The following is a 48162-nucleotide window of genomic DNA, read 5'->3' on the forward strand; positions in this document are numbered from 1 at the left end:
TAAGGCTTTAACTAACCGTGCTCTTGGCTCTGATATATCTTGAAATTCATCAACCATGATGTAGCGCCATGGCGAATTAAATTTACCCGCTTGCACATACGCTAATGCTTTATTAATCATATCTTCAAAATCAATTTCAGCACGAGATATTAACTGTTCTTCGTAAGCGATTAAAATAGGTTTGAGCAAGGTTAACGCTTTTGTGGTCTGCTTTGGATCAGAAGAATTGATGATGACATTATTTTCTAACGAATGGTCTAAACATGCGGCTTTATAAAGTCCTACTAGCTGGCAAAACATTTGGGCAAGTGTTGTTATCCGTCCACTTTCTTTTAAATTTTCGAGTATTGCTTCATCAGGGAGTAATTCAAATTTAACTTGATGAGTATTAAAAAATGATTCTAAGGTGCTAATTAACTGCCCTTTTTTATGCTGAGCATAGGTAAATTCAAGACAATGAGTGTTAAATTTCTTATGGGTGTCTCGTTTCCACTGAATAGATGAGTGATATTCATTTTTATTGATATAAGACGCTGTATTCCCGTTCTTATCTACCCCGTAATATTCAATATAAACATTAAGCTCAGGTAGAAAAAAGTCGGGCTGGTATTGTCTGCGCTCTTTTGTTTTTACCTCATGAACGTAACTAGCTTCATACTGATATTCTATACCGTGGTTAAATAACCAATTGGCAATATAGAGCTCACCAAAACTTTTAACCTTATCTCCTTTTAAACTACGTATATCATTATCGTTTAAATATTGGTAATACTCACCTAGGCTTTCAAAATCAGAATCATTGCGTTCAACGTAATAGTATCTACTGAAATACTCTATGATAAGTTGACGGTATTGGACCTGCTCATTAATCAAGGTTTCAAAACACGTTTGGATCCACTTAGCTTTTGCTTTTTCATCTTCGGCGAATACCGATAAGCTAGGCTTTGTGCCCTCAACTTGAGCAATAATATTAAGACCTAAACGATGAAAGGTCGTTGCACTAATTTTATCAGTCGATAATTTTTCTTTTATTCTTATATCCATTTCATCAGCCGCTTTTCGGCCATAAGCTAATAATAAAATGTCACTATGCTGCGCTTGTTGGCTGTTAAGTAAATAACCGGCACGGCCAACCATCACACTGGTTTTACCTGTTCCTGCGCCAGCTAACAACAAGTTATTATCATTGTCGATAATACAGGCGCGCCGTTGCCGTACTGTTAAAGGATTAGACTCGACACCATCAAAAAAAGCTTGATGGGCTTGAAGCTGTTGCTTGATATAACGTTCACGACAATCGTTTATTGCCTGCTCTTGCCAGCGATGGTAATTCGACAGCAGCTGTAGCTTTTTAGCAACCGTAGGCAGTGTTTTGCTGGTGTTGATCCAAGGAGACCAACGTTTAAGTTCTTTATTAACTAATGACTGAATAACATCAATATGTGACTGACGTAAATAGCGAGTGCTGATAGTTTTTTTGATGGTCGTTAATAACGACTCAACGGGCTTAATGTTGACTAACGCCCAGAGTTTTTCACACTGACTCTTCTGTTCGCGTTTAGCATTGAAGGCAAGCATACTATAAGCATAACTTTTATCTGCCGTTTCCAATGTCATTATATGCCCGAAAAAGCTGATATGAAACATTGGTGGTGTTATGAGTTCATGCCATTTAATTTGACTTAAAGTGTTTTCAACATCAATAGATAAGCCGATCTCAGTAATATTAATTTTGGTTGCTTTACCAATAAAGCGACCAAAAACACTTGAAGATATACATTTCATTTACAGCACAAACCTAGATATAGAAAAATGACACTTACCCTAAGCCGCAATTCTACCACTAGTCTAAAGGTAATTCTGCGTTCAGCAGACCAAATTTCATATACGATCAACAAATACTCGCGTTTAAGTTTTATAAAATAATAATCTACAGCTGATCTGTTTGTTATTTACTCACCGCCATTAAGCATATAATTTTTTTGGCTCCTAGGAGCTACCCAGTTCAGATAAAACAATTAACAAGACACTCATCTTAAACTGAAGTAACTTGAAGCTCATTTTCATGATTAAAGCCAAAAAAAAACGGGCTTACTTCAATCACCTCGCTGCAATAAAAAATCAAAGATAATTAACAAGACACTCATCCTAAACTGAAGTAACTTCTAACTCATTTTCATGATTAAAGCCAAAAAACAACGGGCTTACTTCAATCACCTCGCTGCAATAAAAAATCAATACCACTGTGTTTATAAATAGGGATAATATTCATGGATTATAAGGTTAAATATCAGTTCTATAATTCCCGCATAATAGCCTAATGGAATGAAATCAACTCAATGCCTTCTTGTTGTTCTCTAATGTTACGTCTTTCTATAGCTTCCAAAGTCTCTAAAGCTTTAGCTGCGCAGACGGTTTGAATTACTTCATTTATGGTGTTCTCATATTTACTGGCTTATATCAAATAAACTGACAAATCGTATGTAATGATTTCATATACAAGTCAAATTGATAAAACTATTATAATGAGAAGACAAAGACTAAATGGCACAGTTTAATTGAAACTCGTGAATTGAAGTCAATTGTTGCTACATATATTAGCAGGGACATTTATGGAACAGCTGGTCTGGTCTAATTGATTCGACCATGTCAGGATATTCAATCCAGCTTAAGTTGGGCGATCGGGGAAAATAGCAAGGAAACCTTTAGGTAAACAAAAGTCAGCAACACAGATGCCATTATTTAAACGCTCTGCTAATAAATATTCAAAATATTTTATTTTTAGTATTTAAAACGTCTGAAACATGTTGTTTAGCAGAAAATAATGAGACTCAATATCAAAATTTGCTGATATCTCTTTAATCGATTTTTTGCAAAAGGGTAAACAGATTATTAAATTGTTTATAAGTCATTTCACTAACTAGGAGTAATCTATCAATTATTGATTTTGATTTAACTTACCGATAGATTTTTTAATAGCGACTTTCAAGAAGACATACTCATTTATATAATGTTGTATGACCTGGGCAACTCAGACTTGCTCAACAAGCGTTACAAGTTTGTCATCACCTAATCGACAAACTAAATTTTATTTAATGTCATTGTAATTGTTTGCTTCCCCCCCTACACTCACTTTCACAATAAAATAATAATAACAAGAACAACAATGGCTCAGAATAGTAAATTCACTACACTGTTTGTTAATTACACGGCTAATATTAGGCGCTATATCAATAAAATCGCCAGTCCTGATGACATTGATGATATTATACAAGAAACCTTTATCCGTACTTATGAAGCCGATCTCAAAGAAGAAATAAAATACGCTCGTAGTTTTATTCTTAAAACAGCTAAAAATCTTGCGCTAAATCACGTAAACAAGTGGGATAATAAATACAGTGATTCATTAGATGATTCTGCTGACGCTTTGATTAGATTAACTTCGCTAAAATTTGAAGAACAATTTGAGAGTAAGGAACGTTTCTTATTATTTTGCCGAGCCACAGAGCAATTATCTAACGTAGTCCGCAAAACATTTATATTAAAAAAAGTGTACGGCTTCAGCCAAAAGGAAATAGCTAACTATTTACACCTTAGTGAAAGTACGGTTGAGAAACATGTCGCTAAGGGCTTATTAAAGTGCGCTGAATATATGGAAAGGATTGAGAAAAATAGTACACCAAAAGTTTCAACCTTAAAAAATAACGCACGTTCAATCACAAAATAAAGTATAAATTAAAAAAGAATATTGTATGACAACAGTTAAACCATTCACCAGCAAAGCAGATATCAAAGCACAAGCAAGTCTTTGGGTAAGTAAAATAGATCGGGGTCTTTCCAACAAAGATAAACTCGACTTTCAACTATGGGTCAATCAAAGTGATTTTCATCGTAAAACCTTATTTTCTTTAGCTGCACTTTGGGATGATTTAAGTGTACTCAATGAGTTAAGTGCGCTATTTCCTTTAGATAAACAGATTCAAAAAAAGCATAATATTATTGCTAAATATGCTGTTGCAGCCGGCATTGCCTTTATTCTGTTATTTGCGGGTAACTTCTTTGTGAACATCACACCTTTTATTGATGACAATAACGAAAAAAGATTTGTTGAAGTAAGAACGTTGCAAACAGAAATTGGACAGCAAACGCGGTTTTCACTGTCTGATGGCTCAAGAATTAAACTTAATACCAATAGTTTAGTTGAAGTCAGTTATTCAAAAAACAATCGCTTATTAACCTTGATTAAAGGCGAAGCAAACTTTGATGTTGCCAAAGATAAAAGTAGGCCCTTTACTGTAACAGTTGGCGAGAAATCATTTACCGCTCTAGGCACAATATTTAATGTAAAAAGAAAATCTAATAAAAATATGGAGCTTGTTGTCACTGAAGGTCGAGTATTAATGACAAAATCAAACCAACCATTAAATAAAATAGCAAATATGTTATCTACTTTACCTAAAGAAAAATTACCGGGTTTATTGATAACATCTGGTGAAATTGCCACCATCGAAAATAATATTCAAACATCAAATAAAAAAACGTCATTTGAGCAAATTCAACGAGAACTTGCTTGGCAACAAGGTATGTTAGTTTTTAATGGCAAACCACTCGATGAAGCATTAGCAGAAATCAGTCGTTATACCACCACAACCTTTGAAATTAAGGATGTTGAACTTAATAACATAAAAGTGGCCGGTTACTTCAAGGCGAATGATATTGATGGACTTCTTAAATCGTTAAGTAGTAATTTTAATATTCAATTTGAAAAAGTAAATGAAAACTCAATTCATTTGAGCTTAAATACTTCGAAATAATTTTAAATACTCCCTATCTTTTAACTCAATATATTTTTTATAAAATATTATAGAGGAATTTTCCTTCTGAACTGTTTATTAACACTGCAAGGTTGGCAAAAGTTATTTTGTCGTTTTCAACTTTCTGTATTTCAGCCGTTAACAAGCGCTACATTTTTTATATGTACCTGTCTTATATTCACGTCTGGAGCATTTGCCGAAAACTTGATCAACTTTACAGTGAAGGAACAGCGTGCTGATAAAGCGCTCATTTCATTTGCATTACAGGCAAATAAAACGATTTTATTTTCCTATGACTTAACAAAAGAACATTATGCAAATGAGTTAAAGGGTAAATATTCGGTTAAAGACGGTTTACAACAACTTTTACAAAACACCAACTTAACCGCTGTTATAGATAACGCTGGTCAACTGAGCATAAAACTACATAAACACCTCAGGAGTAATATAACAATGAATAAAAGCACAATGCTCAAAGCAGCTTTAGTTCCACTAATGCTAAGCGCAGCAAGTCAAACAGCACTTGCCCAAGAGCCTGCTCAAGTCAGTGAGCAAGAAGTAGAAAAAATTTCAGTTATAGGTAGCCGTGTTGCTGGTCGTTCTGCAGAAGATTTACCTGTTCCCGTAGACATTTTGTCTGCTGAAGCTTTGCTTAACACCGGACAAACAGAAGTCGGTAGAATGTTACAAGCCATAGCCCCATCATTTAACTTTTCAAGCTCATCGATTAGTGATGGAACTGATGCATTGCGCCCTGCTACCTTACGTGGCTTAGGTCCTGATCAAACATTAGTGTTAATCAATGGCAAACGCCGTCATCAAGCGAGTTTAATTCACATTAACACCTCAGTTGGACGTGGTACTGCTGGCACAGATATGAATGCTATTCCTGCCGCATCTATTAAGCGTATTGAAGTCTTGCGTGACGGCGCCGCTGCGCAATATGGTTCAGATGCCATTGCCGGTGTTATTAATATTATTCTTAAAGATCAAAGTGAAGGTGGAAGTGTTGGTGTTTCGTATGGCGAGAACTCAGCTGGCGATGGTGCAACGACTAATATCGATATTTCTAAGGGTTTTGCACTTGGCGATAATGGCTTCCTTAATACCACGTTAAATATACGTGATAGAGGCTACTCTGACCGAGCCGGCTTACATGGTTCATGTCAATTTTCAGGTTGTACCCAGCTTGATAATGGCGATTACTTATTAGGCGATCCGCGTGAAGCTACCGCGACTCGTGAAACATTTCGTATTGGCGACGCAGACTCTGAGCAAATAGGGCTAACGATCAATACTGGCTACGATTTAGCTGATGGTCATTTGTATGGTTTTGTTACTTATTCAAGCCGTGATAACGAATCTGCCGCTTTTTTTCGCCATAATGCGAACGGCGGAGGTAACGCACAGCTTCAAGATGGTGATGCAACGATTCCTGCTGGATTTTTACCTAAAATCAATACTGGAATAAAAGATATTTCATACAACTTTGGGTATAAAACTGAGTTTAGTAATGATTCATCATTAGATTTATCATATACCTATGGTGAAAATAATATTGATTACACGACTCGAGATACCATCAATTCATCTTACGCTAATTCACTCATCTACACCTCAGCGCTATCCGCTAATGAGATTCGTAGCTCAATTCCTCGCGAAGCTTTTGCTTACGGCTTAGAACTCACCTTACAAACTATTAATATGGATTACACTCAAAATTTTGATTGGTTTTCTTTAGCTATGGGTACCGAGTTTCGCACAGATGAATTTAGAGTAAAAGCAGGTGATGAATACTCATACCGAGATTATGATACTGATGAACTAGGTAATAGCTTATATGCGACAGACCGCAGTGCAGGAACACAAGGATTTGGTGGTACAGCCCCACTACAATCTGTTGATGAATCTCGTGATGTAATTTCTTTTTACATTGACACTGAAGCAGAAGTCACTGATAACCTAATTATTAGCACAGCGGTTCGCTATGATGATTACGACGGCTTTGGTGATAGCACTAATTTCAAACTTGCTGCGAATTGGTCAATTACAGATGATATATCATTGCGTGGCGCCACAAGTACTGGCTTTAGAGCTCCATCAATGCAACAACTTTATACTGATAATATTAGTACTCAATTCCAAACAGACCCTAACGGTGGTGACCAAATTGCAGTACAAATTGGTACTTTCCGAAATGACAGTATTCTAGCGCAAGCTATTGGGATCCCTGAGCTAAAAGAAGAAGTATCAACCAACTTTAGTATTGGCTCTGTAGTAAGAGTTACCGATGATATTAATTTAACGGTTGATTTTTATTCTATTGAAATTGAAGACCGTATTGTGTTAAGTAATTCATTAGGTAACGGTTTATCACCAGCGCTTGATGCGGCATTAGCTTCTTCTGGAGCAGGTGCTGGGCAATTCTTTTTAAATGGTGCTGATACTAAAACAACAGGTGTTGATATTATAGCAACATGGAATACAGAAGTGATGTCTGGCACATTAGACTTAACATTTGCTGCAAATTTTTCGGAAACAGAAGTTACCGATACTTATACTCCAGCAGGAAGTGCATTAGGTGGAATTTCACCTGAGGATGTTTTTTCAGAGCAGGCGATTTCTATTATTGAAGAATGGCAACCTCAAGACCGCATAAGTTTAAGTGGCTTATATAAGATTGGCGATTTCACCGTTAACTTAGCCTTTAATCGTTACGGTGAATACACGGTTCTTGATGGTGAAAGACAAACGTATGGCGCTGAAGTATTAACAGATTTACGCGTCAATTATCAATTTAACGATGAGCTTTCATTTAACATCGGTGGAAATAATATCTTTGATGTGTACCCTGATAAAAATGAAATAGGTAATTCTCGCTCTGGTACTATTGTTGACGCCAATGGCAATGTTATTGTCAGTAGTCCTGGTGTGTTTACTTATTCACGCCGTTCAGCACCTTTTGGTTTTAACGGTGCCTATTTCTACGCCGGCGCTGAATACCGTTTCTAGTTGTATACTTAAACCATATACATATACTGGTTTCAAATGATTTAGTTATAAGTAAGTTATTACAATCAAAAAAGCAAAGTGTTTACACTTTGCTTTTTTTTATTTCTTTGAAACATAAGCGAAAAAAATTTAAAACAAATTAACAAGACACTCATCCTAAATTGAACAATTTTTACCTTTGTACTACGCTAAAGTAACCAAGCTATTTTATCTTAGGTGAGTTATGGCCACGCCAAGGAAGCAACAAATCAGTTTAGTCGACACACCTTATTACCATTGTGTGGCGCGTTGTGTTCGACGCGCTTTCTTATGTGGTGAAGATACCTTTTCAGGTCAAAGTTTTGAGCACCGGCAAGCTTGGGTGGAAGACAAACTGCACTTTCTCACGCAAGTCTTTGCGATTGAGGTGTGAACAAATTAACAAGATACTCATTCTAAATTGAACAATTTTTACCTTTGTACTACGCTAAAGTAACCAAGCTATTTTATCTTAGGTGAGTTATGGCCACGCCAAGGAAGCAACAAATCAGTTTAGTTGACACACCTTATTACCATTGTGTGGCGCGTTGTGTTCGACGCGCTTTCTTATGTGGTGAAGATACCTTTTCAGGTCAAAGTTTTGAGCACCGGCGAGGTTGGGTAGAAGACAAACTGCACTTTCTCACGCAAGTTTTTGCGATAGAGGTGTGTGCCTATGCGGTAATGAGTAATCACTATCATGTGGTGTTATTTATTGATGAAGAAAAAGCGAAGCAGTGGACAATGACTGAGGTACTCGTGCGTTGGCATCGCATACACAAAGGCACGTTATTGACCAAACAATACTGTAACGGTGAGCGCTTAGCTACCCCCTTACTTGATGAGGTGAATGCAACCGCCGAGGTCTATCGAAAACGCCTGATGAAAATCAGTTGGTTTATGGGCTATATCAATGAAAGTATTGCAAGAGCGGCTAACCAAGAAGATAACTGCACCGGTAGATTTTGGGAAGGACGCTTTAAATCCCAAGCGTTATTGGATGAAGCAGCGCTAGCGTCTTGTATGGCCTATGTTGATTTAAACCCTATTCGAGCCAATATCGCAAAGACACCTGAGCGCTCAGCCCACACAAGCATAAAACGTCGTTGTGAACAGGCAAAAATTGGCCAACAGCCTAAGACCCTGTTGCCCTTTGTTGGTAACCCCAGGAAAAACATGCCAAAGGGGCTGCCTTTTGAACTCGTCGACTATCTTCAATTAATTGCGTTAACTGGCCGCTGTATCAGTGGAGATAAACGGGGTTTCATCGAACAAAAACAACCAGAGATACTCAAGCGATTAAATATTTCAGCTGAAAACTGGTTAATCATTACCACCGAATTTAGAACACAATTTCATGGTGCTATCGGCCACGAAGATGTGCTTAGTGATTACTGCGAGCATCAGCAATTAAAGCGACGACATAACTTAAGCCATTGCAATAAACTCTTTGCCTGAAAACATTAAAAGCAGGTGTGAATAATAAATCCATGACTTTGGGTGAATATCCTTGCCAAAAAATTGTTATTTTAGGATAAAATGATTGCATTTTCCTCTAACACACGGATAGATTATCAAAAGTCGATCTTATAGATGAAGGATCAATAAATGTTTAAATATCTGTGTCAGATTTTTAGATTTTTAACATGAGTGTCTTATTAATTTTGTTGGTGTTAACTCTAACCTTTTAGAACGTTGGATTTATGAATTTGAAGAAGATGATGATGGACGTGCTTTTTATCAGAAGCGGTGAACTGACTTATTAATTCTCTTATCGGTCTGTACTCCATAAGTGTTGAAATATCTGGGTCATTTTTTTTGATTTTTAACATGAGTGTCTTATTCATTTTTTAGTGAACTGACTTATTAATTCTCTTATCGGTCTGTACTCCATAAGTGTTGAAATATCTGGGTCATTTTTTTTGATTTTTAACATGAGTGTCTTATTCATTTTTTATTAATACTTCTGATGATTATTAGTAACTCCCTGCTAGATTTAACCTCTTTTTTACAAAATAGTAAAAGTCATTTCATTAGTTCTGAAGAAATTGAAAAAAAACAAAGAATATACTGTTGAATATGGTATTGAAATTGATGATGATGTCCAAAGAGAAATAAATACTATAGATTTAAGTGTAATGGTTGAAAACACTGTTCGTTCGAAAAACATGTTGGAGGTAATTAAAAGCTCACTGGTCCTATGGTAAAATAGCGTGGCTTTGTCGATAGTATGACAAAAAGCCATTCTTTTAGATAAAACACTTTGGAGAATTTTATTATAGAGCATCTTAGCTGTTCTAAAGAAATTGCTGAACTTCCTGATAAAGCGTTGCATCAAGCGCAGCTTACTGAGGCAGCTATTGCCATTAGTATTAATGGTATTAGCCAAGCGGTAATGATGGCATCACCTGAGCATTTGAAAGACTTTGCACTTGGTTTTAGTTTAAGCGAAGGCTTAATTCATTCGCTTGACGAAGTTTTAGATATCATTGTTCATTCGCATGTCTCTGGATGGCAAGTTGATATTCTGGTTTTAGCACGAGTTCAACATCGATTAAAACAACGACGTAGAACGATGGCTGGGCCAAGTGGCTGTGGCCTTTGTGGCCTTGACTCTATTGAAGCTGCTATGTTATTAACCCTGCCTCATCAAAAAGAGGTAAAATCGTTTCAATTACCCTCTGAGCAAATTATTATGCAAGCAAGGGATGCCTTGCCTAGTATTTTAAAAAAATCGGCTAGTATTAGAGGAAATCATTGCGCTGCCTTTTTTGATTTATCAGCTAAAATCATCGCTTTTCGAGAAGATGTGGGCCGCCATTCAGCGTTAGATAAATTGCTAGGTTGTTTGTCGCAGAAAAAACTGCTGACTCATGATGGTTTTGCTTTAATAACAAGCCGCTGCAGTCATGATTTAATTGCCAAGGCAGCTCGCTTATCTCTGACAACGTTAGTCACGCTAGCACAGCCGACTGACTTAGCTGTTAATTCAGCTCGTCAATCAAAAATAGCCCTATTTTGCTTCCAACATGGGCAACTAAAACGTTACGCCTAAAAAGGATTTATATGTCTAAGTCATCAAAAAACAATCCTGCCTATTCTTCACCTGCTGGTGGTTGGGGAGCACTAAGAAGCTCAGCAAAACACTTAATTCAAAGTGAAAATGCCGCGAAAAGCGTTAAAGCCTTACTCAGAGCAAATCAGCCGGGTGGCTTTGACTGTCCAGGTTGCGCATGGGGTGATTCTGCCACTGCTGGAAAAGTAGATTTTTGTGAAAATGGCGTTAAAGCCATTGCATGGGAAGCTACGAGTAAACGTGTTGATAGCAATTTTTTCAAACAGTATTCAATAACAGAATTACAGCAATGGGATGATCATTCACTGGAGAAAAGTGGCCGTTTAACCGAGCCAATGTATTACGATGGTGAAAATGATCACTACCAGCCAATTAGTTGGCAAGAGGCTTTTAAAATCATTGGCACTAGCCTTCAGCAACTTTCTTCCCCCAATGAAGCATTATTGTATACCTCTGGTCGAGCAAGTAATGAAGTAGCCTATTTATATCAGTTATTTGGCCGAGTGTTAGGCACAAATAACTTTCCTGACTGCTCTAATATGTGTCATGAAGCCTCTGGCATAGGCATGACAAATAGTCTTGGTACCGGTAAAGGTACGGTGACTATGGACGATTTTTCTAAAGCTGACGCCATTTTTGTCTTCGGCCAAAATCCAGGTACTAATCACCCTCGTATGTTGGGAACCTTGCGTGAGGCAAGTAAACGCGGAGCTAAAATTGTCTCTGTTAACAATTTGAAAGAACGTGGCTTACAAAAGTTTTCAGACCCGCAAAGCCCAAAAGAAATGATTTTCTTAACGGGGACTACCATCAGTCAATATTATTTCACGCCTCGCTTAGGTGGAGACATGGCGTTGTTACGTGGCGTCGCTAAATGTTTATTTGAAAAATTTGAGCATGATAAATCAGTGCTCGATACCGACTTTATCAATGAACATTGCCATGGTTTTGAAGCATATCGACAACGTGTTGCGGCAAGTGATTGGGATAAAATCCTTGACCAATGTAGTTTAACTCGAGAAAATATTGAACAGATAGCAACAATATATACCAGCAGTAATAAGGTTATTTTCACTTGGGCGATGGGTATTACCCAACACCGCCACTCTGTCGCTACGGTACGAGAGCTATTGAACGTACTCATGCTCAGAGGTAATATTGGCAAAGCAGGGGCTGGCGCATGTCCAGTACGCGGTCATTCAAATGTGCAAGGTAATCGCACTATGGGGATCAATGAAAATCCGTCTATGGACTTTCTTGATGCACTAGAACATCGTTACTCTTTTAGTGTTCCTCGTGATAATGGTTTTAATACCGTTGAGTCTATTCATGCCATGCTTGAGGGTAAAGCTAAGGTATTTATTGCCTTGGGCGGTAATTTTTCAGCGGCAACACCCGATACTACGCGTACTCACAAGGCCTTAAAAAATTGTGACTTAACCGTACAAATCAGTACTAAATTAAATCGAAGCCATGTGATAACAGGTAAACGTGCGCTAATTCTCCCGTGTTTAGGCCGTACAGAAATAGATCGTCAATCTAGCGGTGAACAATGTATTACGGTCGAAGACTCGATGAGTATGGTACACAGTTCAACGGGTCAAAATGAACCAGCAGCTAACACGCTTCGTTCAGAAACAGCTATTGTTGCTGCAATAGCCATGGCATCAGTAGGCGATAAAATAGTCGATTGGAATACCTTGGCTGGTGATTATGACTTAATTCGTCAAGAAATAAGTGCTGTTATACCCGGTTTTGATGACTATAACTTCCGAATAAAAGCAGGTAGAGGCTTCCACTTACAAAATTCAGCAGCACAACGTCATTGGCGTACTCCAATACAAAAAGCCATTTTTAGTGATGCTAGATTACCAGAGCAATTAGTACATGAACGTGCACAGTTAATGACTAAAAAGCCGGTACTAACGCTGCAAACACTGCGTTCACACGATCAATACAACACCACTATTTATGGAATGGATGATCGTTACCGTGGTGTGTATGGTGAACGTAACATTATCTTTATGAATGCAAAAGATATAAATAAACAGGCATTAAAAAATGGAGATCGTGTAAAAATAACAACCGTATCAAACGATGGCATAGCACGTTCGCTCTCTAATTTTAAAATTGTTGAATATCTTATCCCTCCAGGTTGTGTGGCTGCCTATTATCCAGAAACAAATCCCTTAGTGCCATTAGAAAGTATCGCTGACGAATGCGGTACCCCAACATATAAATCGATACCAATATCTATTGAAAAAATGGATAACCAGCAATAGGTCATAGCTAGACAAACCGGTAACCTATCAAGGTCGACAAAATATGCTTCTTGATTGATAACCGATATAGTTAACTTTACATCGGTGAATTAAAACTACGAGGCGCGACTGGAGTGGTCGAGCAACAAACCTTTAAGTTCATATACTTTACTTCGTACATCACTCAATGACATGCTAGGGTAATATCATAATGTTAACCGAATAGGTTTATTATTAAATTTATATCTATATTGCTAAACAACTTTACCTTTTTAGATTCACTAAGCCTTATAAAGTCTCGACCGGTAACCTCAGGAGGTTATCTTATTGTTTGTCCAGTAGCTTCTTTAATTCTTTTTCTGTAAGCTTCATATTTTCTGCAGACACATAAAAAATTTATGTACACAGCTGTGTAATAAAAATTTAAAACATCATTTAATGACAAGAATAAAAACAATGACAAACAACAGTGGATTGATTAAAGGCCAGTAAATACGGATGACTAAACAATATTCTCCAATAAAGAACGATACTAGCAACCAAGCTACGATCCTTTGGCACGATTATGAAACTTTCGGTATATCGCCGAAGTTTGATAAACCGTCTCAGTTCGCCGGTATACGCACCGATCATGATTTAAACATTATTGGCAAGCCAGAAATGTTTTATTGTCGGCCGCCACAAGATTATCTGCCACAGCCAGAGGCTTGTTTAGTTACCGGTATAACTCCGCAAAAAGCTCAGCAAGAAGGTTTGTCTGAGGTTGAGTTTGCTGAACGTATTCATACGTTATTTACCCAACCTGATACTTGCGTTGCTGGCTATAACAGTATTCGTTTTGATGATGAATTTACTCGTTATCTGCTTTATCGTAATTTTTACGACCCGTATGCACGAGAATGGCAAAATGGTAATTCTCGTTGGGATATTATTGATATGGTACGTGCTTGTTATGCCCTTCGCCCAGAAGGCATAAACTGGCCAACTGTTGATCGAGATGGTGAACAAGTGGTTAGTTTTCGTCTTGAGTTATTAACGAAAGCCAATGATATTGCGCACGAAGCAGCACATGATGCGATGAGTGATGTTTATGCCACTATTGCGATGGCAAAGTTGATCAAGGAAAAACAGCCTAAGCTTTATGATTTTATCTTTAACCTGAGAAATAAAAAGCAGGTTGCACAATTAATTGACGTTTATAATATGACGCCGATTGTGCATACCTCGAGTAAAATTTCATCGGAGCATGGCTGCACTAGCTGGTTCGCCCCTTTTGCTTATCATCCGGTTAATAAAAATGCCATTATCGCTGTAGACTTAGCGTTAGATCCACAGCCATTATTTGATTTAAGTAGCGATGAAATTAAAGCGCGCTTGTATACTCGACACGATGAATTAGCCGATGACGAATTACCCATCCCCTTAAAACTTATTCATCTCAACAAGTGCCCTATTGTTGCGCCAGCAAAGACATTATTGCCTGAAAATGCCGAACGTTTGAAGATCCCTCGCGAGCTTTGTTTAGCCAATTTGGCTAAGTTAAAGCAGCATTTAGAAGTAAGAGATAAATTAGCGGAAGTTTTTGCCGCCGAAGACTATAGCGATCAAGCAAAGCCAGACGCTGAGCATTCATTGTATGGAGGCAATTTCTTTTCGCATGGCGATAAAGCACAAATGGATATTCTACGTGAGCTTTCACCTGAACAATTAGCGACCCACCCGTTTATTTTTCAAGATGAACGATTAATGCCTTTATTGTTTTTATATCGAGCCAGAAATTACCCGTTAACCTTAAGCAGTGCTGAACAACAAAAATGGCAGCAACGTTGCCAAGACAAAATTCAATTTGGTGGTAAGGGCTTATTAAGTGCTGATGAATTTATGATCACGTTAGAGAACTTAGCGCATGAACATGAGAGCGATGCAGGAAAAATGAAGGTGCTTAAAGCGCTTTATCAATACTTACAGTCTTAAGGTTACCCTGTTATTTAGGTTGTATCAGATAATAACTTAACCTAACTATGCATATAGTAGCTCAGGAAAATACTTATAAAGACAGTCATCCTGAATTTTTCTACACGGATGTTTAGGTTTAATCTGGAACAAAAATCTGTATTTGAGGATCTCGTTGCTAAGATACTGAAACAAGTTCCAATGACGAGGAAATTATTAATTTTTGTGCGCCACTTAATTAACGACTTGGGCAGGTACTCAATAAAAATGGAGCCTAATCGCTCCATTTTTATTGATAGCATCAAAGACGCTTACCTAAAATGAATCGCCAGGAATACGTACCCAACCTTCCATTAATACTCGAGCACTTCGGCTCATTACAGCTTTATCAACAATCCAAGCGCCATTAATTTCACTGGCTTGTGCGCCCACTTTAAGCGTGCCTGACGGGTGACCAAATGTGACTGACTCTGAGCCTTCACCTTGGGCATTACCAGTAGCAAGAGCAACTAAGGTGCCAGGAATAGCCGCTGCTGCGCCAATAGCAACTGCCGCTGTGCCCATCATCGCATGGTGTAATTTCCCCATAGACAGTGCGCGAACGTGTAAGTCAATATCGCTTGCTAAAACAGCTTTACCACTTGAGGTAAGATAATCTTTTGCGGGTGCAACAAAAGCAACTTTCGGCGTATGTTGGCGAGCTTCTGCCTCTGAAAGTTCAGTGATCAAGCCCATTTTAATCGCGCCATACGCACGAATGGTTTCAAAACGTGCTAATGCCGCAGTGTCGCCATTGATGGCTTCTTGTAACTCGGTGCCAGTATAACCAATTTCATCTGCATTTAAAAAGATGGTTGGAATACCTGCTGTGATCATGGTTGCTTTAAAGACACCAACACCTGGTACCTCTAGGTCATCAACAATATTTCCGGTTGGAAACATCGCCTCTGATGGATCAACGGGTGCAATAAATTCAACTGGTACTTCTGCTGCTGGGAAAGTAACCCCATCGAGCTCAAAATCACCTGTTTCTTGTACTTCACCGTTGGTAATAGGTACTTGAGCAATAATTGTTTTAGAGATATTTTTTTGCCAAATACGTACCGTACAAATTCCGTTTTCGGGAATACGTGTTGCATCAACAAGACCAGAATTAATCGCAAATGAGCCAACCGCAGCGGTTAAGTTGCCGCAGTTACCACTCCAATCAACAAACGCTTTATCGATAGCCACTTGGCCAAATAAGTAATCTACATCGTGATCGCCCTGGTTTGATTTTGCTAAAATAACTGTTTTGCTGGTACTTGAGGTTGCGCCGCCCATACCATCAGTTTGTTTGCCGTAAGGATCTGGACTACCAATAACCCGTAGCAACATATTATCGCGTGCTTCGCCGGCAACCTGACAGCGTTCAGGTAAATCAGTTAAATTAAAAAATACGCCTTTTGAAGTGCCGCCACGCATATAAGTAGCAGGGATTTTTACTTGAGGTATGTGTACTTTGGGAGCATGAATCATCAGTTTTCCTTCAATTTTTTCGTTTTTCACAAGACGCTTCAGTTAGGTTGAATGATGTCGCATAGCGTTCTATGCTCCGGCCATTATCCTTACTAAAAAGCTTTTGCTTTACGATTTTTTCGCTAATAAAAAGCAGCAAATTAGTTACCTAAATTGCTGCTTTAATTAAAATTACACTAAGTTGATTTTTATAAGAAGTGTTTTATCAAGGCCAACGCGCTGTTGACTATGGTCAATCAGCACTTTAAACCTAGATAAAACTCTAACAATCAACTATCTATTAGACTCCAAGAAGTCATTCGCAAACTTTTGCAATACGCCACCCGCATTGTAAACTGACACTTCTTCGGCAGTATCTAAACGACACTTAACCGGTATCGTTAATAATTCGCCGTTGGTACGGGTCATTAACACGTTCATTTCAGCGCCCGGTGACATTTCACCGTTACCGGCAACATCAAACGTTTCTGTACCATCAATATGGTAGGTATGACGAGTTTCGTTATTAACAAACTGCAAAGGTAAAACACCCATGCCCACCAAGTTAGTACGATGAATACGCTCAAAACCTTCGGCAACGATCACTTCAACGCCGGCTAAACGAACACCTTTAGCCGCCCAATCACGTGATGAACCTTGGCCATAGTCAGCGCCAGCAATGATAATTAACGGTTGCTTACGCTCCATGTAGGTTTCAATCGCTTCCCACATACGTGACTCAGTGCCCTCTGGCTCTATACGCGCCAGTGAACCTTGTTTAATGTCACCCTTGTCATCACGACACATTTCATTTAACAATTTAGGGTTAGCAAAAGTTGCTCGTTGCGCGGTTAAATGATCGCCGCGATGCGTTGCATAAGAGTTAAAGTCTACTTCGGGTAAGCCCATTTTATCTAAATAAGCCCCTGCAGCACTATCGAGTTGAATAGCATTTGAGGGGGATAAATGATCTGTGGTGATGTTGTCACCTAAAACCGCTAACGGACGCATACCTTTCATGGTACGTTCGCCCGCTAAGGCGCCTTCCCAATAAGGTGGACGACGAATGTAAGTGCTCATTTCTCGCCAATCATACAGCGGAGACTCGGCCGGTTCAAAAGCGCCTAAATCAAACATTGGCGTATAAATTTTCTTGAATTGCTCTGGCTTAACGCAGCTTGCAACAATCGCATCGATGGCTTCGTCTGTTGGCCAAATATCTTTTAAAGTAATGTCATTACCTTGTTGATCTTGTCCGAGTACATCTTTTTCAATATCGAAACGCATCGTACCGGCAATAGCATAAGCAACCACTAACGGTGGTGACGCTAAAAAGGCTTGTTTAGCATACGGATGAATACGTCCGTCAAAGTTACGATTACCTGATAAAACCGCCGTTGAATAAAGATCACGGTCGATAATTTCTTGTTGAATTTTTGGATCTAACGCGCCCGACATGCCGTTACAAGTGGTACAAGCGTAACCGACAATCCCGAAACCCATTTTTTCCATTTCAGATAATAAGCCCGCTTCTTCTAAATAAAGTTTCGCGACTTTTGAACCCGGTGCAAAAGATGATTTAACCCAAGGCTTACGTAATAAACCGAGCTCGTTAGCGCGTTTAGCCACTAGGCCTGCCGCCACAACGTTACGAGGGTTCGAGGTATTAGTACAACTGGTTATCGCGGCAATAATAACCGCGCCATCTGGCATTTCACCGGCTTTTTCTTGTGCTTTACAAGCATCAAGGTCTTTTGCTATGCCTTTTGACGACAATTCACTGGTTGGTAAACGACTGTGTGGATTAGACGGACCCGCCATATTACGACCAACGGCTGATAAATCAAACTCGATAACACGGTCATATTCTACTTCAGCTAAGTCATCAGCCCATAAGCCGGTATGTTTAGCGTAAGTTTCTACCAGTTCAACTTGCTCTGGCTCACGGCCGGTTAGTTTTAAATAATCAATGGTTTGTTGATCAATATAAAACATGCCTGCTGAAGCGCCATATTCTGGTGTCATATTCGAAATAGTGGCGCGATCACCTATGGTTAAGCCAGTAGTGCCTTCACCAAAAAATTCTAAGTAACTTGATACCACTTTTTGATTACGCAAAAATTCAGTAATGGCCAAAACCAAATCAGTCGCGGTAATACCCGGTTGGCGTTTACCGACTAGTTTTACGCCAATAATATCAGGTAAGCGCATCATTGACGGGCGACCTAACATTACGGTTTCAGCTTCTAAACCACCAACACCAATAGCAATAACACCCAAGCAATCGATATGCGGAGTATGGCTGTCGGTGCCAACACAGGTATCAGGAAAAGCAACACCGTCACGCAGTTGAATAACCGGTGACATTTTTTCCAAATTGATTTGATGCATAATGCCGTTACCCGCAGGAATAACATCAACATTTTTAAACGCTGTTTTGGTCCATTCAATAAAATGGAAACGGTCTTCGTTGCGACGGTCTTCAATGGCACGGTTTTTTTCAAACGCATCACTTTCAAAACCAGCATGTTCAACAGCAACCGAATGATCAACAATTAATTGCGTTGGTACAACCGGATTTACTTTTGAAGGATCGCCACCTTGCTCGGCAATCGCATCACGCAGGCCAGCTAAATCAACCAAAGCCGTTTGACCTAAAATATCATGACAAACAACACGTGCCGGATACCAAGGAAAATCAAGGTCTTGCTTGCGCTCAATTAATTGCTTAAGCGAATCTGTTAAGGTTTCAGGTGAACAACGCCGTACCAGTTGTTCAGCTAATACCCGTGAGGTATAAGGTAGCTTTGCGTAACTACCGGCGCTTATTGCTTCAACCGCCCCTCGTGTATCAAAATAATCGATATTGATGCCGCCAACTTTATAACCAGGCAGCGGTTTGCGATATTCATAATTCATAGTCATTACCTTTCGCTGATAGGTGGAACCGTTCTCGGCTTAGCACCCTTGTAGTCAGCACTTGGACGAATAATACGGTTATTCGAGCGTTGCTCCATAATGTGAGCAGACCAACCGGTTACACGTGAACAGACAAAAATAGGGGTAAACAATTTAGTTGGAATGCCCATGTAGCTGTACGTTGAAGCATGGAAAAAATCAGCGTTACAGAATAACTTTTTGGTATCCCACATGAATTCTTCACAGGCCACTGAAATATCGTAAAGTGACGTATCGCCATTTTCAGCGGCTAACTTTTCAGACCATGCTTTAATAATGACATTACGTGGGTCTGAAGTACGGTAAATCGCGTGGCCAAAGCCCATAATTTTTTCTTTACGTTCAAGCATACCCGCCATTTTTTCTTTAGCGTCGCTTGGCGATGAGAATGATTCAATCATATCCATTGCGGCTTCGTTTGCACCACCGTGAAGTGGACCACGTAATGTACCAATAGCGCCGGTGACACATGAAAACATATCAGACAACGTTGAAGCACATACACGCGCCGTGAAGGTTGAAGCATTAAACTCATGCTCAGCATATAAAATTAATGATACGTCCATAACACGTTGATGCTGTGCTGATGGACTTTCACCATTGAGTAAGCGCAAGAAGTGTCCGCCTAAAGAGTCTTCGGCTGAAGTACAGTCAATTTCTACACCGTCATGGGAGAATTTATACCAATAACACATGATGGCAGGAAATGCGGCTAATAAGCGATTGGCTGCTTGATTTTGCTCGCTAAAATCATTTTCTGGCTCTAGGTTACCTAAGAATGAACAACCAGTGCGCATAACATCCATTGGATGAGTTTCTTTTGGAATAAGCTTTAATACCGCTTTTAATGCTGGCGGTAAGTCGCGCATGGCAAACAACTCAGCTTTATAAGTGGCGAGTTCTTTTTCATTAGGGAGTTCACCATGAAAGAGTAAATAAGCGACTTCTTCAAAGGTGCTGTTTTCAGCTAAGTCAGCAATATCATAACCACAATAGGTTAAACCTGAGCCTGACTCACCAACAGTACAAAGCGAAGTTTCACCCGCACTTTGACCACGTAAGCCTGCGCCACCAATTTTTTTATCTGCTACTTTTACATCTGACATACTATTTTCCTCATATTCTTTTGTTGGGTTAGTCGCTTGTATCGCTGCTAACTTAATTTTATTTTATTATAATATCTGTTACTTATTTTTGCCTTCAGTGAACAAAGCATCAAGCTTTTGCTCATAGTCGTGGTAACCCAAGTAATCGTATAAATCCATACGCGTTTGCATATTGTCGATTTCAGCTTTTTGATCACCATCATCAAGTAAGGTTTTGTAAACCGACTCAGCCGCTTTATTCATCGCACGAAATGCTGATAATGGGTAAAGTACCATCGCACAACCCCACTCACCTAGTTGCGCTTTGTTCCACAATTCGGTTTGGCCAAATTCGGTAATGTTAGCGAGCACTGGCACATCTAACGCTTCGGTAAAGGCGCGATAATGTTCTTCTGTTTTAACCGCTTCAGCGAAAATACCATCAGCACCGGCTGCAACATAAGCTTTAGCTCTTTCAAGTGCTGCTGCTAAGCCTTCTTGAGCAAAAGCATCGGTACGAGCCATGATAAAGAAGTCTTTATCAATACGCGCATCTACAGCCGCTTTAATACGGTCAACCATTTCTTGGGTTGAAACAATTTCTTTATTTGGACGATGTCCGCAACGTTTCTGCGCCACCTGGTCTTCGAGATGAACCGCGGCTGCGCCGGCTTTTTCCATATCGCGAATAGTTTTAGCGATATTAAACGCGCCACCCCAACCGGTATCTATATCAACCAGCAAAGGTAAACTTGAAGCAGAAGTAATACGTTGTACATCAGCAATAACATCATTTAATGACGTCATACCTAAATCTGGTAAACCATATGAAGCATTGGCAACACCACCACCTGAAAGGTAAATCGCTTGGTGACCTAATTGCTCAGCCATCATCGCGCAATAAGCGTTGATAGTACCCACTACTTGTAAAGGTTTGTTGTTTACTAGTGCTTGACGGAATTTAGCGCCTGGTGAAAGTTGCGTAGACATAGGGTTTCCTCTTAGTTGTCGTTAAATAATTGTCGTGCTATTTGTTAAAATAACTTCTCTTGGTTTACTTTTATTTATTGTGTTGCGCTATTTTGTAGCGCTATTTTCTTTTCGATATTTTTTCTTGATGCGGCAATATGACGCCTCATCAAAATTTCAGCGAGTTCGCCATCTCGGTCACAAATCGCTTGAATAATATTTGAATGTTCTTCAAAGGCACGAGTCGCCCGTGGGCTGTGCATGCCAAATTGAATACGGTACATGCGTACTAAGTGGTAAAGCTGCCCACAGAGAATATTGATTAATTGTTGATTATGGCTACCTAAAATCACTTTATAGTGAAAGTCTAAGTCGCCCTCTTCTTGATAATAAGCAACACCATCGATAAGATCTTGTGCATTGGCATGTTGAGCGAGCATATCTTGCATTTCGGCTATTTCATCATCGCTCATGTTGATTGCGGCTTCTCGACAAGCCATGCCTTCAAGCGCTTCACGTACCACGTATATCTCTAATAAACCTTCGATGGTGCAATCAACAACTCTAGAGCCAACATTAGCTTTACGCTCAATTAAATGACATTTTTCTAAACGATTGAGTGCTTCTCGCAAAGTAGAGCGGCTGATTTCATATTGCTTAGCTAACCCGGGTTCACTAATTTTACTGCCTGCGGCTATTTTGCCGTCAACAATAGCGTGAAGTATTGCATAAAAAACTTTATCTGCAGTGGTCACTGCTTTTTGTAAGGTTGGGTTGTCTAATGCCATAAGTATGCTAGCGCCATAATTGTCTTAACCGTGTAAGTGCCTTAACATCATAAGTGCCTTAACATCATAAGTGCCTTAGCAATACAATTGTCGACATTTACCGAATTTAAAAATTATACTAAAGCACACAGCGTAAAAGTCAAGTAGACTAAAGTATAATTGTCGACAATCTGCTTATTAAATTAAACATAGAGGATGAGGAGACTAACCAAAAAACCAGTAGCAAACCGCTATTGCAGCACTAATTCCAGCTAAATCAGCAAGTAAGCCACAGGCAATGGCATGTCGACTATATCGAATACCTACTGAGCCAAAATAAACAGCTAATACGTAAAAAGTTGTTTCTGTAGATCCTTGAAAAATTGACGCTAATCGACCGGCAAAAGAATCAGCACCATGAGTTTTCATGGTTTCAATCATCATAGCTCTTGCGCCAGAGCCACTTAACGGTTGCATTAACGCCGTAGGCATCGCATCAACAAAGCGGGTATCAAAGCCTAAAAACATCACTAACTCCCTAAAACTGTCGACAATCAGCATTAATGCACCACTGGCACGAAAGACGCCAATAGCGACTAACATCGCCAGTAAATAAGGAATAAGTTTAATACTGGTGTCGAAACCTTCTTTAGCGCCTTCTATAAAGCTGTCGTAAACATCGACTTTTTTTCGAACCGCTGCAAAAATAAAAATAATTAAGGTCAAAAAAATTAAAAAATTGCCTAAAAATGACGACTGCTCGGCAAGTGCCTGTGAGGTAAGCATCGAAAAATACACCACTAAACCGCCCACTAAAGCGATCGCTGCAGATAAATAGAGTAAAATAATTGAGTTATATAACTTAATTTTTTGCACTGTTGCTACCGCTAATAAGCCAGCGAAAGTTGAAGCAAAGGTTGCCAATATAATAGGGACAAAGACATCGGTTGGACTAGCGGCACCTTGTTGGGCGCGATAAACAAACACCGCCACTGGAAAAAGCGTAACGCTTGACGTATTTAACACCAGGAATAATATTTGCGCATTGGTCGCGGTATCTTTTTTGGGGTTTAATTGCTGAAGATCTTGCATGGCTTTTAAGCCAAGCGGTGTTGCAGCATTGTCTAAACCCAAAAAGTTAGCCGATAAATTCATCGTCATAGAAGCTATCGCCGGATGACCTTTAGGGACACCTGGCATTAAGCGGGTGAATAACGGGGAAATAGCGCGCGCAAGCTTATCCATTAAACCGGCGTTTTCAGCAATTTTCATCATGCCTAACCAGAAGCTTAAAATACCAATTAAGCCAATAGCAATGTCAACGGTCACTTTTGACATTGAAAAAAGCGCTTGCACGAGTTCTTCAAAGATTAAAAGATTATCAAGAAAAAACCATTGATAAAGCGCTGAGCCAAAAGCAATAAAGAAGAAACTGATCCACAAACGATTTAACACAAAGATAATCTTATTAGTCATAGATAATGAAATTATCATGACATATTACCAGCAGTAATTACAGTCAAATGCGCTTGTGGACAAGCGGAGAGAAATAACGGCACATTAGCGGTGTTATTTTTAATCGCTAAAATATAACACCATTTAAAAATGTCATTTATAAGCTGTTTATCAGTAATTTATAATAAATAAAAATTAAATTAGCTTTTAAAAAACTTTACACTACAATTAATCTCACAGTGTAAATATTAATCAATTGCTCGCGGTTTTTCATTTTTATTTTACTGATTCTTATCGATGTAAATAGTGTTTATTAGCGCACGGCTCATGTTTTACGAGCCATTCCCTTGGGCCCGAACTAGCAATAGTTTCGGGCACTTTTTTGTCTTTATTTTAACTTAAAAAGTCGTTTGAAATTTGCTGTTGAAAGCTCGGCTATCGTTTCAACTGACTGGCCACGCACACTTGCTAAAAATTTAGCGACATCAACTACATAAGCGGGTTGATTTTGCTTACCTCGATGTGGAACCGGCGCTAAATATGGCGCATCAGTTTCAATTAAAAATCGATCATCGGGTACAAGTTTAGCAACTTCACGTAATTCACTGGCATTCTTAAAAGTAACGATGCCAGAAAATGAAATATAAAAGCCAAGGTCAATCGCTTGTTCTGCCATATCCCAAGTTTCGGTAAAGCAATGTAATATACCACCAACATTCGCCGCATTTTCTTCACGCAGAATATCCAAGGTGTCTTGCTGAGCATCACGGGTATGAATAATTAACGGTTTATTTAATTGATTAGCAACACGGACATGCTTGCGAAAAGAATCGAGCTGCACCGCTTTAGTTTCAGGAGCATAAAAATAGTCTAAGCCGGTTTCACCAATCGCAATAACTTTGTCTGTTTGTGATAAACGGGCAAGCTCTTCTTGATCAATTAAGTCATCTTGATTTAATGGGTGAGCGCCACATGACAACCAAACATTATCATATTTAGCGGTTTTTTCTACCATGCTAGGAAATTCGGCTAAGGTTACGCTAACACATAAAATTTCGTCTACTTGAGCGTCAGCGGCCGCTTTTAATACATTGTCTAATTCGCCATCAAACTCGGTTAAATCAAGCCTATCTAAGTGGCAATGTGAATCTATAAACAAACAACTTTCTCCAATAATTTTTTAATTAAAACAAAATTCTACATTGATAATGTTGGCTCTGAAGAGCTCAACAAGCGCCCTATCAACTTTTCAATTTGGTTGCGCACATTATCATTATCTTCTTCAAAACTAACACCAATACCCGCTGGTGTACCATTTTGAGCGCCTATCGGTGTTAACCAGCACACTTTACCAATAACACTTGATGCCTCTAAGGCGTCAGGCAAAGTGACTTCAAGTATTACTTCGTCGCCCAAATTAAACTGCTCAGGACTGCGAACAAATAGCCCGCCATTTTTAACAAAGGGCATATAGTATTGATATAATTCTCTGTCAGATAAAAATTCTAAGCTAAATTGGTTCATTGTTATTCCTCAAAAATTATCTTGTGAGCTAGTTATTATAATCTTATTTTTCTTCTATTTATCTTCGAGAACGGCTGTTATGTCAACGAGTAGCTTTTCAAAAATGAATTGGGCTGATACTGCCTGCTATTAGCTCACACTTTTTATCTGTTTTTATCTATTTATCTTCGAGAACGGCTGTTATGTCAACGAGTAGCTTTTCAAAAATAAACTGGGCTGATACTGCCTGCTATTCGCTCACACTTTTTATCTGTTTTTATCTTCGATAACCGCTGTTATATCAACGAGTAGCTTTTCAAAAATAAATTGGGCTGATACTGCCTGCTATTCGCTCACACTTTTTATCTGTTTTTATCTTCGATAACCGCTGTTATATCAACGAGTAGCTTTTCAAAAATAAACTGTCTATTTGCCTGCATTAACAATTTAAGTTGTTTAATAGCAGACAAAACTAATTGATATATTGACCATATTACCTGCTCATTCAAAATAATGTCGCCTTTTAACCAATTATATTGTTGGCGCATCAAGTTAACCATGACTTTTTCTAACCAGCGAACGCTATTGGTGTTATCAACCAGTAAACTTAATATTTCACTGCGTTTAATGGTTTTATTTTGCAAGAAGTTAAAGAAACAGCTCTCAAAATTTTGGTATTGGTCATTAACAAAACTATCAGAGAGTTCTTTTAAGTGACTCAAATTAACAAAAGGGTCGCTACCCGATTGTTTAAGCTCAGCTAATAACTTTTCACCAACCGGCGGCCTAATATCAATAACATAACAACGACTAATAATGGTCGGTAATAACGTTTCAACTTCAGAGGTTAATAAAACAATATAGTTATTAGCATTAGGTTCTTCGAGGGTTTTTAATAAGGCATTGGCCGCAGAGATAGTCATATGATGTGCTGCGGTGATTAATGTCGTTTTACAATGACCTATTTGCGCTGTTTTTTCGAAAAAACGACTCGCTTGTCTAACTTGATCAACACCAATACTTTTTCCGCCACTTTCAATAAGTAAATGGTCTGGGTAAGTATGACTTTTATGCAGTAGGCACGCCTTACAGACTTTACACGCTAAGATAATACCCTGCGAATTTTGGGGTTTAGCACAAGACAAAACCTGAATAAGCCACAGCGAAAGATCACTTTTACCCGCGCCTTCAACACCATTGATCAAAATGGCATGCGGTAATTTTATTTGCGTTATTTGCTTTGATAACAAAAGTTGCTGTTGCTCTAACCAACTGTGCATTAGTGTTTCCTACTAACGGTGATAGCCATTAATGATTTTTCAAAAATTCGTTTACCGCTAAGCGAATATTATTATGTACAACAGGTATAGGCGCACTGGCATCAATAATTTTAATCGTTTCATCGGCTAAGGCAATTTCCAGATATTTATTACGGACGCGATGAAAGAATTCTATTTTTTCTAATTCGATACGATCCAATGCCCCTCGAGCTTGCGCTCTTGCTAAACCTAACTCAGGAGATATATCTAAATAGAGTGTTAACTGCGGTTTAAAGCCCTTTAAGGTAACTTGGGCAATCGTGTCCATAAGTTCATCGTTAAATTGTCTGCCACCACCTTGATAGGCCCTTGAGCTTAAATCATGGCGGTCACCGATAACCCATTGACCTTTTTCTAATGCTGGAAGAATTCGATTCGCCATTAGCTGACTGCGGCTAGCGTACATCAATAATAACTCAGTTTCTTGCGTCAATATCTCTTGGTGATCGGCAGACTTCACAATGTCACGCAATGACTCCGCTAAAGGGGTGCCACCAGGCTCTCTGGTATTAATAAAATCAATGCCATGCTCGGTGAGTACTTTTTTAACCACCGAAATAGCTGAAGATTTCCCAGCGCCTTCAATACCTTCAATGACAATAAATTGACCTTTATTCATTTTATACTTCTTATCGATTTTTAGTTTAACTGATATTTTGTGACAGCCGCATTATGGTCTTTTAAATTAGTCGAAAAGATATGCTGACCATTGCCGTTACTGACAAAATATAAATAATCTGTTGTTAATGGGTTTAACGCGGCATGTATGGCACTTTTACCGGGCATAGCGATAGGTGTAGGTGGCAAACCATTAATTCGGTAAGTATTATAGGGTGTTTTCTCGCGCAAGTGACGATATTTGATGTCTCCTTGGTAACGTTCACCTAAACCATAAATAACAGTTGGGTCGGTTTGCAAACGCATCTTTTTGTTTAAACGGTTAACAAATACCGATGAAATAATGCCATGTTCAGCATTTTTACCACTTTCCTTTTCAATTATCGACGCCATAATCAACGCTTGATACTTATTTTTATAAGGTAAAGGTTCTGCGCGATTCTGCCAAGCTAGATTTAATTCAACGAACATTTGTTGTTGAGCACGTTTTAACAATTCTATATCGGTAGTACCGGCAGTAAACGCGTAAGTTTCTGGGTAGAACAGCCCTTCGGGATTAACGTGTTCAATATTAAGTTTACTCGCGATATCGGCCACCGAAGATTGCTGCAGGGTATGCACTAGGTTATCCGTTTCACTTAACTGCACTAACCATTCCTTAAAGGTTGTTCCTTCAATAAAAGTCACGGTAAATTGATGCTCTTTACCGGCAACTAATTGCACCAATAAACCCTCAACAGAAATATCTTTATTAATTTGATAAGTACCGGCTTTTATATTCGCATACTCGGGCTTAAGTCGAACATAATTACGCATCCAAAAGCGAGTATTAAGCCAGCCTTCTTTGATCAGTTGTTCTGAAAAGCGACTAAACGAGGTACCATCTTTAATGGTTAATAGTTGGGTGCTTGAAATATTAAGCGGCTGTTTCATTTGATAAAAGGTATAGGCAACCAACGAGGCGCTTAACATCACCACAGTGATAAACAACACAGCAAATATTATCTTAATTTTTTTCATTTTTAGCTAATATCCTCAATAAACTTAGCCATATCACGACAAGGCATTAATGCTAATTTTTGATGTTGAAATTGTCTAACCGGCATAATACCCATAACACTGTTGCAAATAAACATCGCTTCAATATTAACAAGCGCAGCAAGTTTTACGTTAACGATCTCAATTTTACAATAATTACCCGTAGTCTGTAAGATATGATTACGCATTAACCCGTCGACACCTGACTCCTTTAATTCTGGTGTGTACCAAGTTTTATTTTTCAGCCAAAAGACATTCGCCGCACTCGCCTCAACAATATTATCAAAATAATTCAGTACTAATAAATCATCTTCCGCTCGATTATCGACTTCCTGGCGTATAAGCACTTGCTCAAGACGATTAAGGTGTTTTATCCCTGAGAGTAAAGGACTTATACCTAATTGCAATGAAGATACGCCCAAGTGAAGACCTTGTTGTTGCAGGCCAGCATAATGTTCAGGAAAAGGGTGAAAAGTAATAATAACGTTACTTGTTTGGCAGCCTTGTCGAGAATATCCTCGCCCACCATCACCTGCCGTTATAATCACTTTTGCCACCGACAACCTATAACGCTTAGCTACAGTTATTAATTCATTAGTAACTGTAGTCATATCTGGCAAGGCAATATTGAGCGTTTCGCAGCTTGTTGTTAATCGTTCAATATGGGCAGCTAATTGTTCAACTTTACCATCGAGCACTTTCGCAGTAGTAAAAACGCCGTCGCCATAAGCTAAACCACGGTTATTGATTGAAAGGTGTTGCTCTGCTTGGCCATTAATACTTTGATAATACATATTGGGTTTCATTAGAAATAAAAAAGCCTGAATACTGATGACTAGTATTCAGGCTTAAACAATTAACTGCAAGGTTTAGTTGATGATATTTCTCGCTTATAGCGCTTAAACTTTTTTAAAGATTAATGAACCGTTCGTGCCACCAAAGCCAAAAGAATTACATAAAGCATATTCTAAATTGACATCACGTGCCGTATGGGCAATATAATCTAGATCACAACCTTCGCTGGGATTATCTAAGTTTATTGTCGGCGGTACCACATTATTCATTAAGGCTTGCACCGTAAAAATAGTTTCAACCGCACCTGCTGCGCCCAACAAATGACCGGTCATTGACTTTGTAGAACCCATCATCAGTTTATAAGCATTGTCGCCAAAGACCGATTTTACTGCGTTGGTTTCGGCAATATCACCTGCGGGTGTTGATGTACCATGAGCATTAATATAACCAATTTTACTTTGGTCAACTTTTGCGTCATTAATCGCATTAATCATCGCGCGCGCGCCACCTTCGCCATTGGCAGGTGGTGAGGTCATATGGTAAGCATCAGCACTCATGCCAAAGCCAACCAGCTCTGAATAAATTTTTGCACCACGCGCTTTGGCATGTTCATACTCTTCGAGTACTAAAACACCCGCACCATCGCCCAAGACAAAACCATCGCGGTCTTTATCCCAAGGACGTGAAGCTTGCTCTGGTGCATCATTACGCGTTGATAACGCGCGTGCAGCACCAAAACCGCCAATGCCAGTTCGTGTTGAAGCTTTTTCAGCTCCACCCGCTAACATAGCATCAGCATCACCGTAAGCTATCATGCGAGCTGCATGACCAATATTATGCACACCACTTGTACAAGCAGTCGCAATAGAAATATTAGGGCCTCTTAAGCCATGCATCATCGACAAGTGACCAGAAATCATATTGATGATGGTGGAAGGCACAAAAAATGGTGATAACTTACGAGGACCTGCATTAAGCATTTTCTCGACGTTTTCTTCAATTAATCCTAGGCCGCCAATACCCGCGCCAACAGCAACACCAATTCTATGGGTGTTTATATCATCAACTTCAAGACCTGAGTCTTTAAAAGCCTGTGCACCTGCGGCAACACCATATTGAATAAAAAGATCCATTTTCTTGGCTTCTTTTCGTGCAATATAATTTTCTGCATTAAAGTTTTTAATTAAACCTGCAAACTTGGTGGTGTATACAGAGGTATCAAAATGTTCAATATTACTAATACCACTTTTACCCAGCAGTAAATTTTGCCAAGTAGATTCAGGACAGTTGCCCAAAGGGCTTAACATACCAAGACCGGTAACAACAACGCGTCTCATGACTATGTGCCTCCGCTAAGAGTTTATAAAGGATAGGAAGTCGTTATATTCTCATGCTGAGAACGTAACAAACATAAATCGTAGATAAAAAAACAGGCGGTAAAAACCGCCTGAATGTGTACATTAAATTCTCATTTAAAAGCCTGGCTTTAAAACCAGCAACTGAAAATCAATAATTATGTTGTAATTATTGGTTAGCAGTTACGTAATCAACAGCTGCTTGAACAGTTGTGATTTTTTCAGCTTCTTCATCTGGAATTTCAGTATCAAATTCTTCTTCTAACGCCATGACTAATTCAACAGTGTCTAAAGAGTCAGCACCTAGGTCGTCAACAAAAGAAGAGCTAATTTTAACTTCTTCTTCACTTACACCTAATTGTTCAACTGTAATTTTTCTTACGCGTTCTTCAATAGTACTCATTTTTTTTCCTTTCTAAAAAATATAATTTTTCATAATTGTGTGTAGTTTATTCGTCAACAGCCTAGCTTGCAAGCTTCTAATTTTAATTTTCGTCTGGTCTAACCTGTTGACTGCTCTAAATTTGTTCAATTTGTTGGCTCAATAATACTAAGCCAACGAATTAAACCATATACATACCGCCGTTTACATGCAATGTTTCGCCGGTAATATATGCTGCGCCATCGGAAGCTAGAAAAACAACTGCGTTAGCAATTTCTTCAGGCTTACCTAAGCGATTTGCCGGTACTTGAGAAAAAATACCTTCTTTTTGCTCATCTGTTAAGGTTTGTGTCATATCGGTATCGATAAATCCCGGCGACACAGTATTAACAGTTATGCCACGAGATGCAACCTCACGCGCTAATGATTTTGTAAAACCAATCAATCCAGCTTTTGCGGTTGCATAATTTACTTGCCCTGCATTGCCCATAGTGCCTACTACTGAGCCAATATTAATAATGCGGCCATGGCGTTTTTTCATCATAGCGCGAATAACCGCTTTACTGATTTTAAACACGGATGAAAGATTAGTATCAATAATATCTTGCCATTCATCATCTTTCATTCGCATAAATAAATTATCACGCGTAATACCAGCATTATTGACTAAAATATCAATGCCACCGTGATTTTCTTTGATCGCTACAAACATAGCAGCAATGGAGTCATTGTCAGTAACGTTAAGCACCAAACCATGACCTTCGCCTAAATATTCACTAATGTTATCAGCGCCATGTGCTGATGTTGCCGTACCTAATACCGTTGCACCCAACGCTTTAAATTGGCTTGCAATAGCTTTGCCAATACCGCGACTTGCGCCAGTAACTAAGACGACTTTTCCTTCAAAAGAAAACATAATTTACCCTATTTAATTGTTTCTAATGCTTTAGTTAATGATGCTTGATCATTAACTGAAACACTGGTGATTGTTTTGTCGATACGTTTAATTAACCCTAGTAACACTTTACCTGGACCAGCTTCTACAACGAGTGAAACACCGTTCTTCGCTAGTAGCTCAATCGTTTCTGTCCAACGTACTGGACTGTATAATTGTTTTATTAAGGCTAATTTTATTGCTTCAACATCTGTTTCTGCAACAACATCAACATTATTTACCACCGGAATTTGTGGCGTATTAAAAGTGATATTATTAAATGCTTCAGCGAGCTTGTCAGCTGCATCTTTCATCAATGCACAATGCGATGGCACGCTTACGGGTAAAGGTAGCACGCGTTTTGCCCCCGCTTCTTTACATAAGACACCGGCACGTTCTACCGCGGCTTTATGACCGGCAATAACGACTTGTCCTGGCGAGTTAAAATTAACGGCGGCAACGACCTCATTATTTTGTGCTTGTTCACAGGCATCAATAATCGCTTGATCGTCAAGACCAATAATGGCCGCCATAGCACCGACGCCCTCGGGTACAGAAGCTTGCATAAATTCACCACGTTTTTCGACTAACTTAACACCTTCAGCTAAAGAGATAACACCGGCACAAACTAATGCTGAATATTCCCCTAAACTGTGGCCAGCTAACATTGCCGGCTTACAAGCAGACTGAGATGCCCATAAACGCCATAATGCCACACTGGCGGTTAATAGTGCCGGTTGGGTGAAGTTTGTTTGATTGAGCTTTTCAACGGGGCCCTGCGCAACTAATTGCCAAAGGTTATAACCTAAAGCAGCAGACGCTTCTGAAAAAGTATTTTGTACCACTTCATTGTCAGCAAAATCAGCTAACATACCAACAGTTTGTGAACCTTGACCGGGAAAAACAAACGCTAAATTATTTTGCATTTTATTACCTAATGTTTATTTGTGTTTTAATTAAAGGTGTATTGATGATACTTAATGGATTATTTTCTTGATAAAAAGATAATGCTTTAAATACGCTTTACGTTAACTCAATACTAATAATTTATTTGCGACCACAAGCAAAACCATTTTCAAGTTTGTCTTTTATTTTTTCTGGCACTTGACGTTCAATTTCTTTTATCGCCTCTAATATTGCCATATAAAAAGCTTTTGAACTGGCATCGCCATGACTCTTGACCACAATACCGCGTAATCCTATCAGACTTGCGCCGTTATACTGGTCGGGGTTCAGGGGTTTAAAGAGTTTTTTTAACGTTGAGGACAATAATCGACCAACTATTCGGGTAAAAAGGTTGCGTGATAGCACAGTATTCATTTTTTGATAGACCAAACGAGCAACACCTTCACAGGTTTTCAACGCAACATTACCGACAAAACCATCACAAACAATCACATCTGCTTTGTTGGTAAAAATATCATTACCTTCGACAAAGCCGATATAATTAATATCACTGTTTTGCGCTAACTTTGCTGCAGTTTGTTTTATATGATCGCTACCTTTCATTTCTTCCTCACCCATATTCAACAAAGCGATGCGTGGCGACTTAATGCCATCGACTTGCTCAGCCATAACAGAGCCCATGACAGCAAACTGATATAAAACATTAGAGTCACAAAAAACATTGGCGCCTAAGTCGAGCATAAAGACATGTTTGTTTTCGTCATGGGTGGGTAGAGAAGAAATTAATGCCGGACGTTCAACGCCAACAAGTGTTTTCAGAACGAAATGAGCCATTGAAAAGAGTGCACCGGTATTGCCGGCACTTACACAGGCTTGTGCTTTATTTTCATGGACTAGGTCAAGTGACTTTCGCATTGAAGAATTTTTTTTGTTACGCAGAGCAACAATAGGTTTATCGTCCATTGCCACTATTTCAGTGGTTGGAAAAATGGTTAGTTGAGGATGTTGAGCACACTGATGTTTGGATAATTCAGCGTTAATAATATTGACATCACCGCAAAGAATGAGATGAAGTTCTGGAATGTTTTTCACTGCTAAAACGGCAGCAGGAATTGTTATAAGGGGGCCTTTATCGCCCCCCATAACATCTAACGCTATGGTTAGACTTTTCAAAGCAATCAGCTTACTTGTTGATTACTTGAACACCTTTGTAAAAGCCATCAGCTGTTACATGATGACGACGGTGTGTTTCACCAGATACTGGATCTACTGATAAGTTTTCTGTTGTTACTGCGTCATGTGAACGGCGCATGCCACGTCTTGAACGAGACTTTTTGCTCTTTTGAACTGCCATTAGCTACTCCTAAAAATCGGTTAATCGTTATTAATTAAATAAATTGTTTATTTAAATTTCTGTAATACATCAAAAGGGTTTGGTTTTTCAAGCTCTTCAGGCAATTCGCCCCATACACTGTCAACTGGTGCCTGACATTGACTGGGCTCATGCATTGCAATTAATGGAATTGCGAGTAATAACTCTTCTTCCACTAATTCTAGCAGGTTAACTTCACCATTTTCATCTAATTCTATTGCGTCATAATATGACGGCAATGCTTCAGCGGCTTCATCATCTTTAGCAGGACTAAGAGTAAACTCTACATCCAAATCTATTATCAATGGTTCAGTACAACGCTGACAAGTTAATGCTACTGATACGGATCCTGTTCCTGATATGACATTCAAGCCGAGATCATCCACATCAAAATTAACATTAACCTGCATCTGCTCATTGCATGGAGTACACACTTCAAGCAATCTGTTCATCCCCGACACTTCAAAGAAGCCGTCACACACCAACCTACGTTGGGCGCTCTTTCGGGGGTTTATCATTATCGGGAGTTTAAGATTTTGCATAAGGCGCGCATATTAATGTGCTTGCCCCCTGCTGTCAAAAGAAAAATAACAATTTTTGTTTAAAAATTAAAGAAAGCCCACATATTATTGTATAACTGTTTATATTTTGAGTAATTACTGTGAAAACATTAGTTTTAGCTTCTACCTCGCCTTTTCGAAAAATTATTTTAGAAAAGTTAAACTTAGCCTTTGATTGTGCAAAACCCAATGTTGATGAAACAGCACTAACGAATGAAACAGCTATTGAACTTGTGGAACGTTTAGCCGTAGAAAAAGCAAAGGCTGTTGCCAGTCAATTTCCCAATGCGTTAATTATTGGTTCGGATCAAGTGGCTTTATCTGCAGGAAAGATATTAGGTAAACCGCACAATTTTGAAAATGGCTTTAAACAACTGAGCAGTTTTAGCGGCAAAGCAGTAGAGTTTCATACCGGTTTATGTGTGTTCGATAGTTCAACAGGAAAAAGCCTCTCGGTAGTTGAATTGTTTACCGTACACTTTAAAGAACTGTCTGCACAAGAAATTACCGCCTATTTGCATGCAGAGGAGCCTTATAACTGCGCAGGGAGTTTTAAAAGTGAAGGACTAGGTATCTGCTTATTTGAAAAGCTTGAGGGTGATGATCCTAATACCTTAATAGGTTTACCGTTAATTAGACTGATTAGTTTACTTAAAGCGCAAGGTTTAGATGTATTACAAGCGCAAAAATAACAGCGCTAGTAGCAGTAGTTTACTCCGTGTATATAATAGCTAAGTTAACTTAGCTTAATTGTCGATGACATACTTTGCTCTTTAATTAACAAATTAAAGAGCAAACAGTTAATGACAATAGCGATGAGTGTTAACCTTTAACCGCCCTATTTAACAAGAGTTGATGTAATTGAGCCAAGGAGCCAACAATCGCTTTCGGTTGATACTTTGACAGTACTTCTTCATCGTGGACACCATAAGTAACCCCGATACTATCAATTCCTGCGCTTTGCGCCATTTCAAGATCAAAAGAAGTATCGCCTATCATCACCGCTTGATGCTTTTCAATCTTTAATTCTGCTAATAAACTGTTGATCATATCTGGATCAGGTTTAGAAATGCTTTCATCAGCACATCGAGAGGCATGGAAAAAGTGCTCGGTATCACTCGCTAACCAAACACGTTGTAAACCTGCTCGTGCTTTTCCTGTCGCAACTGCTAATAACTTGCCTTCATTTTTTAAATTAACTAATAATTCAAGCGCATGATCAAATAAAGGGGTCGGCGTGGTATTTACTTCAACATATTGATGCTTATATTGTGCCGTTAATAATTGCACCTGCTCTTCATTGGCCTCAGGAAATAACGTTGCGATCGCTTTAGGTAAACTTAAGCCAATAATTTGTTTAGCTTGATGATAGGCTGGCGGTGCAAGTGATAATGCCACGGCAGTCGCTTGCATTGAGAAAACAATACGATCGACAGAGTCCATTAATGTGCCGTCCCAGTCAAAAATCACCAATTTGTAGTTATGCATATTTTCTCTATTATTCATTTAATGATTAGGTCTTAGTTGCGAATAAGTGTTTAGTTCTCTATAGAAGATTACAGTATGATGCTAAATTTATTTCAGTATCACACTGGGGGGAATTACTTTAGTTTTGTCAGAAGATTTTGTAACGAATGCTCTAACGGTGCTTCTATTTTAATTCTTTCATCGGTACTTGGATGGGTAAACTCTATACTCGCCGCATGTAAAAACAAACGTTTGAGGCCTAGCTTTCTCATGTCTTCATCAAAGTTTTCATAGCCGTATTTTGAATCACAAGCGATAGGGTGCCCTTTAATTTGACAATGTACACGAATTTGGTGAGTACGACCGGTGACCGGAAAAGCGCGAATGAGGGTGGCATTTTCAAAGTTTTTTAACACTTTAAAACGCGTTTCTGATTCTTTACCATTAATATTGTCGACAACAACGACACGTTCACCCGATTTTAAATCATTCTTTTTCAAGCCTTCCGTTACACGGGTTAATTTAGTCGACCATTGCCCCTTAACTAAGGCATGATAAAATTTCTGCACCGTTTTATTACGTAACTGCTCATGCAAGTGACGTAAAGCTGAACGTTTTTTAGCAATAACTAAGCAGCCTGAAGTGTCCCTATCAAGTCGATGAACAAGTTCCAGCATTCTTGCGTCGGGGCGTAAAGCTCGCATGGCTTCAATTAAACCGAAACTTAAACCACTACCACCATGAACTGCCATGCCAGAAGGTTTGTTAATAACAATTAAACGGTCATCTTCAAACAATATTTGTTTTTCTAAGTTAGCAACAATATTTAACTTAGTTGACACTTCATTAGTATTTTCAGAAATACGAATGGGTGCTACACGAATCAGATCCTCATCTTGAATTTTGTATTCTGGTTTAGTCCGTTTTTTATTAGCCCTTATCTCACCTTTTCTTAGTAGGCGATAAATCATGCTTTTCGGCACGCCTTTTAGGGTTTTTAATAAAAAGTTATCTATTCTTTGACCAGCGTCTTCGCTATCGATTGTATAAAATCGAACTTGGGGTTTTGTATTTTCATTCATAAAAGCGAGTTTAACATATATATTTTCATTTTAGAGTAATTAACTCACCGATTTAATTGCCTTTTGCCTCAATTAAGTGGGATAATCTTGGCGTTATTGTTTATTTAAGACAATAAGGTAAAAAATAGAAGCTTTTAGCGAAACGTAAGAGGCAAAATGCGGCCACATTAATGTGCGTTATCACGATAAATTATTATCGACGACACATTAACCGAACGGCCTATTGCAAGAATTGACCTGAATAACAAGTCAAAAAACGGCATAAACATTTTAGTCCCGCGCAACGAAAGCTATTTTGTAATGATATAAACCAAATTAGATAAGTTTCCATCGAGCAACAACCCGAATAGTAAGCCAAAACGCCGAACTTCAAACTGCTCAACAAATATCAATTTGATAATATCGAGCACAGCACAATTTGCTGCGCGCATGAAGAAACAATTTTTCTTGGGTGAACATCACCTGAGAGTACAATCAGATTAAATAACAGCTTACAGCGCACTATGGCGCTGTGATATGACACCCGAGAGGCTGACAAATTGCTGTTACCATAGCGATAAATTGCTTTGTGTTCGAAGCTTATAGTGTTGTGACTAAAATGAGTCACTAAAACTATGAAACGTATGTTAATTAACGCTACACAATCGGAAGAGTTACGTGTAGCACTTGTCGATGGTCAACAACTTTATGATTTAGATATCGAAAGTCCTGGTCATCAACAAAAGAAATCAAATATTTATAAAGCAAAAATCACGCGTATAGAGCCCTCTCTAGAAGCTGCATTTGTTGACTATGGTGCTGAACGCCATGGTTTCCTACCGATGAAAGAAATCGCACGCGAATATTTTCCTAAAGGTTATACCTTTCAGGGTCGTCCAAATATCAAAGAAGTCTTGCGCGAAGGCCAAGAAGTTATTGTTCAAATTGATAAAGAAGAACGTGGCCAAAAAGGCGCGGCATTAACGACTTTCATCAGTTTAGCTGGCAGTTACTTGGTATTAATGCCAAATAATCCTCGTGCTGGTGGTATTTCTCGTCGCATTGAAGGTGATGAACGCACCGATTTAAAAACCTCTTTAAACAAATTAGAATTACCCAAAGGCATGGGCTTAATTGTTCGCACTGCTGGTGTAGGTAAAGACTATGAAGAATTAGACTGGGATTTAAATGTTCTTTTGCATCATTGGAAAGCCATTTCAGAAGCAGCAGAAACTAAACCAGCGCCTTTCCTAATTCATCAAGAAACCAATGTTATTCTTCGTGCTATTCGTGATTATTTACGTCGCGATATCGGTGAAGTATTAATTGATCGCCCGAAAACATTCGAAAGTGTTAAAAAGCACATCGAAGTGGTTCGTCCTGATTTTTTAAGTAAAATTAAACTCTACACGAACGACGTACCTCTTTTTACTCATTACCAAATTGAAACACAAATCGAATCTGCGTTTCAGCGTGAAGTAAGACTTCCTTCTGGTGGTTCAATTGTTATTGACCCGACTGAAGCGATGACATCTATCGATGTTAACTCTGCCCGCGCAACTAAAGGTAGTGACATAGAAGAGACCGCATTTAACACTAACTTAGAAGCTGCTGAAGAAGTTGCTCGTCAATTACGTTTACGTGATTTGGGCGGTTTAGTGGTCATTGATTTTATTGACATGACACCTGTGCGCCATCAACGTGAAGTTGAAAACCGCATGCGTGATGCCGTAAAACAAGACAGAGCTCGCATTCAATTAGGTCGCATTTCTCGTTTTGGTTTATTAGAAATGTCGCGTCAACGTTTACGCCCGTCTATCGGTGAAACTAGCCAAGGTGTTTGTCCTCGTTGTAATGGTACTGGACACGTACGTAGTGTTGAATCATTAGCCTTGTCTATTTTGCGTTTAATGGAAGAAGAAGCCATTAAAGAAAATACTCAACATGTACAAGCTCAAGTACCTGTTCCTGTAGCGACTTATCTTTTGAATGAAAAGCGTCGTTCAGTATTTCATATTGAAAAACATCACAGCGTTAATATTCTTATTATTCCTAATCCTCATATGGACACACCTCAATATGAAGTCATTAGAGTAAGAACCGACGAAAGTGTTGAAGAGGCAAGTTACGAAAGAACCATTACTGAAGCTTCAGTTGAAGAAGCCGTAATGCCTAAATTTGATAAGCAAGCCGCTAAACGTGACGAGCCAGCATTACAAGGCATGTCTTCACCTAAGCAGTCAGCACCGTTAACCGCAGTAAAACCAGTAGCACCGGTAGCACCTGTAAAAGAATCAGCGGGCTTATTTGATGGTTTAATTAAGTGGGGTAAATCACTCTTCGCTACTGAAGAAGAAGTTGCACCTAAAGTTGTTGAACCTGTTAAGAAACCTGAAAGCAACAACAGTGAACGTCGTCCGCAACGTGGTCGTCAAGGTCAACGTCGTAACAATAATAATCGTAACGAAAACCGCAACGATAACAGAAATGTTAATCGTAACGACAAGCGTAATGATACTCAAAATGAAGATCGTGCTGATATCAAGCCAGTCATTAATGACAATAAAGATAACATTAATGAAAATAAAGATAACAAGCCGAATAAACAGCCTCGTAAAGCGCCTGTAGAGCGTAATGCTAAGCCCAAAGAAGAAAAAACCACAGTACGTCGTCAACGTCGTAACAACAGTAAAAAAGTACGTATTGTTGATGAAAACTCAACGGTTGTTAATAACGCCACATTAAACAAAATAGCTGCAGAAGAAAATGCTCAAGTAGCTGCTACTATTGATGAAGCGTTAACAGTAGAAACCGTTATCACTCAACCTGATGCAACACAGCCAGAGCTTAGTGAGACTAAAACTAGTGATGAACAACGTCCTAGAAACCGTCGTTCACCTAGACATTTACGCTCTAACGGACAGCGTCGTCGTCAGCCTGCTGAAAATCAGGCAACTGAAGTTAACGCAGCAGCAGTAACAACTGAAGTTAGTGAAGACCCTGTTGAAGCAAGATATCCTGAAACGCCAGTAGTTGCAGCACCTGTTGATGCAGCACCTGTTGATGCAGCGCCTGTTGTTGCAGCGCCTGTTGTTGCAGCACCTGTTGTTGAAGCGCCTGTTGTTGCAGCGCCTGTTGTTGCAGCACCTGTTGTTGCAGCGCCTGTTGTTGCAGCGCCTGTTGTTGCAGCGCCTGTTGTTGAAACGCCTGTTGTTGAAACGACGGTTGTTGAAGCACCTGTTGTTGAAGCACCTGTTGTTGAAACGCCTGTTGTTGAAACGACGGTTGTTGTGACACCAGTAGTTGAAACAACGGTAGTTGAAACTACCACGGTTGATACACCTGCAGATGAAACGCCAGTAGTTGCAACAACGGTTGTAGAAACAACAACTGTTGAGACAACAACCGTTGAAACAACGACAGTTGAAACAAGCAAAGCAGAAGTTCAACAAGATTTACCTTTTGATGAACCTCAAGTTGCAGAGCAAGAAGTTGAAACTGCAGTTGAAAAGCCAAAGCGTGTTATTTCGAGAAAACCAAGCCCTAAAGTGAGCTCGAAAGCAGGGAAAGTTTCTAGTAAAGGTAGTAAGCCAGGTAAATCATCTGCGCCAATGACTAAAACAGAATCAATTACCACCATGAACGAGGTTCCTACGGACTTTGTTGCTAGCGAAGATCGTGTCAAGCATGCTTCGTCGGGTAGAATGGCAAGTGTATCTAATGCGGTAAGTCACAGTGGTGCAGGTCCAACTAAACCATAGGCTTTGTAGCGTATATTTTTACCGCTAGCTAAAACTAAAAAAACCAGTCACTAGACTGGTTTTTTATTGTCTACGATTTAGTAAAACACTATTTATAAAGCGATAACGTCTCGTTTATCGAGATAAAAAATACAGGGAGAAATTTAAATTGACCTTAATGTTTTTTTTACAGTGTTTGTAAAATTTTAAATACCTCGAAACATCACATGGTTAGCGCTAAAACACCTATTACTTATAAAACAAGGTTGCAAACAAAGGGTTTTAATTCCTAAAACATATAACCCTTCCGCTACCATACTCTAAACTTAAACTAAGCTTAACGGAGTGAGGGCATCATGTCATAGCCAAGCTTATCCTTAATCAACGTTAGAATGGCTTATGAATAAAGGAGCATAAAGTTATTTAAGTTTCAGAGGTAATGTATATGAGTGTTATTTGGAAGAATCATGCAAGTCGACTGATGGACTTCGTTAATAATAATAACGAAGTTCAAGCACATCTTTATCTTGAACAGTTAATGCTGTTGCCTTTAGATATTCAAGATAAAATAATAAATGACATTAGCCACTTGCCATATTGTAATTGTGAGTCCGTCTCAAACATCATCAGTCAATATATGATGTTTGATCTTAGGTGATTAGCCATATATTTAACGAGATAATTGCTGTTCTCTTAATTTTGCCACTTCATCACGTAAATTAGCAGCTTGTTCAAACTCTAAATTTTGAGCATGATTAAGCATTTCACTTTCAAGCTGCTTAATTTTTTTATCAATATCTTTAATAGAGAGTATTTTATAATCTGAAGCTTGCTCAGCTACATTTAATAAAGTGTTACTTGAAGATACCGTACCATTATGAAGAGCATCACTAATTTTGCTGATAACGCCCCGAGGCGTGATGTTATTGTCAAGATTGTATTGATGTTGCATCTCACGTCGACGTTCAGTTTCATCAATCGCTTTTTTCATGGAGCCGGTGATCTTCGCCGCATATAAAATAGCCCGACCATTAATATTACGAGCGGCGCGGCCAATGGTTTGAATAAGTGAACGTTCTGAGCGTAAAAACCCCTCTTTATCTGCATCTAAGATCGCAACTAACGAGACTTCTGGCATATCTAACCCCTCACGTAATAAGTTAATACCAACAAGCACATCAAACTTACCTAAACGAAAATCACGAATAATTTCAACACGCTCTACGGTATCAATGTCAGAATGTAAATAACGGGCTTTGACATTATGTTCATCTAAGTAATCGGTGAGATCTTCTGCCATACGTTTTGTTAACGTGGTCGCTAAAACACGTTCATGTATGGCGACACGTTTACGAATTTCTGACAATAAGTCATCAACCTGTGTTTCGACCGGACGCACTTCGATGATAGGATCAAGTAAACCCGTTGGACGAACTAATTGCTGAGCAATTTCGCTACCTGACTTTTCAAGCTCATAATTACTCGGTGTCGCTGAAACATAAATAGTTTGTGGCGCTAACGCTTCAAACTCATCAAACTTCATCGGACGGTTATCAAGTGCCGACGGTAAACGAAAGCCATAGTTAACTAAATTTTCTTTTCGTGAGCGATCGCCTTTATACATCGCCCCTATTTGTGGCACAGTAACATGAGATTCATCAATAATTAATAAGCCATCATCAGGTAAATAATCAAATAACGTTGGTGGTGCTTCTCCCTCTCCTCGGCCCGATAAGTAACGAGAATAATTTTCAATACCCGAGCAGTAACCCAATTCTGTCATCATTTCAATATCAAATTGGGTGCGTTGTACAATGCGCTGCTCTTCAACTAAACGGTTATTTTCTTTTAAGAAGGTTGAACGATCTTTTAGTTCGATCTTTATTTTATCGATCGCCGATAATATTTTATCTCTTGGCGTAGCATAATGGGTTTTAGGATATACAGTTACTCGGTCCAGCGTGCGGTCGACTTGTCCGGTCAGCGGATCAAACATTGATAAACGTTCTATTTCTTCATCAAATAATTCGATACGCAGTGCTAAACGGTCTGATTCGGCCGGAAATATATCAATAACATCGCCACGCACCCGATAAGTCGCGCGCTGAAAAGCCACATCGTTACGCTTGTACTGTAATTCGGCTAAGCGCCGTAAAATATCGCGCTGGTTGATAATATCGCCAACACTAATATGAAGCATCATTTTTAGGTAAGAGTCAGGATCACCCAAACCATAAATAGCAGACACTGAAGCAATAATAATAACGTCTCTACGCTCTAACAGCGCCTTAGTAGCCGACAAACGCATTTGTTCAATATGTTCATTAACAGAGGCATCTTTCTCTATGAATGTATCTGTTGTGGGCACATAAGCTTCTGGTTGATAATAATCATAATAAGAAACAAAGTATTCAACCGCATTATTTGGAAAGAACTCTTTCATCTCACTATAAAGTTGTGCTGCAAGAGTTTTATTAGGCGCGATCATCATCGTTGGACGATTTAAGGTCGCAACAATATTGGCAATAGTAAAGGTTTTTCCTGAACCGGTAACACCTAATAAAGTTTGATGCGCTAAACCGTTTTCAAGACCATCAAGTAATTGTTTAATAGCAGCAGGCTGATCGCCATTAGGGGTGTAATCAGACTTTAAGTCCATTGTTTTCATTAAGAAACATCCTTAACTTGGGTAAGTTCATGCGGAAACTGTTTATCAAACAAACGGAATGAGATCATCGCCATAATAAGATTGCCAAAGACTCCACCAATGAAAAACCCTTCAATACCATAATAAATACTGCCTAAATAAGCTAAAGGGACATAACAAACAAAAAGTCGGATAGCGCTAAGCACCAATGCTACCAAGGGCTTATGAAGCGCATTAAAAGAAGAGTTTGTTAAAATAATAACACCTTGAAAACCATAACCTAAAGGCAGTATCCAAATAAACAGGACAATAGTATCTGCTACTGCTTGTTCTTTAGAAAAAACATCGGCGATAAATGGTGCAATTAACACCAGCAGTAAATAAATAAATAATTGTAATACCAAAATAAACTTTATTGATACTTTATAGCTTTTCTCAACCCTATGCATATTACCAGCACCAAAGTTTTGACTGATAAAAGGAGGTAAAGTCATCGACATAGCAAGCACAACTAAACAGGCTATAGATTCAATACGTGAGCCAACACCAAAGGCTGCTACAGCAGATTCGCCATAGTTTGCGACAATAGCCGTCAGAATAGCTGCAGCTATTGGCGTCAGCATATTAGCCCCCGCTGCCGGTAAACCAATATGCAAAATACCTTTACTTGAAGCAATAAAGGTTTTCAAGGGTAACAATTTAGTGTGAATTAATTCTCGCTTGATGCCAACAATATATAAAACCAGTAAGCATCCAAAAATCCAAGAGATTAACGTCGCAATAGCCGCACCTTGTATTCCCATCGCTGGTATAGGGCCAAATCCAAAAATTAAAATGGGATCTAATATCGCATTAATTAACCCCGCACTGCCCATAATTATACTCGGCGTTTTGGTATCACCCGATGCTCTTAAAATAGCATTACCTATCATGGGTCCAATCAAGCAGATACTGCCAATAAACCAGATATCCATGTATTGATGAATAAGCGGTAATAAACTTTCATTCGCTCCCAGTAATAAAAAGGTTTCATCAATAAAATAAAAACCAAGACAAGATATAATACCAACAATTATTGTGGCTAAATATATTGCTGCTGTGCCTGAATTTTTTGCCGAATCATCATTGCCTTTACCCAAGGCTTTGGCAATAACGGCTGATGTGCCAATACCTAAACCAATAGTTAAACTGATCACGGTAAAGGTAATAGGAAAGGTAAAGCTGATCGCTGCTAGAGGTTGTGTACCGAGTAGACCAACAAAAAAAGTATCAACCAAGTTAAAAGTCATTAATAAAACCATGCCGTATATCATAGGTATAGTCATTTGTTTAATAGTTTCTGCAACGGGGTCTTCGAGCAAATTGATTTTTTTCTTTTTATTTATTTCGGTCATTTAAAGGTAGCTTTTGCTTGTCTTTGCAGGAAAATAGCAAAGTATTGTAAAAGATAGTGATAAGACTCGCTATGTATATATTTTATTTCAACTTCATTTTCATTTTTTATTTAAATTTACGGTTAAAAAAAAATAAATAATAACGGTGAATTATCTTTACTTTTGTATAACTCACAGCAAATGGGTATAAAAACTGACGTTGCACAAAAATCACACAGCGATAGTTAAATTGGCAACAAAACAAGCTAAGTAATTGTTTTAATATAAAAAAGGTAAAACCCTATTATATACCTATTTAGCTGTAACGTGCATTCTTCACCCAAGTTACGGTTTTTTACACTTTAACTCACAAAGTTATCCACAGATTCAGTGGATAACTTTATGTGATCGTAACTTATAATACCCAAGCATAAAAAAAGCACTGAATTTGAAGATAAAGCAGACTGAGTGTCGACAAAACAAGCAAACAAACAAAATAATGATTTATTTCTACATTTTGTGTTGACAGTTCCGCCACGGACATTTAATATCTCGCCCCGTTAGCCAAGACCCTTGGCAAACAAAACAATTCCTCAATAGCTCAGTTGGTAGAGCAACGGACTGTTAATCCGTTTGTCCCTGGTTCAAGTCCAGGTTGAGGAGCCAAATTAAGATGAGTGGCTTTATATTTTAAAGCGGCTTTAGTAAAGAACAATTCCTCAATAGCTCAGTTGGTAGAGCAACGGACATCGCTTATATAACAACGCGTTTGTCTCTGGTTAAAATCCAGATTGAGAGTAAAGATTAAAGTAGTCGCTTTTATAATTAAAGGCAACTACACAAAGAACAATTCCTCAATAGCTCAGTTGGTAGAGCAACGGACTGTTAATCCGTTTGTCCCTGGTTCAAGTCCAGGTTGAGGAGCCACATAAGATAAGCCTGCAATTATTTGCAGGTTTTTTTTTATTTGAATGACTTACTTCAATTTATTGATAGTAGTGAATAAAATTAGTCGTTTTTATAATTAAAGACAACTACATAAAGAACAATTCCTCAATAGCTCAGTTGGTAGAGCAACGGACTGTGCTTATATAAACTCAGCGTTTGTCCCTGGTTCAAGTCCAGGTTGAGGAGCCACATAAGATAAGCCTGCAATTATTTGCAGGCTTTTTTTTATTTGAATTAAATAAGCTCATAGCTCAGTTGTTAGAGCAATGGACATCGCTTATATAACAACGCGTTTGTCCCTGGTTAAAATCCAGATTGAGAGTAAAGATTAAAGTAGTCGTTTTTATAATTAAAGGCAACTACATAAAGAACAATTCCTCAATAGCTCAGTTGGTAGAGCAACGGACTGTTAATCCGTTTGTCCCTGGTTCAAGTCCAGGTTGAGGAGCCACATAAGATAAGCCTGCAATTATATGCAGGCTTTTTTTTACGCTAAATTTAATGATCTGTTTTTTGCTCTAGATTTAATGATCTAAGTAAACTCAATAGCTCAGTTGGTAGAGCAACGGACTGTGCTTATATAAACTCAGCGTTTGTCCCTGGTTCAAGTCCATAGCTAAAGAAAGAGCTAAGGAGCCACATAAGATAAGCCTGCAATTATTTGCAGGCTTTTTTTTACGCTAAATTTAATGATCTGAGTAAGCTCAATAGCTCAGTTGGCAGAACAACGGACTGGGCTTATATAAAGTCAGCATTTGTCCCTGGTTCAAGTCCATAGCTAAAGAAAGAGCTAAGGAGCCACATAAGATAAGCCTGCAATTATTTGCAGGCTTTTTTACACTAAACTTAATGATCTGAGTAAGCTCAATAGCTCAGTTGGCAGAGCAACGGACTGTGCTTATATAAAGTCAGCGTTTCTCCCTGGTTCAAGTCCATAGCTAAAGAAAGAGCTGAGGATCCACATATGATAAGCCTGCAATTGTATGCCTGCAGGCTTTTTTTTACACTAAATTTAATACGTTAAATAGATTAATAGTGTTTTTGGCTATATTCATTGTCAGACAGCTAACAAGTTAACTTGTTAATCATCTAGACGGGCGATCAAGCTAGATGTATCCCAACGGCTGCCGCCTTTTTTCTGTACCTCTTCATAATAACCGTCTAATTGTTTAGTAATGGTTAAGTCAGCGCCGATCTTTTCTGCTTCACTGAACGCCATAGCTAAGTCTTTTCTCACCCAATCGACGGCAAAGCCAAAATCAAATTCTCTATCACACATCGTTTTACCACGATTATCCATTTGCCATGAACCTGCTGCACCTTTAGAAATAGTCTCTATTAGCTTATCAGTATCCAGACCTGCCTTCTGAGCAAAGTTAAGGCCCTCTGCTAAGCCTTGTACGGTGTTTACAAAACATATTTGATTAACCATCTTAGCTAACTGACCCGAGCCTACCTGCCCCATTAATTGACTAAAACGGGCATAAGCATCCATAACGGGTTTTACTTGTTCAAAAATAGTCAAGTCACCACCAGCCATAACCGTTAGTACGCCATTCTCTGCGCCTGCTTGACCACCGGATACGGGTGCATCGATAAAGTGCTTGTTTTCCAATTTTGCCAGAGCATCAAGATCTCTTGCCAGCTCTGCTGAAGCGGTAGTGTGATCGACCAAAATAGCGCCAACAGCTAAGCCAGCAAATATACCGTCATCCCCCAAAACAACTTGCCTAACATCATTGTCATTACCAACACAGGAAAAGACAATTTCGCAACCTTGGGCGGCTTCTCTTGGACTTTGAGCTAAACAACCACCAAACTCTTGCACCCACTGTTCCGCCTTGGCAGTTGTACGGTTATAAACACAAACGTCAAAGCCTGCCTTTTGTAAATGCCCAGCCATCGGATAGCCCATAACGCCTAAACCAACAAATGCTACTTTTTTCATATTATCTCCGCGATAAATTAGCTCATAAAATCTATATTTTTCATTGATTAAATACTACGAAAAGTTGATAACAATTAACAGCATTCGTTTTATAAACATCATCTTTCTTTATCATTAATACGATTCTAATTATTCATACTTTTTTGTAGATAACAAAAAAGCCGTCATCCTGAACTTGTTTCCAATACTGATCGTTTAAGCGGTAATTTAGTACTTGAACGATCTTTTGAGTGTGGCATATTCATTTCCTTTTACAGGAAATAAAATATGTTGAGTGATGAGTTAGCTTACTTTTTTGATGAGTGTGGTGATTTAAAAGATAAGGTTGATA

Annotated in this window: 35 protein-coding genes, 4 tRNA genes and 1 pseudogene (1 of these 40 cut by a window edge); 15 read left to right on the plus strand and 25 right to left on the minus strand. The window is 38.8% G+C overall.

Annotated elements, in window-relative coordinates:
- Window positions 1-1785, minus strand: the 5' portion of a protein-coding gene (locus ESZ26_RS02100; protein ID WP_146797137.1) for a UvrD-helicase domain-containing protein. 1131 nt of this gene lie to the left of the window's left edge; only the first 1785 of its 2916 coding nucleotides appear in the window; the start codon lies at window positions 1783-1785; its stop codon lies beyond the left edge, outside the window.
- 1381 nt (window positions 1786-3166) lie between these two features.
- Here ESZ26_RS02100 and ESZ26_RS02105 point away from each other — a divergent pair.
- The 8 genes and pseudogenes from ESZ26_RS02105 to sbcB all read left to right on the plus strand — a co-directional run bounded on the left by ESZ26_RS02105 (window position 3167) and on the right by sbcB (window position 15155).
- Window positions 3167-3727 carry an RNA polymerase sigma factor gene (locus tag ESZ26_RS02105; RefSeq protein ID WP_146797134.1) on the plus strand — a complete coding sequence of 187 codons (561 nt, stop codon included), beginning with the start codon at window positions 3167-3169 and terminating at the stop codon, window positions 3725-3727.
- 25 nt (window positions 3728-3752) lie between these two features.
- Entirely contained in the window at window positions 3753-4814 is a 1062-nt protein-coding gene (locus ESZ26_RS02110; protein WP_146797131.1) for a FecR family protein, read from the plus strand.
- 468 nt (window positions 4815-5282) lie between these two features.
- Window positions 5283-7826 (plus strand): TonB-dependent receptor plug domain-containing protein, encoded by a 2544-nt coding sequence (locus ESZ26_RS02115; protein WP_223271549.1) that lies wholly within the window; start codon window positions 5283-5285, stop codon window positions 7824-7826.
- 223 nt (window positions 7827-8049) lie between these two features.
- Window positions 8050-8235, plus strand: a pseudogene (locus ESZ26_RS02120) (hypothetical protein); the annotation flags it as partial.
- Window positions 8236-8327: 92 nt separating this feature from the next.
- Entirely contained in the window at window positions 8328-9302 is a 975-nt protein-coding gene (locus ESZ26_RS02125; RefSeq protein WP_146797122.1) for a transposase, read from the plus strand.
- A gap of 805 nt (window positions 9303-10107) precedes the next feature.
- Window positions 10108-10899, plus strand: a complete 792-nt coding sequence (fdhD, locus tag ESZ26_RS02130; protein ID WP_146797119.1) for a formate dehydrogenase accessory sulfurtransferase FdhD — start codon at window positions 10108-10110, stop codon at window positions 10897-10899.
- Between the two features lie 11 nt (window positions 10900-10910).
- Window positions 10911-13202, plus strand: coding sequence for an FdhF/YdeP family oxidoreductase (locus tag ESZ26_RS02135; RefSeq protein WP_146797116.1), 2292 nt, complete (start codon window positions 10911-10913; stop codon window positions 13200-13202).
- A 498-nt stretch (window positions 13203-13700) separates the two neighbouring features.
- A complete protein-coding gene (gene sbcB, locus ESZ26_RS02140) occupies window positions 13701-15155 on the plus strand; it encodes an exodeoxyribonuclease I (protein ID WP_395880536.1) in 1455 nt (484 codons plus the stop codon).
- A gap of 294 nt (window positions 15156-15449) precedes the next feature.
- Here the strand turns inward: sbcB and prpF are convergent, their stop codons facing one another.
- The 19 genes from prpF to yceD form a co-directional block, all read right to left on the minus strand.
- Complete coding sequence (gene prpF / locus ESZ26_RS02145) at window positions 15450-16652, minus strand: 2-methylaconitate cis-trans isomerase PrpF (protein WP_146797110.1); 1203 nt, start codon at window positions 16650-16652, stop codon at window positions 15450-15452.
- 273 nt (window positions 16653-16925) lie between these two features.
- On the minus strand, window positions 16926-19550 hold the full coding sequence (gene acnD / locus ESZ26_RS02150; protein ID WP_146797107.1) for a Fe/S-dependent 2-methylisocitrate dehydratase AcnD: 2625 nt from the start codon (window positions 19548-19550) through the stop codon (window positions 16926-16928).
- A 5-nt stretch (window positions 19551-19555) separates the two neighbouring features.
- The gene (gene prpC, locus ESZ26_RS02155) at window positions 19556-20695 is read right to left on the minus strand and encodes a bifunctional 2-methylcitrate synthase/citrate synthase (RefSeq protein WP_146797104.1); all 1140 of its coding nucleotides are present in this window, start codon (window positions 20693-20695) and stop codon (window positions 19556-19558) included.
- A gap of 78 nt (window positions 20696-20773) precedes the next feature.
- On the minus strand, window positions 20774-21664 hold the full coding sequence (gene prpB, locus ESZ26_RS02160) for a methylisocitrate lyase (RefSeq protein WP_146797101.1): 891 nt from the start codon (window positions 21662-21664) through the stop codon (window positions 20774-20776).
- 74 nt (window positions 21665-21738) lie between these two features.
- Window positions 21739-22431, minus strand: a complete 693-nt coding sequence (locus ESZ26_RS02165; protein WP_146797098.1) for a GntR family transcriptional regulator — start codon at window positions 22429-22431, stop codon at window positions 21739-21741.
- A 204-nt stretch (window positions 22432-22635) separates the two neighbouring features.
- Window positions 22636-23865 (minus strand): nucleoside recognition domain-containing protein, encoded by a 1230-nt coding sequence (locus tag ESZ26_RS02170; RefSeq protein ID WP_146797592.1) that lies wholly within the window; start codon window positions 23863-23865, stop codon window positions 22636-22638.
- A 388-nt stretch (window positions 23866-24253) separates the two neighbouring features.
- The gene (locus ESZ26_RS02175; protein ID WP_146797095.1) at window positions 24254-25024 is read right to left on the minus strand and encodes a TatD family hydrolase; all 771 of its coding nucleotides are present in this window, start codon (window positions 25022-25024) and stop codon (window positions 24254-24256) included.
- 38 nt (window positions 25025-25062) lie between these two features.
- Entirely contained in the window at window positions 25063-25389 is a 327-nt protein-coding gene (locus ESZ26_RS02180; protein WP_146797092.1) for a PilZ domain-containing protein, read from the minus strand.
- Between the two features lie 341 nt (window positions 25390-25730).
- Window positions 25731-26648 (minus strand): DNA polymerase III subunit delta', encoded by a 918-nt coding sequence (locus ESZ26_RS02185; RefSeq protein WP_146797089.1) that lies wholly within the window; start codon window positions 26646-26648, stop codon window positions 25731-25733.
- A gap of 28 nt (window positions 26649-26676) precedes the next feature.
- On the minus strand, window positions 26677-27306 hold the full coding sequence (tmk, locus tag ESZ26_RS02190; RefSeq protein WP_146797086.1) for a dTMP kinase: 630 nt from the start codon (window positions 27304-27306) through the stop codon (window positions 26677-26679).
- 20 nt (window positions 27307-27326) lie between these two features.
- The gene (gene mltG, locus ESZ26_RS02195) at window positions 27327-28325 is read right to left on the minus strand and encodes an endolytic transglycosylase MltG (RefSeq protein ID WP_146797083.1); all 999 of its coding nucleotides are present in this window, start codon (window positions 28323-28325) and stop codon (window positions 27327-27329) included.
- 2 nt (window positions 28326-28327) lie between these two features.
- Window positions 28328-29149 (minus strand): aminodeoxychorismate lyase, encoded by an 822-nt coding sequence (gene pabC, locus ESZ26_RS02200; RefSeq protein ID WP_146797080.1) that lies wholly within the window; start codon window positions 29147-29149, stop codon window positions 28328-28330.
- 93 nt (window positions 29150-29242) lie between these two features.
- Window positions 29243-30481, minus strand: a complete 1239-nt coding sequence (fabF, locus tag ESZ26_RS02205; RefSeq protein WP_190278373.1) for a beta-ketoacyl-ACP synthase II — start codon at window positions 30479-30481, stop codon at window positions 29243-29245.
- Window positions 30482-30662: 181 nt separating this feature from the next.
- Window positions 30663-30896 (minus strand): acyl carrier protein, encoded by a 234-nt coding sequence (acpP, locus tag ESZ26_RS02210; RefSeq protein ID WP_070376501.1) that lies wholly within the window; start codon window positions 30894-30896, stop codon window positions 30663-30665.
- A gap of 160 nt (window positions 30897-31056) precedes the next feature.
- Complete coding sequence (gene fabG, locus ESZ26_RS02215; protein WP_146797074.1) at window positions 31057-31791, minus strand: 3-oxoacyl-ACP reductase FabG; 735 nt, start codon at window positions 31789-31791, stop codon at window positions 31057-31059.
- A gap of 8 nt (window positions 31792-31799) precedes the next feature.
- Window positions 31800-32735 (minus strand): ACP S-malonyltransferase, encoded by a 936-nt coding sequence (fabD, locus tag ESZ26_RS02220; RefSeq protein WP_146797071.1) that lies wholly within the window; start codon window positions 32733-32735, stop codon window positions 31800-31802.
- A gap of 121 nt (window positions 32736-32856) precedes the next feature.
- Window positions 32857-33858: a phosphate acyltransferase PlsX gene (gene plsX / locus ESZ26_RS02225; RefSeq protein ID WP_244947066.1), complete on the minus strand. Its 1002-nt coding sequence runs from the start codon at window positions 33856-33858 to the stop codon at window positions 32857-32859.
- Window positions 33859-33898: 40 nt separating this feature from the next.
- Entirely contained in the window at window positions 33899-34069 is a 171-nt protein-coding gene (rpmF, locus tag ESZ26_RS02230; RefSeq protein ID WP_070376498.1) for a 50S ribosomal protein L32, read from the minus strand.
- Between the two features lie 47 nt (window positions 34070-34116).
- Window positions 34117-34629: a 23S rRNA accumulation protein YceD gene (gene yceD / locus ESZ26_RS02235; RefSeq protein WP_146797064.1), complete on the minus strand. Its 513-nt coding sequence runs from the start codon at window positions 34627-34629 to the stop codon at window positions 34117-34119.
- A 119-nt stretch (window positions 34630-34748) separates the two neighbouring features.
- Between yceD and ESZ26_RS02240 the strand changes: the two genes are divergently transcribed.
- On the plus strand, window positions 34749-35339 hold the full coding sequence (locus tag ESZ26_RS02240) for a Maf family protein (RefSeq protein WP_146797061.1): 591 nt from the start codon (window positions 34749-34751) through the stop codon (window positions 35337-35339).
- 130 nt (window positions 35340-35469) lie between these two features.
- On the opposite strand, the gene ESZ26_RS02245 is transcribed toward ESZ26_RS02240, so the two are convergent.
- Window positions 35470-36135 carry an HAD-IA family hydrolase gene (locus ESZ26_RS02245; RefSeq protein WP_146797058.1) on the minus strand — a complete coding sequence of 222 codons (666 nt, stop codon included), beginning with the start codon at window positions 36133-36135 and terminating at the stop codon, window positions 35470-35472.
- A gap of 113 nt (window positions 36136-36248) precedes the next feature.
- Window positions 36249-37196, minus strand: coding sequence for a 23S rRNA pseudouridine(955/2504/2580) synthase RluC (gene rluC, locus ESZ26_RS02250; RefSeq protein ID WP_070376494.1), 948 nt, complete (start codon window positions 37194-37196; stop codon window positions 36249-36251).
- A gap of 614 nt (window positions 37197-37810) precedes the next feature.
- On the opposite strand from rluC, the gene rne reads away from it, so the two are divergent.
- Together rne and ESZ26_RS02260 are read left to right on the plus strand one after the other, a co-directional pair.
- Window positions 37811-40936 (plus strand): ribonuclease E, encoded by a 3126-nt coding sequence (rne, locus tag ESZ26_RS02255; RefSeq protein WP_190278365.1) that lies wholly within the window; start codon window positions 37811-37813, stop codon window positions 40934-40936.
- Between the two features lie 424 nt (window positions 40937-41360).
- On the plus strand, window positions 41361-41573 hold the full coding sequence (locus tag ESZ26_RS02260) for a hypothetical protein (protein ID WP_146797055.1): 213 nt from the start codon (window positions 41361-41363) through the stop codon (window positions 41571-41573).
- Between the two features lie 12 nt (window positions 41574-41585).
- Here the strand turns inward: ESZ26_RS02260 and uvrB are convergent, their stop codons facing one another.
- Together uvrB and ESZ26_RS02270 are read right to left on the minus strand one after the other, a co-directional pair.
- Complete coding sequence (gene uvrB, locus ESZ26_RS02265) at window positions 41586-43583, minus strand: excinuclease ABC subunit UvrB (protein ID WP_146797052.1); 1998 nt, start codon at window positions 43581-43583, stop codon at window positions 41586-41588.
- On the minus strand, window positions 43583-44956 hold the full coding sequence (locus ESZ26_RS02270; RefSeq protein WP_146797049.1) for an MATE family efflux transporter: 1374 nt from the start codon (window positions 44954-44956) through the stop codon (window positions 43583-43585). The genes uvrB and ESZ26_RS02270 overlap by 1 nt, the downstream gene beginning before the upstream one ends.
- Before the next feature lie 569 nt (window positions 44957-45525).
- Between ESZ26_RS02270 and ESZ26_RS02275 the strand changes: the two genes are divergently transcribed.
- The 4 genes from ESZ26_RS02275 (at window position 45526) to ESZ26_RS02290 (ending at window position 46334) form a co-directional block, all read left to right on the plus strand.
- A tRNA-Asn gene (locus tag ESZ26_RS02275) sits at window positions 45526-45601 on the plus strand.
- Window positions 45602-45786: 185 nt separating this feature from the next.
- A tRNA-Asn gene (locus ESZ26_RS02280) sits at window positions 45787-45862 on the plus strand.
- A gap of 123 nt (window positions 45863-45985) precedes the next feature.
- Window positions 45986-46072 (plus strand) — tRNA-OTHER (locus ESZ26_RS02285).
- 186 nt (window positions 46073-46258) lie between these two features.
- Window positions 46259-46334, plus strand: a tRNA-Asn gene (locus ESZ26_RS02290).
- Window positions 46335-46964: 630 nt separating this feature from the next.
- Here ESZ26_RS02290 and ESZ26_RS02295 read toward each other — a convergent pair.
- Window positions 46965-47831, minus strand: a complete 867-nt coding sequence (locus tag ESZ26_RS02295; RefSeq protein ID WP_146797046.1) for an NAD(P)-dependent oxidoreductase — start codon at window positions 47829-47831, stop codon at window positions 46965-46967.
- Window positions 47832-48162 lie beyond the last annotated feature (331 nt).

This window comes from Colwellia hornerae, assembly GCF_007954355.1.
In the GTDB taxonomy this organism is placed as follows: domain Bacteria; phylum Pseudomonadota; class Gammaproteobacteria; order Enterobacterales; family Alteromonadaceae; genus Colwellia_A; species Colwellia_A hornerae.

Bases quoted from the DNA above. Each gene is read 5' to 3' on its own strand.
- acpP (WP_070376501.1), bottom strand. From the start codon at position 30,896: ATGAGTACTATTGAAGAACGCGTAAGAAAAATTACAGTTGAACAATTA.
- ESZ26_RS02105 (WP_146797134.1), top strand. From the start codon at position 3,167: ATGGCTCAGAATAGTAAATTCACTACACTGTTTGTTAATTACACGGCT.
- ESZ26_RS02260 (WP_146797055.1), top strand. From the start codon at position 41,361: ATGAGTGTTATTTGGAAGAATCATGCAAGTCGACTGATGGACTTCGTT.
- ESZ26_RS02295 (WP_146797046.1), bottom strand. From the start codon at position 47,831: ATGAAAAAAGTAGCATTTGTTGGTTTAGGCGTTATGGGCTATCCGATG.
- ESZ26_RS02135 (WP_146797116.1), top strand. From the start codon at position 10,911: ATGTCTAAGTCATCAAAAAACAATCCTGCCTATTCTTCACCTGCTGGT.
- ESZ26_RS02270 (WP_146797049.1), bottom strand. From the start codon at position 44,956: ATGACCGAAATAAATAAAAAGAAAAAAATCAATTTGCTCGAAGACCCC.
- yceD (WP_146797064.1), bottom strand. From the start codon at position 34,629: ATGCAAAATCTTAAACTCCCGATAATGATAAACCCCCGAAAGAGCGCC.
- ESZ26_RS02165 (WP_146797098.1), bottom strand. From the start codon at position 22,431: ATGGCATTAGACAACCCAACCTTACAAAAAGCAGTGACCACTGCAGAT.
- ESZ26_RS02110 (WP_146797131.1), top strand. From the start codon at position 3,753: ATGACAACAGTTAAACCATTCACCAGCAAAGCAGATATCAAAGCACAA.
- fabG (WP_146797074.1), bottom strand. From the start codon at position 31,791: ATGTTTTCTTTTGAAGGAAAAGTCGTCTTAGTTACTGGCGCAAGTCGC.
- ESZ26_RS02125 (WP_146797122.1), top strand. From the start codon at position 8,328: ATGGCCACGCCAAGGAAGCAACAAATCAGTTTAGTTGACACACCTTAT.
- mltG (WP_146797083.1), bottom strand. From the start codon at position 28,325: ATGAAAAAAATTAAGATAATATTTGCTGTGTTGTTTATCACTGTGGTG.
- rluC (WP_070376494.1), bottom strand. From the start codon at position 37,196: ATGAATGAAAATACAAAACCCCAAGTTCGATTTTATACAATCGATAGC.
- plsX (WP_244947066.1), bottom strand. From the start codon at position 33,858: ATGGGGGGCGATAAAGGCCCCCTTATAACAATTCCTGCTGCCGTTTTA.
- prpF (WP_146797110.1), bottom strand. From the start codon at position 16,652: ATGATTCATGCTCCCAAAGTACACATACCTCAAGTAAAAATCCCTGCT.
- rne (WP_190278365.1), top strand. From the start codon at position 37,811: ATGAAACGTATGTTAATTAACGCTACACAATCGGAAGAGTTACGTGTA.
- acnD (WP_146797107.1), bottom strand. From the start codon at position 19,550: ATGAATTATGAATATCGCAAACCGCTGCCTGGTTATAAAGTTGGCGGC.
- rpmF (WP_070376498.1), bottom strand. From the start codon at position 34,069: ATGGCAGTTCAAAAGAGCAAAAAGTCTCGTTCAAGACGTGGCATGCGC.
- prpB (WP_146797101.1), bottom strand. From the start codon at position 21,664: ATGTCTACGCAACTTTCACCAGGCGCTAAATTCCGTCAAGCACTAGTA.
- tmk (WP_146797086.1), bottom strand. From the start codon at position 27,306: ATGAATAAAGGTCAATTTATTGTCATTGAAGGTATTGAAGGCGCTGGG.
- prpC (WP_146797104.1), bottom strand. From the start codon at position 20,695: ATGTCAGATGTAAAAGTAGCAGATAAAAAAATTGGTGGCGCAGGCTTA.
- ESZ26_RS02245 (WP_146797058.1), bottom strand. From the start codon at position 36,135: ATGCATAACTACAAATTGGTGATTTTTGACTGGGACGGCACATTAATG.
- uvrB (WP_146797052.1), bottom strand. From the start codon at position 43,583: ATGAAAACAATGGACTTAAAGTCTGATTACACCCCTAATGGCGATCAG.
- fabD (WP_146797071.1), bottom strand. From the start codon at position 32,735: ATGCAAAATAATTTAGCGTTTGTTTTTCCCGGTCAAGGTTCACAAACT.
- pabC (WP_146797080.1), bottom strand. From the start codon at position 29,149: ATGAAACCCAATATGTATTATCAAAGTATTAATGGCCAAGCAGAGCAA.
- ESZ26_RS02185 (WP_146797089.1), bottom strand. From the start codon at position 26,648: ATGCACAGTTGGTTAGAGCAACAGCAACTTTTGTTATCAAAGCAAATA.
- ESZ26_RS02180 (WP_146797092.1), bottom strand. From the start codon at position 25,389: ATGAACCAATTTAGCTTAGAATTTTTATCTGACAGAGAATTATATCAA.
- ESZ26_RS02115 (WP_223271549.1), top strand. From the start codon at position 5,283: ATGCTCAAAGCAGCTTTAGTTCCACTAATGCTAAGCGCAGCAAGTCAA.